Annotated in this window: 53 protein-coding genes and 2 tRNA genes; 35 read left to right on the forward strand and 20 right to left on the reverse strand. The window is 68.7% G+C overall.

Annotated elements, in window-relative coordinates:
* Positions 1–7: 7 nt before the first annotated feature.
* Positions 8–1210, reverse strand: coding sequence for a benzoate/H(+) symporter BenE family transporter (locus ACWESM_RS26865; protein ID WP_452494091.1), 1203 nt, complete (start codon positions 1208–1210; stop codon positions 8–10).
* Positions 1211–1395: 185 nt separating this feature from the next.
* On the opposite strand from ACWESM_RS26865, the gene ACWESM_RS26870 reads away from it, so the two are divergent.
* Positions 1396–2202, forward strand: coding sequence for a sulfurtransferase (locus ACWESM_RS26870; protein WP_364433321.1), 807 nt, complete (start codon positions 1396–1398; stop codon positions 2200–2202).
* A gap of 4 nt (positions 2203–2206) precedes the next feature.
* On the opposite strand, the gene ACWESM_RS26875 is transcribed toward ACWESM_RS26870, so the two are convergent.
* Positions 2207–2569 carry a hypothetical protein gene (locus ACWESM_RS26875; protein WP_355073623.1) on the reverse strand — a complete coding sequence of 121 codons (363 nt, stop codon included), beginning with the start codon at positions 2567–2569 and terminating at the stop codon, positions 2207–2209.
* A gap of 149 nt (positions 2570–2718) precedes the next feature.
* Here ACWESM_RS26875 and ACWESM_RS26880 point away from each other — a divergent pair, with 149 nt between their 5' ends.
* From ACWESM_RS26880 to ACWESM_RS26890, 3 genes are all read left to right on the forward strand, one after another.
* On the forward strand, positions 2719–5538 hold the full coding sequence (locus ACWESM_RS26880) for a DEAD/DEAH box helicase (protein WP_452494093.1): 2820 nt from the start codon (positions 2719–2721) through the stop codon (positions 5536–5538).
* Positions 5535–6302 carry an SWIM zinc finger family protein gene (locus ACWESM_RS26885; protein WP_364433124.1) on the forward strand — a complete coding sequence of 256 codons (768 nt, stop codon included), beginning with the start codon at positions 5535–5537 and terminating at the stop codon, positions 6300–6302. The genes ACWESM_RS26880 and ACWESM_RS26885 overlap by 4 nt, the downstream gene beginning before the upstream one ends.
* Positions 6303–6638: 336 nt before the next feature.
* Positions 6639–7382, forward strand: coding sequence for a helical backbone metal receptor (locus ACWESM_RS26890; RefSeq protein WP_452494094.1), 744 nt, complete (start codon positions 6639–6641; stop codon positions 7380–7382).
* Here ACWESM_RS26890 and ACWESM_RS26895 read toward each other — a convergent pair.
* The 3 genes from ACWESM_RS26895 to icmF all read right to left on the reverse strand — a co-directional run bounded on the left by ACWESM_RS26895 (position 7367) and on the right by icmF (position 12027).
* Positions 7367–7480, reverse strand: a complete 114-nt coding sequence (locus ACWESM_RS26895; protein ID WP_364433120.1) for a DUF3224 domain-containing protein — start codon at positions 7478–7480, stop codon at positions 7367–7369. The two genes, ACWESM_RS26890 and ACWESM_RS26895, sit on opposite strands and share 16 nt — an antisense overlap.
* A 46-nt stretch (positions 7481–7526) precedes the next feature.
* Positions 7527–8597 carry an amidohydrolase family protein gene (locus ACWESM_RS26900; RefSeq protein WP_452494096.1) on the reverse strand — a complete coding sequence of 357 codons (1071 nt, stop codon included), beginning with the start codon at positions 8595–8597 and terminating at the stop codon, positions 7527–7529.
* A gap of 211 nt (positions 8598–8808) precedes the next feature.
* Positions 8809–12027: a fused isobutyryl-CoA mutase/GTPase IcmF gene (gene icmF, locus ACWESM_RS26905; protein WP_452494098.1), complete on the reverse strand. Its 3219-nt coding sequence runs from the start codon at positions 12025–12027 to the stop codon at positions 8809–8811.
* A gap of 193 nt (positions 12028–12220) precedes the next feature.
* Between icmF and ACWESM_RS26910 the strand changes: the two genes are divergently transcribed.
* The 6 genes from ACWESM_RS26910 (at position 12221) to ACWESM_RS26935 (ending at position 18818) form a co-directional block, all read left to right on the forward strand.
* Positions 12221–13198, forward strand: coding sequence for a DUF2157 domain-containing protein (locus ACWESM_RS26910; RefSeq protein ID WP_452494099.1), 978 nt, complete (start codon positions 12221–12223; stop codon positions 13196–13198).
* A gap of 174 nt (positions 13199–13372) precedes the next feature.
* Positions 13373–14872: a CoA-acylating methylmalonate-semialdehyde dehydrogenase gene (locus ACWESM_RS26915; RefSeq protein WP_452494101.1), complete on the forward strand. Its 1500-nt coding sequence runs from the start codon at positions 13373–13375 to the stop codon at positions 14870–14872.
* 5 nt (positions 14873–14877) lie between these two features.
* On the forward strand, positions 14878–16017 hold the full coding sequence (locus ACWESM_RS26920) for an acyl-CoA dehydrogenase family protein (RefSeq protein WP_355073641.1): 1140 nt from the start codon (positions 14878–14880) through the stop codon (positions 16015–16017).
* A gap of 70 nt (positions 16018–16087) precedes the next feature.
* Positions 16088–17152: an enoyl-CoA hydratase/isomerase family protein gene (locus tag ACWESM_RS26925; RefSeq protein WP_364433104.1), complete on the forward strand. Its 1065-nt coding sequence runs from the start codon at positions 16088–16090 to the stop codon at positions 17150–17152.
* Complete coding sequence (gene mmsB / locus ACWESM_RS26930) at positions 17152–18048, forward strand: 3-hydroxyisobutyrate dehydrogenase (protein WP_397280182.1); 897 nt, start codon at positions 17152–17154, stop codon at positions 18046–18048. The genes ACWESM_RS26925 and mmsB overlap by 1 nt, the downstream gene beginning before the upstream one ends.
* Positions 18045–18818 carry an enoyl-CoA hydratase gene (locus ACWESM_RS26935; RefSeq protein WP_355073647.1) on the forward strand — a complete coding sequence of 258 codons (774 nt, stop codon included), beginning with the start codon at positions 18045–18047 and terminating at the stop codon, positions 18816–18818. The genes mmsB and ACWESM_RS26935 overlap by 4 nt, the downstream gene beginning before the upstream one ends.
* Positions 18819–18857: 39 nt before the next feature.
* Here ACWESM_RS26935 and ACWESM_RS26940 read toward each other — a convergent pair whose 3' ends face one another.
* Positions 18858–19898 (reverse strand): Hsp70 family protein, encoded by a 1041-nt coding sequence (locus ACWESM_RS26940; protein ID WP_364433099.1) that lies wholly within the window; start codon positions 19896–19898, stop codon positions 18858–18860.
* A 116-nt stretch (positions 19899–20014) separates the two neighbouring features.
* Positions 20015–20566 (reverse strand): MarR family winged helix-turn-helix transcriptional regulator, encoded by a 552-nt coding sequence (locus tag ACWESM_RS26945; protein WP_355073651.1) that lies wholly within the window; start codon positions 20564–20566, stop codon positions 20015–20017.
* 113 nt (positions 20567–20679) lie between these two features.
* Between ACWESM_RS26945 and ACWESM_RS26950 the strand changes: the two genes are divergently transcribed.
* A tRNA-Cys gene (locus ACWESM_RS26950) sits at positions 20680–20754 on the forward strand.
* Between the two features lie 80 nt (positions 20755–20834).
* On the opposite strand, the gene ACWESM_RS26955 is transcribed toward ACWESM_RS26950, so the two are convergent.
* The 6 genes from ACWESM_RS26955 to ACWESM_RS26980 all read right to left on the reverse strand — a co-directional run bounded on the left by ACWESM_RS26955 (position 20835) and on the right by ACWESM_RS26980 (position 27587).
* The gene (locus ACWESM_RS26955; RefSeq protein ID WP_356969405.1) at positions 20835–21887 is read right to left on the reverse strand and encodes an ABC transporter ATP-binding protein; all 1053 of its coding nucleotides are present in this window, start codon (positions 21885–21887) and stop codon (positions 20835–20837) included.
* A complete protein-coding gene (locus tag ACWESM_RS26960; RefSeq protein ID WP_364433094.1) occupies positions 21884–23437 on the reverse strand; it encodes an ABC transporter permease in 1554 nt (517 codons plus the stop codon). Before ACWESM_RS26960 ends, ACWESM_RS26955 begins: the two co-directional genes overlap by 4 nt.
* Before the next feature lie 2 nt (positions 23438–23439).
* Entirely contained in the window at positions 23440–24462 is a 1023-nt protein-coding gene (locus ACWESM_RS26965; protein WP_452494105.1) for an iron ABC transporter substrate-binding protein, read from the reverse strand.
* Between the two features lie 108 nt (positions 24463–24570).
* Positions 24571–25848, reverse strand: coding sequence for a metallophosphoesterase (locus ACWESM_RS26970; RefSeq protein ID WP_452494107.1), 1278 nt, complete (start codon positions 25846–25848; stop codon positions 24571–24573).
* 148 nt (positions 25849–25996) lie between these two features.
* Complete coding sequence (locus tag ACWESM_RS26975) at positions 25997–26824, reverse strand: Rv0361 family membrane protein (RefSeq protein ID WP_452494109.1); 828 nt, start codon at positions 26822–26824, stop codon at positions 25997–25999.
* 361 nt (positions 26825–27185) lie between these two features.
* Positions 27186–27587, reverse strand: a complete 402-nt coding sequence (locus ACWESM_RS26980; RefSeq protein WP_364433081.1) for a nuclear transport factor 2 family protein — start codon at positions 27585–27587, stop codon at positions 27186–27188.
* Between the two features lie 141 nt (positions 27588–27728).
* Between ACWESM_RS26980 and ACWESM_RS26985 the strand changes: the two genes are divergently transcribed.
* The gene (locus tag ACWESM_RS26985) at positions 27729–28151 is read left to right on the forward strand and encodes a hypothetical protein (protein WP_355073673.1); all 423 of its coding nucleotides are present in this window, start codon (positions 27729–27731) and stop codon (positions 28149–28151) included.
* Positions 28152–28287: 136 nt separating this feature from the next.
* Positions 28288–28971, forward strand: a complete 684-nt coding sequence (locus tag ACWESM_RS26990; RefSeq protein WP_364433077.1) for a hypothetical protein — start codon at positions 28288–28290, stop codon at positions 28969–28971.
* A 249-nt stretch (positions 28972–29220) separates the two neighbouring features.
* Here the strand turns inward: ACWESM_RS26990 and ACWESM_RS26995 are convergent, their stop codons facing one another.
* From ACWESM_RS26995 to ACWESM_RS27010, 4 genes are all read right to left on the reverse strand, one after another.
* Complete coding sequence (locus ACWESM_RS26995) at positions 29221–29769, reverse strand: L,D-transpeptidase family protein (RefSeq protein ID WP_452494113.1); 549 nt, start codon at positions 29767–29769, stop codon at positions 29221–29223.
* 243 nt (positions 29770–30012) lie between these two features.
* Entirely contained in the window at positions 30013–30180 is a 168-nt protein-coding gene (locus ACWESM_RS27000; protein WP_452494114.1) for a hypothetical protein, read from the reverse strand.
* A 94-nt stretch (positions 30181–30274) separates the two neighbouring features.
* A complete protein-coding gene (locus tag ACWESM_RS27005) occupies positions 30275–30646 on the reverse strand; it encodes a hypothetical protein (RefSeq protein ID WP_452494116.1) in 372 nt (123 codons plus the stop codon).
* A 155-nt stretch (positions 30647–30801) separates the two neighbouring features.
* Entirely contained in the window at positions 30802–31740 is a 939-nt protein-coding gene (locus ACWESM_RS27010; RefSeq protein ID WP_364433065.1) for an extracellular catalytic domain type 1 short-chain-length polyhydroxyalkanoate depolymerase, read from the reverse strand.
* A 167-nt stretch (positions 31741–31907) separates the two neighbouring features.
* On the opposite strand from ACWESM_RS27010, the gene ACWESM_RS27015 reads away from it, so the two are divergent.
* Positions 31908–32189, forward strand: coding sequence for a type II toxin-antitoxin system Phd/YefM family antitoxin (locus ACWESM_RS27015; protein ID WP_364433062.1), 282 nt, complete (start codon positions 31908–31910; stop codon positions 32187–32189).
* A gap of 27 nt (positions 32190–32216) precedes the next feature.
* Here the strand turns inward: ACWESM_RS27015 and ACWESM_RS27020 are convergent.
* From ACWESM_RS27020 to ACWESM_RS27030, 3 genes are all read right to left on the reverse strand, one after another.
* Positions 32217–32289 (reverse strand) — tRNA-Arg (locus ACWESM_RS27020).
* Positions 32290–32395: 106 nt separating this feature from the next.
* On the reverse strand, positions 32396–33031 hold the full coding sequence (locus ACWESM_RS27025; protein WP_452494130.1) for a DUF305 domain-containing protein: 636 nt from the start codon (positions 33029–33031) through the stop codon (positions 32396–32398).
* Between the two features lie 539 nt (positions 33032–33570).
* On the reverse strand, positions 33571–34491 hold the full coding sequence (locus ACWESM_RS27030) for a DUF3105 domain-containing protein (protein WP_397280197.1): 921 nt from the start codon (positions 34489–34491) through the stop codon (positions 33571–33573).
* Between the two features lie 92 nt (positions 34492–34583).
* Here ACWESM_RS27030 and argS point away from each other — a divergent pair, with 92 nt between their 5' ends.
* The 21 genes from argS to ACWESM_RS27135 all read left to right on the forward strand — a co-directional run bounded on the left by argS (position 34584) and on the right by ACWESM_RS27135 (position 57639).
* Positions 34584–36242, forward strand: coding sequence for an arginine--tRNA ligase (gene argS / locus ACWESM_RS27035; protein WP_397280199.1), 1659 nt, complete (start codon positions 34584–34586; stop codon positions 36240–36242).
* 61 nt (positions 36243–36303) lie between these two features.
* Positions 36304–37725: a diaminopimelate decarboxylase gene (lysA, locus tag ACWESM_RS27040; protein WP_356969430.1), complete on the forward strand. Its 1422-nt coding sequence runs from the start codon at positions 36304–36306 to the stop codon at positions 37723–37725.
* Positions 37722–39077, forward strand: a complete 1356-nt coding sequence (locus ACWESM_RS27045; protein ID WP_355073690.1) for a homoserine dehydrogenase — start codon at positions 37722–37724, stop codon at positions 39075–39077. Before lysA ends, ACWESM_RS27045 begins: the two co-directional genes overlap by 4 nt.
* A 23-nt stretch (positions 39078–39100) precedes the next feature.
* A complete protein-coding gene (gene thrC, locus ACWESM_RS27050; protein WP_356969450.1) occupies positions 39101–40222 on the forward strand; it encodes a threonine synthase in 1122 nt (373 codons plus the stop codon).
* A 25-nt stretch (positions 40223–40247) separates the two neighbouring features.
* A complete protein-coding gene (gene thrB / locus ACWESM_RS27055; protein ID WP_356969432.1) occupies positions 40248–41201 on the forward strand; it encodes a homoserine kinase in 954 nt (317 codons plus the stop codon).
* Positions 41202–41529: 328 nt separating this feature from the next.
* Complete coding sequence (gene rho / locus ACWESM_RS27060; protein ID WP_452494121.1) at positions 41530–43629, forward strand: transcription termination factor Rho; 2100 nt, start codon at positions 41530–41532, stop codon at positions 43627–43629.
* Positions 43630–44262: 633 nt separating this feature from the next.
* Entirely contained in the window at positions 44263–44493 is a 231-nt protein-coding gene (gene rpmE / locus ACWESM_RS27065) for a 50S ribosomal protein L31 (protein WP_039796334.1), read from the forward strand.
* A gap of 82 nt (positions 44494–44575) precedes the next feature.
* Complete coding sequence (prfA, locus tag ACWESM_RS27070; protein ID WP_364433046.1) at positions 44576–45646, forward strand: peptide chain release factor 1; 1071 nt, start codon at positions 44576–44578, stop codon at positions 45644–45646.
* Between the two features lie 25 nt (positions 45647–45671).
* Entirely contained in the window at positions 45672–46550 is an 879-nt protein-coding gene (gene prmC, locus ACWESM_RS27075) for a peptide chain release factor N(5)-glutamine methyltransferase (protein ID WP_452494123.1), read from the forward strand.
* A 580-nt stretch (positions 46551–47130) separates the two neighbouring features.
* A complete protein-coding gene (locus ACWESM_RS27080) occupies positions 47131–47799 on the forward strand; it encodes an L-threonylcarbamoyladenylate synthase (RefSeq protein WP_355073699.1) in 669 nt (222 codons plus the stop codon).
* Positions 47796–48953: a glycosyltransferase family 4 protein gene (locus ACWESM_RS27085; protein WP_364433039.1), complete on the forward strand. Its 1158-nt coding sequence runs from the start codon at positions 47796–47798 to the stop codon at positions 48951–48953. Before ACWESM_RS27080 ends, ACWESM_RS27085 begins: the two co-directional genes overlap by 4 nt.
* An 11-nt stretch (positions 48954–48964) precedes the next feature.
* Positions 48965–49420, forward strand: a complete 456-nt coding sequence (locus ACWESM_RS27090; RefSeq protein WP_355073702.1) for a hypothetical protein — start codon at positions 48965–48967, stop codon at positions 49418–49420.
* Between the two features lie 271 nt (positions 49421–49691).
* Entirely contained in the window at positions 49692–50540 is an 849-nt protein-coding gene (gene atpB / locus ACWESM_RS27095) for a F0F1 ATP synthase subunit A (RefSeq protein WP_355073704.1), read from the forward strand.
* A 78-nt stretch (positions 50541–50618) separates the two neighbouring features.
* Positions 50619–50867 (forward strand): ATP synthase F0 subunit C, encoded by a 249-nt coding sequence (locus ACWESM_RS27100; protein WP_039796339.1) that lies wholly within the window; start codon positions 50619–50621, stop codon positions 50865–50867.
* 5 nt (positions 50868–50872) lie between these two features.
* Positions 50873–51433: a F0F1 ATP synthase subunit B gene (locus ACWESM_RS27105; RefSeq protein ID WP_355073706.1), complete on the forward strand. Its 561-nt coding sequence runs from the start codon at positions 50873–50875 to the stop codon at positions 51431–51433.
* Positions 51434–51452: 19 nt separating this feature from the next.
* The gene (locus tag ACWESM_RS27110) at positions 51453–52262 is read left to right on the forward strand and encodes a F0F1 ATP synthase subunit delta (RefSeq protein ID WP_355073707.1); all 810 of its coding nucleotides are present in this window, start codon (positions 51453–51455) and stop codon (positions 52260–52262) included.
* Between the two features lie 54 nt (positions 52263–52316).
* Positions 52317–53954, forward strand: coding sequence for a F0F1 ATP synthase subunit alpha (atpA, locus tag ACWESM_RS27115; protein WP_355073709.1), 1638 nt, complete (start codon positions 52317–52319; stop codon positions 53952–53954).
* A gap of 126 nt (positions 53955–54080) precedes the next feature.
* Entirely contained in the window at positions 54081–55052 is a 972-nt protein-coding gene (locus ACWESM_RS27120; protein ID WP_355073710.1) for a F0F1 ATP synthase subunit gamma, read from the forward strand.
* Positions 55053–55131: 79 nt separating this feature from the next.
* Entirely contained in the window at positions 55132–56580 is a 1449-nt protein-coding gene (gene atpD, locus ACWESM_RS27125; RefSeq protein ID WP_355073712.1) for a F0F1 ATP synthase subunit beta, read from the forward strand.
* Positions 56581–56586: 6 nt separating this feature from the next.
* Entirely contained in the window at positions 56587–56964 is a 378-nt protein-coding gene (locus ACWESM_RS27130; RefSeq protein WP_355073713.1) for a F0F1 ATP synthase subunit epsilon, read from the forward strand.
* A 252-nt stretch (positions 56965–57216) separates the two neighbouring features.
* Positions 57217–57639: a DUF2550 domain-containing protein gene (locus ACWESM_RS27135; protein ID WP_039796346.1), complete on the forward strand. Its 423-nt coding sequence runs from the start codon at positions 57217–57219 to the stop codon at positions 57637–57639.
* Positions 57640–57671 lie beyond the last annotated feature (32 nt).

Genomic DNA, 57671 nt, shown 5'->3' on the forward strand with positions numbered 1-57671 from the left:
ACGGCGACTAACGCAGCACTTTGCGCACCACGAGCCCGGCGAGTAAAGCCCAGAAGGCGGCGCCGATCCCCGCGAAGCCGACACCGGAGGCGGCGATCAGGAACGTCACCACGGCGGCTTCGCGGTGTTCGGAGCGCAGCGCCGCGCCGAGGGCCGCGCCCAGGGTCGCCAGCAGGGCCAGGCCGGCCACTGTTTCCAGGGTTCCGGCCGGGGCGGTCGCGATCAGCGTGACCACGGCGGCCGAGCCCAGCGCGAGCAGCAGGTACATCGCGCCCGCGGTGAATGCCGCGATCCAGCGCCGCTTCGGGTCCGGATGCGCCGCGGGGGCCGCCGCGAGCGCGGCGCTGATGGCGGCGAGATTGATCGTGTGCCCGCCCGCGGGCGCTCCGACGACGGTGCCGAGACCGGTGACCGTCATCGCCGCGCGCCATGGAACCCGGTAGTCGAACGAGGCCAGCACCGCGGTGCCAGGGATGTTCTGCGAGGCCATGGTGACGATGTAGAGCGGGATCGCGACGCCGATCAGCGCCTGCCAGCTCCAGTGCGGCAGCGTCAGTTCCAGTCGCGGAGCCATCGCGCCGACGTCGAGATGACGGTGCTGCACGACGATGCTCACGCCGGCGGCTACCGCCGCGGTGACAAAGGCCGCGATCACCGCCCAACGCTGGGCATATCGTTGCAGCACGAGCCAGACCAGGATCACCGGCGCCACCACCGCCGGACTCGTCTGCACCGCCCGCACCGGCGCCAGGCACAGCGGCAGCAGAACTCCGGCCAGCATGGCCTGCGCTATCTCCACCGGGATCGCCGCGACCAGGGTGCCCAGCCGCTGCCAGAGTCCGGTGACGACGATCAGCACCCCCGTCACCACGAACGCTCCGATCGCGGCGGGCCAGCCTCCCGCCACCGCGCCCGTCCCGGCCAGCAGCGCCGCGCCCGGTGTGGACCAGGCCAGCGTGATCGGCATGCGGTAGCGGTAGCTCAGCGCCATCATGCCGATCGCCTGGGTGACGCACAGCGCCAGCAGACCCGACGCGGCCTGCGCGGAGCTCGCCCCGACCGCGGTCGATCCGCTCAGCACCACGGCGAACGAGCTGGTGAATCCGACCAGGGCCGTCACCACGCCCGCGCCGAGTGGCGGCGCCAGCCCCGCTCGCGCCCGTTCGGGTTCCCGCGTCGCGGTGGTCTCGGTGGTGGATACGTTCGACACCGGTCGGATATTGCCGCTGGTCACGGACGCGTGTCGCCTGCCAGTGCCCCGAAACTGGACTGACTCGAGCCGGTGTGCGGCACGGGGCGGGAGTGTTCGGCGACATCGGCACATTCGGGTGCGTAGGGTGGGGAGTCGGTGCGCGAGGACGCGATTCGGGACGAGGAGCTGAGTTGAGCGCGGTACTGATCTCACCGGAGGAGCTTCGGGAAGCGTTGCCGGACAAGCGGCTTCGCCTGCTGGATGTGCGATGGGCGCTGGGCGATCCGGACGGGCCGCAGCACTATCTCGCCGGCCACGTTCCCGGCGCGGTGTTCGTCGACCTGGAAACCGAGCTGGCCGCGCCGCCGTCACCCGCGCGCGGCAGGCATCCGCTGCCGGAGCCCGCGCAACTGGAGAAGTGCGCGCGCAGCTGGGGCCTGTGCGAGGGCGACCCCGTGGTGGTCTACGACGCCACCGGCGGCATGGCCGCCGCGCGCGCCTGGTGGCTGCTGCGCTGGGCGGGTGTCGCGGACGTGCGCATCCTCGACGGCGGGCTGCCCGCCTGGATCGACGCGGGCGGGTCCGTCGCGACCGGCGCGGAACCCGACCCCGAGCCGGGCGATGTCGAAGTGCGTCCCGGTCACCTGCCCGTGATCGACGCCGACGCGGCGGCCCGCTGGAAGGGCGTGCTGCTGGACGCCAGGGCGAGCGAGCGCTTCCGCGGCGACGTGGAGCCGATCGATCCCCGCGCCGGGCACATCCCCGGCGCGCTGAGCGCTCCGACCGCCGACAATCTCGACGCGGACGGGCGCTTCCGCGCCGTCGCGGAGTTGCGCGACCGCTTCGCCGATTTCGGATCCGGGCCGGTGGCCGTGTACTGCGGTTCCGGTGTGACAGCGGCGCACCAGGTCGCCGCGCTCGCCATCGCGGGCGTCGAGGCGGCCTTGTATCCCGGGTCGTGGTCGCAGTGGTCGAACGATCCGAAGCGGCCGGTCGCGACCGGTAGCTGACGCCTTACAGCCAGGCCCGGGCCAGGAGATCGTCGTCGACGACCTCGCTCGCCCGGGGCGGGAACCGGGTGGCCGCGATCGACTCGATATGCGATCCGTCGTGCCCGATCACCCACGAGCCGCCGCGCTCCTCGCATTCGGCGATCTTCGCGAAGGTGGTGAGCAGGAACGTGATCGCCTCGCGCGGGTCGGTGGTGCGGGCCAGCCGCTGGGATTCACCTGGGCGCGACAGGTCAAGCCACACCCCGCACTGCCCGTCGAGCCGCATGCCGACGATCTTGTCGGCATGCACGAAGGTGAATTTGCGCCGTTCCCACGTGGTCGTCGGTGTGAAGCTCTGCTCGAGAACCTGGAGCAGAATCGTCATGCTGCTTCCTCCGCTTCCTTGACACCAAGCTGCGGTTGTTCTGCGATGACCTGCGGATATTCCAGTATGTGCCGGTTGGGCGCAGAAATCCACAACGGTCCGGGCACGGTGTGCGCGGCCGTGTCGTACCCGCCTGCTTGGATGGGGTGATGCTGCACGGACTGTGGTCGCCGGGTGCCGGGTTGCTGCTCTGGCACGACTCGCCGGTCGCCGCGACGTCCGCCGAGCTTCCGGATCCGCTGGGCAGCGTGCTGCGCGCGTCGAAGTTCCGGCACCGGGCCGAGGTCCTGGTCGTCGAGCACGGGATCGCCGGGACCGAGCAGGTCCGCGCGCACGCGCTGGCCCCGGTCGCGGCGGCGGAGGCCCTCCGGCAGCGGTTGCCCGCCGACCTGGTGGCGGGGGATCTGCGGTATCTGGCGCATGTCGCGGGCGGCATCGAACGCTGGGTGCGCGCCGGGCGTGTCGTGCCGGACCTGCGCAGGGAGGACGGCCAGTGGTGGGTGCGCTGGCGGCTGGTCGGCGGGGAGCGGCAGCGGGCTTGGCTGGCCGAGCTGGCGGTCGCCATGCCGGAGGCGCTGCGGGTGGCCGAGCGTCCGGCAGCGCTGCTCGAGGACCTGGTCACCGAACTCACCGACCCGATCGCGCGGTCACTGGCCGAGCTGCCGGACTCGCCGCATCCCCTGGTGGCCGCCCTGGTCGGCCACATTCCGCTGGACAACGGCAGCTATCAGGTCGCCGAGGTGCTCGAGGGCTGGCGGGCCAGCCTGACCGGTGACGAGCCGGAACTGGTGCTGCGTCTGCTGGAACCGGATGGCGAACTCGGTCTCGCCGACGAGTCGGTGGCGTTGTGGCGGCTGGAGGTGTGCCTGCGGCTCACCGGTGAGGCGCCCAGAACCGTTCCGCTGCACGAGGACCCGAATCTGGTCCGGATCGCGGTGGACAAGCTCGGCGCGGCCAAGCGGGCATATCCGAGGCTGCGTGACCTGCCGAGCGATCCGCGCAGCATGGATCTGCTGTTGCCCACCGAAGTGGTGCTCGACCTGGTCGCGCACGGCGTGCACGCCCTGCATGCGGTGGGGGTCCAACTGCTGCTCCCGCGCGCCTGGAGTGTCGCCGAGCCGAGCATGCGGTTGCGGGTGGAGAGCGCGGTGCCCGCCGCGGAGAGCACGGTCGGTCTGCCCGGCCTGGTGTCCTACCGCTGGGAACTCGCGCTCGGCGGCATGGTGCTGACCACGGCTGAGATGGAACGCCTGGTGCGCGCCAAATCCGATCTCGTCGAGTTGCGCGGTCAATGGGTGCAGGCCGATCACAAGGCGCTGGTCGCCGCGGCCAAGTACGTCGCCGCGCACGCCGACGACTCGCCGATCACCTTCGCGGACATGCTCGGCGAGATCGCGGTCTCCCGGGTGCCCCAGGTGCCGATCACCGAGGTCACCGCCTCGGGATGGGCGGGGGACCTGCTCGACCGCGCTCGGCAGCCGGAAGCGGTCGCCGCGCCCGTCGGGTTGAAGGCCGAGCTGCGCCCCTACCAGGAACGCGGCCTGGCCTGGCTGGCGACCATGAGCCGGATGAGTTGCGGGGCGATCCTGGCCGACGACATGGGACTCGGCAAGACCGTCCAGGTGCTCGCCCTGCTGGTGCACGAGCGCGAGAACGCGACGTCCGAGCCGGCGCCGCCGGGCCCGACCTTGCTGGTGTGCCCGATGTCGGTGGTCGGCAACTGGCAGCGCGAGGCGGAGCGGTTCGCACCCGACCTGCGGGTGTGGGTGCATCACGGCGCGGGCCGGCGGGTGGGCGCCGAACTCGACGAGACGGTCGCCGCCGCGGATCTGGTGATCACCACCTACGCTCTGCTGGCGCGCGACGCCGGGGAACTCGGCAGACAGCACTGGGACCGCGTCGTACTGGACGAAGCGCAGCACATCAAGAACGCGGGGACGCGGCAGGCGCGGGCGGCGCGGTCGCTGCGCGCGCGACATCGATTGGCGCTCACCGGCACGCCGGTGGAGAACCGGTTGGAAGAGCTGCGTTCCATCATGGATTTCGCGGTGCCGAAAGTGCTCGGCAGTCCGCAGTCCTTCCGCGCCCGCTTCGCGGTGCCCATCGAACGCGAGCGCGACCAGAACGCGATCAGTCGCCTGCGCTGGCTGACCCAGCCGTTCGTGCTGCGCCGGGTGAAGACCGACCCCACGGTGATCAGCGACCTGCCCGAGAAGCTGGAGATGACCGTGCGGGCCAACCTCACCGTCGAGCAGGCCTCGCTGTACCAGGCGGTCGTGGACGACATGCTGGCCAAGATCAAGGACGCGAAGGGCATGGCGCGCAAAGGCGCCGTGCTCGGTGCGCTCACCCGGCTCAAGCAGGTGTGCAACCATCCCGCGCATTTCCTGGACGACGGGTCGAGTGTGCTGCACCGAGGGGCACATCGCTCCGGCAAGCTCGCCCTCGTCGAGGACGTGGTGGACGCGGTGCTGGCCGACGGTGAGAAGGCGCTGCTGTTCACCCAATTCCGGGAATTCGGCGAGCTGGTCGCGCCCTATCTGGCCGAGCGGTTCGGCGCGGCGATCCCGTTCCTGCACGGCGGCGTGCCGAAGAAGAAGCGCGACGCGATGGTCACCGGCTTCCAGGCGCCGGACGGACCGCCGCTGATGTTGTTGTCGCTCAAGGCGGGTGGTACCGGGCTCAATCTCACCGCTGCCAATCACGTGGTCCACCTGGATCGCTGGTGGAATCCCGCGGTGGAGAACCAGGCCACCGACCGCGCCTTCCGGATCGGCCAGCAGCGCAACGTGCAGGTGCGCAAGCTGGTGTGCGTGGACACGATCGAGGAGCGGATCGACGAGATGATCAACGGCAAGCGGCAGCTCGCCGATCTGGCCGTCGGCGCGGGGGAGAACTGGATCACCGAACTGAGCACCGACGAATTGCGCGACTTGTTCGCCCTGGGTGCGGCGGCGGTGGGCGAATGAGTCCGTTCATCGACTACTCCGAGTACGGGAAGAAGCTGCCGGTGCGCGGCGGAGTGGAAGCCCGCAGCAGACGAGGCGGTTTCGGGCGCACCTGGTGGGGCAGGGCGCTGGTGGAATCGGTCGAGCGAATGGCGGAGCCGGGGCGGCTGGCACGCGGTCGCAACTACGCCCGATCCGGCCAGGTGGTGAACTACCGGATCGAGCCGGGCGCGGTGACGGCGGAAGTGCAAGGCAGCCAACCGCGTCCGTTCACGGCGGTGTTCACCGTGCGCCCGGTGCGCGAGGACGAACTCGAATTGCTCATCGAAACCATTCGCTCGGCGCCGGGCATGCTCGCCGAGATCGCCTCGGGGGCGTTGCCCACCGGGCTGGGGCCGCTGCTGCTGCCGAGCACCGCGGCGGACCTGGATTTCACCTGCAGCTGCCCGGACCCGGGCTGGCCGTGCAAGCACGTGGCGGCGGTCTGCTACCTGCTGGCCGAGCGGCTCGACGAACACCCGCGCGAGATCCTGACCCTGCGCGGACTCGACCTGGACACGCTGATCGGGGGCATCGAGCGCGAGCCGAGACCCACCGTTTCCGACGATCCGTACGGTGAGCGCGTTTCGCTGCCGGACTTGCCCGCGGTCGAATTCCGGGCGGCGCCGGAGGATTTGGATCCGCTGCTGCTCCGTAAGGCGCTGCGGATGACTTCGGCGGACGAGACGGTCGCCGCGACCGGTCTGCGCGATCTCACCGCGCTCTATCGGCGGTTCGACCGCTGACGTTGGTTGGCACCCAGCATCGGGGCTGTCGGTTACCGCCGGTCTGTCGGGGCGGGATCGATACCGGCGGAGCGAAGGGACCGGAGACTTCCCGACGCCGGGTGCCGTTATTCAGTGTCGCGCCGCTCAACCCCGCGCGGAACTGCCCCAGCCACGCCCGGATGCTGCCCTTGCACCGCACTTGCCGCATCTCTCCCGGCGTGGCCCGATCGTCGCGGCTGGTCTCGCTTCGTCCAGAAAAGGCCGCCCACCTGCGTGAATCTTCTGTTATAGGCTGACAGCGTGGCAGGAAAGAGCCCAGCGGCCGGGTCGCCCCGCGACGACCTCGGTACTCCGGTGGATCTCCGCACACCCCCGCGCCGGGTGGTGTCGCTCGTTCCGTCGCTGACCGAGGCGGTGGCGCGCACTTGTCCGGAAGTCCTCGTCGCCGCCACGCAATGGTGCACGCACCCAGCCGATCTCGCGGTCGAGCGCGTCCGGGGGACCAAGAACCCGGATGTCCGCCGGATCGTCGAACTCGCCCCCGACCTGGTGCTGTGCAACAAGGAGGAGAACCGCCGCCTCGACGTAGAACGCCTGCGCGCGGCGGGAATTCCGGTGTGGGTTACCGAGATAGAGACCGTCGACGAGGCCATGGCCTCCCTGACCCGGCTCTGCGTGGAGGCGCTCGGCGTCGACTCGCCCGCCTGGCTCACCGAGGCCCGATCCGTTTGGGCCGCACCACCGCCCGAGCCGGCGCGCGCCGCCGTCATCCCGGTCTGGCGCGACCCGTGGATGGTGGTCGGACGGAACACCTTCACCGGCGACATCGCTCGCCGTTTGGGCCTGCGGCTGGTGCATGCCGATCGCCCCGACCGCTATCCGCGCGTCACGCAGGCCGAATTGATCGAAGGCGTCGACCTCGCGGTGCTTCCCGACGAACCCTATGTCTTCACTGAAACCGATGGGCCAGAAGCGTTTCCGGACATCCCGGTCGCGCTGGTGGAAGGTCGCGCCCTCACCTGGTATGGGCCCTCATTGGCTACTGCCCGCGATACCCTCACCGCGCAACTGGCTCGGGCGGCTCAACCCAATTCGTAGTCGAACCAGATGTGGTGCGTGCCGTCGGCGTCCACGTGCAGTCCGCCCGTGCCCGTGATGCCCGCGAGTTCACCGGCGCCGCTGGCGGGCGCGATCACGCAGAACTCGTTCGCGCGGTCGGCGCGGCGGGCACCGACAACCGGCTCAGTCGGCGATCCGGTACACCCGCTGCGCGGTGGTCCGGAAGACCTGCTCGAGTTCGGTTGGACCGCCGCCGTGGCCGGTGACGGCGGTCGCGATCGCCTCGATGCTGTTCGCGATGCTGGTGACCGGCTTGTCCACCGGGAAGTTCGACCCCCAGATGAGACGGTCCGCGCCGAAGACGTCCACGGCGTGTTCGACCAGCGGACCGATCCGGTCGAGCAGCTGCGGCACCGGCGTCGGCGTGCCGCGCGGCGGGATCGGATGGCCGAGGATCGGCATCATCAGCCCGCTCACCTTCGCGACCACGTTCGGGCGCGCGGCCAGTGCGGCGAGATCGTCGCGCCACCGCACCAGCAACTGCCTGCGCAGCCCGGGATTGGCGCCGGTGTGCTTGCCCACCGCCCCGAAGATCCCCGCGGGCGTGCCGAGGTGGTTCAGCACGATCGGCACTTCGGGATAGCGTTCGGTCAGCGCGGTGACGTCGGGAATGGCATGCGAGTACACCCAGGCTTCGAACGACAGGCCGCGCTCGGCCAGCCGCGCGAAGCCGTCCAGGAATTCCTTGGTCGCGAGCTTGCCGGGCGCGTCGGTGAACGACCGCACACCGGGATCGGGATGGTGGGCGACCATGGTGCGGATACCGCGCAGTAGCGGCGAGGCGGCCGCGTGCGCGTCGAGGAGCTCCCCGAACCGGGGGTCGGCCGGATCGCCGCCCGCGAGGATCGCGCCGAGCCGTGGCGCCGCTTCCAGCGGCAGCCCGGCCACCCAGGCGGTCTCCCCGGCCTTCCCGAGCGGTCCCGGTTGCGACCATTCGACTTCGATGTGCGCGACCACCTCCACCGGCGCGTTCCCGGCGTCGGCGCGGTAGTCGAACGGAAGGTAGGGCCGCAGGTAGGCGACGGGGTCGCCGACGAATTCCCGGTCCCGGCGCGGCGCGAGACGCTTCGCGGCGTCCACCGGGACCGGCAACAGCCGGAACAGCTTCGCCAGGGCGCTGAAATCCCGGGGTGTGCCGAACGGATCCCACTGGTGGATGTGTGCGTCGATGATCCGGATTCCCGAGAGGTCCATGTCTGCCGTCCCCAACCGCGCCGAAGGTTTGCTCGGCGATTGTCACATGCCCGGCGCGCGGTGAGTTCGGAATCCGCGCCCGCCGAGTCGGCACGGCGGGTTCCGCCGGATCCGCGGGCGAACCCGGTCCGCGAGCGCGAACCGGGCCACCCGGGCATACGGCTGCTCGAAACCCGAGCGCGCGACCGGCTCAACACGGCGCGCAAAAGACTCACACGTTGCGGCGGTACTGACCTCCGACGGTGAAGAACGTTTCGGTGATCTGCTGCAACGTGCACACGCGGGCGGCGTCCATCAGCACCTCGAAAATGTTGTCGTCGGTGCGGGCGACCGCTTCGAGCCGGGCGAGCGCGGCATGGGCGGCGTCCCGGTTGCGCTGCTGGAACTCACGCACCCGGCGTAGCTGCGACTGCTTCTCCGCTTCGGTGCCGCGCGCCAGTTCCAGCTCCCGGTGCGGCTCCTCGTGGGAGTTGCGGAAGGTGTTCACCCCGATGATGGGCAGCGACCCGTCGTGCTTGCGCTGTTCGTAGCGCATCGACTCGTCCTGGATCTTGCCGCGCTGATAACCGGTTTCCATCGCGCCGAGCACGCCGCCGCGTTCGCTGATCCGCTCGAACTCGGTGAGCACCGCCTCCTCGACCAGATCGGTGAGCTCATCGATGAGGAAGCTGCCCTGTAGCGGGTTCTCGTTCATCGCGACGCCCCACTCCCGGTTGATGATCAGCTGGATGGCCAGCGCGCGCCGCACCGATTCCTCGGTCGGGGTGGTGACCGCCTCGTCGTAGGCGTTGGTGTGCAGGCTGTTGCAGTTGTCGTAAATCGCGATGAGCGCCTGCAACGTGGTGCGGATGTCGTTGAAGTTCATCTCCTGCGCGTGCAGCGACCGGCCGGAGGTCTGGATGTGGTACTTCAGCTTCTGCGACCGCTCGTTGGCGCCGTAACGGTCCCGCATGGCCACGGCCCAGATGCGGCGGGCCACCCGGCCGATCACCGAATACTCCGGATCCATCCCGTTGGAGAAGAAGAAGGACAGGTTCGGCGCGAAGTCATCGATATGCATGCCGCGCGCGAGATACGCCTCCACATAGGTGAATCCGTTCGCCAGGGTGAAGGCCAGCTGGCTGATCGGGTTCGCGCCCGCCTCGGCGATGTGGTAGCCGGAGATCGACACCGAGTAGAAATTGCGTACGCCGTTGCGCACGAACCATTCCTGGATGTCGGCCATCATGCGCAGGCTGAATTCGGTGGAGAAGATGCAGGTGTTCTGGCCTTGGTCCTCCTTGAGGATGTCGGCCTGCACTGTGCCGCGCACCGTGGCCAGCGTGCGGGCTCGCAGGTCGGCCGCTTCGGCGTCGGTCGGCGGCCGTCCCTGCTCCGCGGTGAAGCGTTCCAGCGCCTGATCGATCGCGGTGTTGAGGAAGTAGGCCAGGATGGTCGGCGCCGGACCGTTGATCGTCATCGAGACCGAGGTGGTCGGCGCGGTCAGGTCGAAACCGTCGTAGAGCACTTCCATGTCGTCGAGCGAGGCGATCGACACGCCGGAGGTGCCGACCTTGCCGTAGATATCGGGCCGCTCGGCGGGATCGTGCCCGTAGAGCGTGACCGAATCGAACGCCGTGGACAGCCTTTTCGCGTCGGAGTGCTCGCTGAGCACCTTGAACCGGCGGTTGGTGCGGAACGGATCGCCCTCACCCGCGAACATCCGGGCCGGGTCCTCGTTGTCGCGTTTGAACGGGAACACTCCGGCGGTGAAGGGGAAGCGCCCCGGCAGATGCTCGGCGCGCAGGAAACGCAGCAGCTCACCGTGATCGGTGAAGCGGGGCAGGGCGACGCGCGGAATCGAGTTGCCCGACAGGGTCTCCCGGCGCAGCGGAGTGTGTATCTCCCGGTCCCGCACCCGGACCACCTGTTCTTCCCCGCGGTAGGACTCGGCGAGGGCGGGCCACTCGGCCAGCAGTGCGGCGTTCGCGGGGGTGAGGTCGGCGCGGGCGCGTTCGGTCAGTTCGGCCACGGCGGTGTCGTCCGGCAGTTCGAGCGCCACCTGCTCGAGTCGTTGCAGCCGTTGCGCGGCGACGACCTGCGCGGCGGTCTCGGCGTGGTAGTCGCGCACGGTCTCGGCGATCTCGGCCAGGTAGCGCACCCGTGCGGGCGGGATGAGCTGGGCGAACCTGGTGGACGCGCGGGTGTCCACCCGGGGCAGCGCGCCGGGCTCCAGCCGCAGGCCGTGGTTCGCGAGCAGGCCGGTCAGGTGCTGGTATAGCGCTGTCACCCCGTCGTCGTTGAACGTCGCCGCGCTGGTGCCGAAGACCGGCATGTCCTGCGGCGCGGCGTGGAACTCCTCGCGGTTGCGGATCAGCTGCCTGGCCACGTCCCGCAGCGCGTCCGCGGCGCCGCGGCGCTCGAACTTGTTGATCGCCACTACGTCCGCGTAGTCCAGCATGTCGATCTTCTCCAGCTGGGAGGCGGCGCCGAACTCGGGCGTCATCACGTACATCGACACGTCGACGTGGTCGATCACCGCGGCGTCGCCCTGGCCGATGCCGGGCGTTTCGAGGATGACCAGGTCGTATCCCGCTGCCTTGCAGGCGGCCACGATGAGATCGATGTTGTCGGGCAGTTCGTGTCCGCCGCGGGTGGCCAGCGACCGGAAGAAGACGTGTTCGCCGTCGAGGGCGTTCATGCGGATGCGGTCGCCGAGCAGCGCGCCGCCCCCGCGCCGCCGGGTCGGGTCGACCGCGAGGATCGCGACCCGCACCTTGTCCTGCTGGTCCGAGCGCAGCCTGCGCACCAATTCGTCGGTGAGCGAGGACTTTCCGGAGCCGCCCGTCCCGGTGATGCCGAGCACCGGCACGGTTCGCGCCGCCGCGGTCTCGGCCAGTTTCCGCCGGTCGGCCTCCGGCAGCGCGTCCGCTTGCAGACAGGTGATGACGCGCGCGAGTGAGGCGCGCTCGCCCGCGAGCACCGCGTCGAGCACCGGCGGCTCGGCCGCGAGGTCGACGTCGCAGGCGCGGATGAGCTGATTGATCATGCCGGGCAGGCCGAGTCGCTGTCCGTCCTCGGGGGAGAAGATGGTCACGCCGGACGCGGCCAGTCGGGCGATCTCCTCCGCCACGATCACGCCACCGCCACCGCCGAAGATCCGCACGTGCTCGGCTCCGGCTTTCCGCAGGGCGTCCGCGAGATATTCGAAGTACTCGACGTGGCCGCCCTGATAGGAGCTGACCGCGACGCCTTGGGCGTCTTCGGTGAGCACGGCGTCGACCACCTCGCTGACCGAGCGGTTGTGACCGAGATGGATCACCTCCGCCCCTTGGCTCTGCAGGATGCGGCGCATGATGTTGATCGCCGCGTCGTGCCCGTCGAACAGGGCCGCCGAGGTGACGAAGCGAACGGGATGGGTGGGCGTGTAGAGCGCGCTGCTGTCGGCCACTGGGATTCCTCCGGGGATTCCATTGTCGCCCGATACTAGGACGTCAAACTAATTCTACGGTGACTGCGATCACACCGCCAGCCGATGGCGGCGGGTCGTGCGCGCTCGGTTTCATCGAACGACGGGCCCTGCGCCGACCGGTTCGCGCGGCAGATCGTGTTGTCATGGCGGCGGACTCGGACATACTGGGCGCATGGTGAGCGACGGCAAAGCGGAAGCCGCGATCGGACGGCTGGTCGCCGACGGCGTGCTGACTCGCGACCAGGCCGACGCGGTGCTCGCGGCGCTGGCCGTCGAGCGGGCCGCGGCGACCGCGCGCGGGAAGGTGCTCGCCGAGATCGCCGCGTACGTCGGCGCCGGTCTGGTGTTCGGCGGGATCGCCCTGGTGGCGGCCTCGTCCTGGGACGCGCTCGACCGGCCGGTCCGGGTCGGCGTGCTCGCTGTCGTGGCGGCCGGCCTGCTGCTCGGCGGAGTAGTGCTCGCAGGGGCGCCGTCCGGCCGCAGGAGCGCGCTGAGCGCCCGCGACAGGTTGGCGGCCGCGCTGTTCGCGCTGGGCTCGGTCGCGCTGGCCGGATCCGTCGGCACCGCGCTCGACGCAGCCGATGCCGCTTGGGTTTTCGCGTGCGCGGCGGGGGCGGGGATCGCGGTACTCGGTTATCTCGCGCTGCCCTCCGTTCTCGGCATGCTCGTCTGCGCCTGCTTCGTGCCCGCGGCCGTCGCGGGGATGTTGACCGAAGTGTTCGGTCTCGACGACACGTGGGCCTGCGTGGCGGTGTTGCTGCTCGGTGCGGGGTGGTTCGCGCTGACCAGGATCGGCGCCCTGGTCGATATCCGGGTCGGATACCTGATCGCGATCGTCACCTCCGTCGCGGCCGCGCAGAGCCTCGATATCGACGGTCGGACTTGGGCCTACGGGATCACCGCGGTGATTGCGGTGGTCTGCTTCGCGTTGTACGCGACCCAGCGCTCGGCCGTGCTCGTCATCGGGGGTGGTGTGGCCATCGCGGTGGCGGCGGGGGAGGCGGTCTCGGAATGGACCGGTGACTCGCTCGGCGCCGCGGCGGTGGTCGTGGCGATCGGCGCGATCACGCTCGCGGTGGGCGCGTTCCGGTTGGCGCGGCCACGGCGGGAAAAGGAAGCCGACCCGGCCGTTCCGGTATCGCAGGCGTAGGCCATCCGCGCGGTGGGGAAGAAGCCGAAAGGCTGCGCCTCCCGCACCGGTCGTCCGTCGACACGTGGGATGAATCACATCACGCCCGACGCTCTGCCAATACTTGGACGTCCAACTATAGGATGACCGCATACCGCTCCGCGGTGTCCCGATCGCTACGAGAACAGGACTGGCATGGTTCGCGAACTCACCCATTTCATCGGCGGACAGCATGTGCCGGGCACGTCCGGCAACTTCGGCGACGTCTTCGATCCCAATTGCGGCCGGGTGCAGGCGCGGGTGCCGCTGGCGAGCAAGTCCGAGGTCGAGGCGGCCATCGCGAACGCTGAGGCGGCGCAGCCGCAATGGGCCGCGTTCAACCCGCAGAAGCGGGCGCGTGTGCTGATGAAGTTCCTGACCCTGGTGCAAGACGAGATGGACTCGCTGGCCGCCCTGCTGTCGTCCGAGCACGGCAAGACCATCGCCGACGCGAAGGGCGACATCCAGCGCGGCCTGGAGGTCATCGAGTTCGCCACCGGCATCCCGCACCTGCTCAAAGGCGAATACACCGAGGGCGCGGGCACCGGCATCGACGTCTACTCGATGCGTCAGCCGCTCGGCGTCGTCGCGGGCATCACCCCGTTCAATTTCCCGGCCATGATCCCGCTGTGGAAGGCCGGTCCCGCGCTGGCCACCGGCAACGCGTTCGTGCTCAAGCCCTCCGAGCGGGACCCCTCGGTGCCGCTGCGGCTGGCGGAGCTGTTCCTCGAGGCCGGTCTGCCCGCCGGCGTGTTCAACGTGGTCAACGGCGACAAGGAAGCCGTCGACACGCTGCTGCACGATCCGCGCATCAAGGCCGTCGGCTTTGTCGGCTCCACCCCCATCGCGCAGTACATCTACGAGACCGCCACCGCGAACGGCAAGCGCGCCCAGTGCTTCGGCGGCGCGAAGAACCACGCGATCGTCATGCCGGACGCCGACCTCGACGACGTGGCCGATCAGCTGATCGGCGCGGGCTACGGGTCCGCGGGCGAGCGCTGCATGGCCATCTCGGTGGCCGTCCCGGTCGGCGAGGAGACCGCCGATCGCCTGGTGGCCAAGCTGGCCGAGCGGGTGCACAAGCTCAACGTCGGCCGCTCCGACGATCCCGGCGCCGACTACGGCCCGCTGGTCGGTCAGGACGGCGTGAACCGGGTGAACAACTACGTCCAGATCGGCATCGATGAGGGTGCCGAACTGGTGGTGGACGGCCGCGGCCTGGTCGTGGAGGGCGCCGAGAACGGCTACTTCGTCGGTGCGACGCTGTTCGACAAGGTGACCCCGGAGATGCGGATCTACCGCGAGGAAATCTTCGGCCCGGTGCTCAGCGTGGTCCGCGCCAAGGACTACGAGGAGGGGCTGCGGCTGGCCAACGAGCACGAGTACGGCAACGGCGTCGCGATCTTCACCCGGGACGGCGACACCGCGCGCGACTTCGCCGCGCGCGTGCAGGTCGGCATGGTCGGCATCAACGTGCCGATCCCGGTGCCGATCGCGTACTACACCTTCGGCGGCTGGAAGCGTTCCGGCTTCGGCGACCTGAACCAGCACGGTCCGGATTCGATCCGCTTCTACACCAAGACCAAGACGGTGACGCAGCGCTGGCCCGCGGGCCTGAAGGAGAGCAACGCGTTCGTCATCCCGACGATGGACTGACGCGGATGTTCGCACTCGACGACGACGAGAAGGCGATCCGCGACACCGCGCGCGGCTTCGCCGACGAATTCCTCGCCCCGAACGCGCTGGAATGGGACGAGCAGAAGCATTTTCCGGTGGACGTGCTGCGCAAGGCGGGGCCGCTGGGCCTCGGCGGTATCTACGTGCGCGAGGACGTGGGCGGTTCGGGCCTGCGCAGGCTCGACGCCGTGCGCATCTTCGAGCAGCTGGCCACCGGCTGCCCGGCCATCGCCGCCTACATCTCCATCCACAACATGGCGACGTGGATGATCGACCGTTACGGCGACGACGAACAGCGCCACCGCTGGCTGCCCCGGCTGACCGCGATGGAACTGCTGGCCAGCTACGCGCTCACCGAGCCGGGCGTCGGCTCCGACGCGGCGGCGTTGAGCACCAAGGCCGTGCGCGACGGTGACGACTACGTCTTCAACGGCGCCAAGCAGTTCATCTCCGGCGCGGGCGCTACGGACGTCTACGTCGTCATGGCGCGGACCAGTGACGCGGGAGCGCGCGGGATATCGGCGTTCATCGTGCCCGCCGACACTCCCGGCATCTCCGTCGGAGCCAATGAGAAGAAGATGGGCTGGAACGCGCAGCCGACCCGTCAGGTGATCTTCTCCGATGCCAGGGTCCCCGCGGCCAACCGCCTCGGCGCGGAGGGCGACGGCTTCCGCATCGCGATGAACGGGCTCAACGGCGGCAGGCTCAACATCGCCGCGTGCTCGGTCGGCGGTGCGCAGGCGGCGCTGGACAAGACGGTGCCGTATCTCGCCGAGCGGCACGCGTTCGGCAAGCCGCTGCTGCGGAATCCGGCGCTGCAATTCGAACTCGCCGATATGCGCATCGAATTGGAGGCCGCCCGCACGCTGCTGTGGCGGGCCGCCGCGGCGCTGGACGCCGACGCGCCGGACAAGGTGGAGCTGTGCGCCATGGCGAAGCGCTTCGCCACCGACGCGGGCTTCGAGGTGGCCAACAAGGCCCTGCAACTGCACGGCGGCTACGGCTACCTGACCGAATACGGCGTGGAGAAGATCGTCCGGGATCTGCGGGTGCACCAGATCCTCGAGGGCACCAACGAAATCATGCGGCTGGTCGTCGCCCGCTCATTGGTAGGAGCGGCATGAGAGGTCAGGCCCGGAGGCGGCAGCGCAGCGTGACCACCCAGGGTCCCGATCATGTCGGAAAGGACAGAGTATGAGCGAGCCAGAAGTTCTGCTCGAACAGCGTGACGGGCTCGGCCTGATCACGCTGAACCGGCCGAAGGCCATCAACGCGCTGAACCACTCGATGGCTCTCGCCATCACCGACGCGTTGCGCGAGTGGGCCGAGGACGACGCGGTGCGCACCGTCGTGGTCACCGGCGCGGGGGAGCGCGGCCTGTGCGCGGGCGGCGACATCGTCGCCATCCACGCCGACGCGAAAAGCGGTGCGAATACGGCGGATTCGGCCACCGGACGGTTCTGGCGCGACGAGTACGTCCTCAACGCCCTGATCGGTCGCTACCCGAAGCCGTACGTGGTGATCATGGACGGCATCGTGATGGGCGGCGGTGTCGGGCTCTCGGGCCACGGCAGCCACCGCGTCGTGACCGAGCGCTCCAAGATCGGCATGCCCGAGGTGGGCATCGGGTTCGTCCCGGACGTCGGCGGCACCTACCTGCTCGCGCGGACGCCGGGCGAGATCGGCACGCACGTCGCGCTGACCACCGCCCGCATGAGCGCGGGCGATGCCATCGCCGCGGGCTTCGCGGACTACTTCGTCGCTTCCGAGCATCTGCCCGCCCTGCTGGAGACGTTGCGCACGGAGAGCGCCGACATCGCGATCGCCAAATTCGCCACGGACGCACCGGAATCCGCGCTGGCCGCCGAGCAGGACTGGATCGACGTCTGCTACGGAGCCGATTCCGTGGAGGAGATCGTCGCGCGGCTGCAAGCGCACGACGCGCCGGGCGCGCGGGCGGCGGCCACCGAGATTCTGGCGAAATCCCCGGTGGCGCTGAAGGTGACGCTGCGCTCGCTGCGGGCGGCGCGCACCGCGCCGAGTCTCGAGGCGGTGCTGAACGAGGAGTACCGGGTGTCCATCGCGTCGCTGTCGTCGCACGATCTGGTCGAGGGCATTCGTGCCCAGGTGATCGACAAGGATCGTGATCCGCGATGGTCGCCCGCGACCCTCGATGCGGTCACGGACGCGCAGGTGGACGCGTACTTCGCCGAGTTGGGCGATCGAGAGCTGGGTCTGCGGACCCCGGAGGTGGCGTGATGAGCAAGCGAATCGGTTTCCTCGGCCTCGGCCACATGGGCGCGCCGATGGCGGCCAACCTGGTGCGGGCGGGCTACGAGGTGCTCGCCTTCGACCCGGTGCCCGCGGCGCGGGAGCAGGCCGGGCGCGACGGCGCGATCGTGGTGGATGCGGCCACCGAGGCCGCCGCGGCCGAGACCGTGATCACCATGCTGCCCAACGGCAAACTCGTCCTCGACGTGTACGCCGAGCTGCTCCCGGTCGCCGCGCCGGGCACGCTGTTCATCGACTGCTCCACCATCGACGTGGCCGATGCCAAGGTCGCGGCCGAACGCGCCACCGCAGCGGGGCACCGCGCGCTGGACGCACCGGTCTCCGGTGGTGTCGGCGGCGCGGCGGCGGGCACGCTGACCTTCATGGTCGGCGGCGCCGCCGCGGACTTCGCCGACGCGCTGCCGGTGCTCGAGGTGATGGGCGGCAAGGTCGTGCACTGCGGCGGCTCCGGCGTGGGCCAGGCGGCGAAGATCTGCAACAACATGCTGCTCGGCGTGTCCATGATCGCGCTGTCGGAGTCGCTGGTGCTGGGCGAGAAGCTGGGCCTGAGCCATCAGTCCTTCTTCGATGTGGTCTCCACGGCTTCCGGCCAGAGCTGGGCGCTGACCAGCTACTGCCCGGTCCCCGGCCCGGTGCCGACCAGTCCGGCCAACAACGACTACCAGCCCGGCTTCGCGACGGCGCTGATGTCGAAGGACTTGGGCCTGGCCGCGAACGCGTTGCGCGACAACAACGTCGACGGGCAGCTCGGACTGCTCGCCGCCACGATCTACGACCGTTTCAACCAGACGGATGCCGGACGGGACTTCTCGGCTATCGTCACCGATATCCGTGACCGTTCCGACCAAGAGGGTGCCGAGTGAGCTTCGAGACGATTCTGCTGGAACGCAAGGGCCGGGTCGGCTGGATCACGCTGAACCGGCCGAAGGCGCTGAACGCGCTGAACGCGCAGGTCCTCGACGACGTCATCGCCGCGCTCGACGAGCTCGAGCACGACGACGAGATCGGGGCCATCGTGATCACCGGCTCGGAGCGCGCCTTCGCGGCGGGCGCCGACATCAAGGAGATGCAGCCCAAGTCGTACATGGACATGTTCCTGAACGACTACTTCGCCCGCTGGGACCGGCTGGCGCAGTTCCGCAAGCCCACCATCGCGGCGGTGGCGGGCTACGCGCTGGGCGGCGGTTGTGAGCTGGCCATGATCTGCGACATCCTGCTCGCGGCCGACACCGCCAAGTTCGGGCAGCCGGAGATCAAGCTGGGCGTCATCCCCGGCATCGGCGGCTCACAGCGCCTGACCCGCGCGATCGGCAAGGCCAAGGCCATGGATCTGGTGCTCACCGGCCGCAACATGGACGCGGAGGAGGCCGAGCGGGCGGGATTGGTCTCGCGTATCGTGCCCGCCGCGGAACTGCTCGACACCGCCCTCGAGGTCGCCGAGACCATCGCGGGGATGTCGCTGCCGGTCACCATGATCGCCAAGGAAGCGGTGAACCGCTCCTTCGAGACCACGCTCGCCGAGGGGCTGCGCTTCGAACGGCGAGTCTTCCACTCGCTGTTCGCGATCGAGGATCAGAAGGAAGGCATGAGCGCCTTCGTCGAGAAGCGTCCGGCGAAGTTCACCAACCGCTGACACCGGTTTCCGCCCGGCCGTATCGCTCGGCCGGGCGGGTTATCCGGTGGGGGGCGCGACGATCTTCGCGGGCACCTTGTTCCCTTCCGGCGGGGGCGCGTCCTCGTTCGTGGCGAGCAGTCCGGCGATGGTGGCGCCCAGCGCGATGGTGACCGCCGCCGCCGCGATGAGTTTGCGCCGGTCGACGGTGGCCGGGACCAGGGTGGCTCCGGCGCGTAGCCGCGCCATCCGGACGTCGCCGCCTCGTCGTTCCGCGGCGAGCAGCACGGCGCCGCGCGCGGAGACGAAGTCGGGTTCGGGGTCGTAGACGATCGGCAGGTCGATGTGTTCGGCCAGCTCGGCGCGAATGCTGGGACTGCGGGTGCAGCCGCCGAGCAGCACCATGGCCTCCGGTCGCACGCCGGTCTCGTCGATGATCTGCCGCACGAACGACACCGAGTGATGAATGCCCGCCGCGCACAGTTCGGCCAGGTCGCTGCGGGTGAGAACGGCCCGGTCGCCGGTGCCGTCGTCGATCGCGGTGACCACCCTCGCCTCGCTCAGTTCTTCGCGATGACGCCGGATGGTCGGCGTGTCGGTGAGCACGCCGTCGCGGGCCAGGCGCCAGCGCAACAGCGCGTCGTAGCCGTCGCCGCCGAGGACCGTGCTGCGTTTGCTGGACAGAATCGTGTCGGTGCGGCAATCGGCGTGGGTGATGGTCAGTCCCGAGCTGCCCAGGTCGTAGAGGATCACCGTGCCGCTGTCCGGCAGTTGCCCGGTGAAGCGCAGGTAGCGCAGCTGGGCGAGCGGTTCGTCGACGATGGTCACGTCACGGCCGCCGACGCCTGCGCGGATGGCGTCGGCGTGCAGCGGACAGCGGCACGTCACCGCCGTGCCCGAGATCAGCTCGTCGCGCCGGTCGGCGGCGCCGTTCATCCGGCGGATCGCCTCGAGGACCGATTCCTCGACGCCGCCGCCCGCCCGCCGCGGCACTTCGCAGCTATCGATCGGGGGTAGGTGTGGCTGATCGGAGTGTGTCAGCATCGCGTGAGCGCCGCCAGCGCCCGCCGATACACCCAAGACCAGCACCATGATCTCCATGGTGGACCTTTTCCGTTCCGCTGCCAAGACGGCGTGCCCGGTAATTCGCCGGTTGAATGCCGGAATGTCATCCCTCGGTCGGTCGGCAGCGGTATGCGACCGACCGGTACGTCGAATTAGTCTGTGGCCGTGGCCGACCAGCGCGCCGTTCCCTCCGCGGTCTCGAAGTCGCCCGCGGCATGTCGGAATTCGGCGAGCAGTTGCAGGAGAGTGTGCAGTCGTTCCGGAGGGAGGCCGGGGAGCGCGAAGACTTTCGCGTTGAGTTCCTCGGTCGCCTTCGCCACCAATTCGCGTCCGGCATCGGTGATTTCGATCAAAGTAGCGCGCCGGTCGCTGGGATGCGGTACCCGCTCGACGAGCTTCGCCGCCTCCAGCCGGTCGACGGTGTTGGTGACGCTGGTGGGGTGCACCTGCAAGCGGGCGCTGGCCTTCGCCATCGGCAGCGCGCCGGTTTTGCTGAAACTGAGCAGCCGGAGCAACTCATAGCGAGAGAAGGTCAATCCCGTGGGTTTCAGCGCCTCGTCCACCCGTGCCATCACGATTTGCTGAGCCCGAACCAGCGACGTCACCGCGGCCATGCCGTCGGCGACATCCCCCCAGCCGTGGCCGACCCACTGGCGGTGGGCTTCCTCGATCGGATCGTTCGGAAGCGGGCGTGGCCGAGACATGTTCCGATCATTCCATGCCACCACAGGAGGGCGGGGGCATCCGGCCAGGCTTCGGATCACCGTGAGCGCAATGGTGGGCCGGGCCGTCGCCCACGGGCACTATCTAGGGCGAGGCGGGCGTGGCTGAGTGGTTTAGGCAACGGTCTGCAAAGCCGTTTACGCGGGTTCAATTCCCGCCGCTCGCTCCAAACGTCCTCGGTGCTCGGTCACGCCACTGCCGAGCACCGAGGCGCATCAGGAAGCCGCGTGGTCGTGACGCGAGCCTGTTTCAGGCGGCTTGGTTCGGCTCCGAATACGCCACCGCCGATCCGATCACTTCTAGGCGAACCCGCTGCCCGGTGACGGGGGCCGCGACGCTGGCCCGGCGTACGAGAATGGGAGTGCCGGAACCGTCCAGTTCGATCGTCAGGATGACGTCGGCGCCGCGGAAGTCGACGGCGCGCACTCGGCCTGCCTCCGCCTCGTTCTCCGAAGCGACATGGGCGACAAGCTGTTCCGGTCGCAGCATGATCGTCGACGGCCCGCACGCGGCATCGCGCTGCACCGGGATCCGGCCCAGCGCGCACTTGGCCACGTCGGCCTCGACCACCGCGTCCAACAGCACGCAATCGCCGAGGAACCGCGCGGTGAACAGATCCTTCGGCGTCGCGTAGACCTCCTCCGGCGTTCCGACCTGAGTGAAGCGGCCTTCCCGCATCACCGCCACCTGCTCGGCGAAACTGAGGGCCTCCTCCTGATCGTGCGTCACCAGAATGCTGGTCATGCCCGCCTCGCGCAGCGTGTCGGCCACCGCCTGCCTGGTCGTCGCGCGCAGGCCCGCGTCCAGCGCGCTGAACGGCTCGTCCAACAGCATCACCGACGGCTTGCGCGCCAGCGCGCGGGCCAGGGCTACGCGCTGCTGCTGACCGCCCGAGAGCTGATGCGGTCGCCGGTCGGCATAGGACGCGTCCAGCGACACCATCTCCAGCAGTTCGTGCACCCGCCCGCGGCTGTTGCGGCGCATGCCCGGCAGCCCGTAGGCGATGTTCTGGCCGACGGTCAGATGCGGGAACAGCGCACCGTCCTGGGCGACGTAACCGATGTTGCGGCGCTGTGGCGGCACCGTTACCCGTTCACCGACAACGGTTTCCGTTCCGATCGACACCGAACCCGCATCCGGCGACTCGAATCCGGCGATCACGCGCAGCAGGGTGGTCTTGCCGCACCCGGACGACCCGACCACCGCGGTCGCGGTGTGATCCGGCACGTCGAGCGTGATCCCGCCGAGCACCCGGGTGTGGCCGAAGGTCTTCGAGACATCGGCGACGACAACGCGACTCATATCCCGGCCGCCTTCCGCGAGTTGGTGAACAGCAGGTACGTCACCGGCACCGCGGCGACGATCATGATCAGGGCGTACGGCGCGGCGCCCGCGTAGTCCAATTCGCCCGACAGGCCCCAGAACCGCATCGCCAGCGTGCGGGTTCCGTTGGGCGCCAGCAGCAGCGTCGCGGTCAGCTCGGTCGCCACGGCGACGAACACCAGTGCGGCGGCGGCAGCCGCGGCCGGCGCCGCGAGACGCAGCGTGACCAGGAAGAACGTCGCGGGCGCCGATTTGCCCAGCGACCGGGACGCCTCCTCCAGGCCGACCGGCACCTGAGCGAGCCCGGCCCGCACGCTGACCAGGGCGCGGGGCAGGAACAGCAGGAGATAGGCGGCGATCACCATGCCCGCCGTCTGGTAGAGCGCGGGCGCCCACCGGATGGTCACGGTCACCATGGCCAGCGCGATCACGATGCCCGGCAGCGAACTGGTGATGTAGTTGGCGCCCTCGACCAGTCGCGCGAACGCGGAGGTGGAACGCACCGCGATCCACGCGACCGGGAACGCGCACAGGGTGGTGAGCAGTGCGGCGACCGACGCGAGTCCGATCGTCTGCCCGAGCGCGTTGCCGATATCGGTGAGATCCCACACCGCCGCGCCGCCGATGCGCAACCAGCGCCCGATGGTCCACAGCGGCACGCCCAGCGCGCCCGCCGTCACCGCGACGAGCGCGGCCAGCACCGGCAACGTGCCGACGCCCAACCGGGTTCTGGTCGCGGCGCGCGGCGCCCCGCTGCCGATCCGCGCGTAGCGCGCCCGCCCGCGCAGCCCCGCTTCGGCCCCGAGCAGCGCCAGGCAGCACAGCACCAGCACACCGGCGAGCATGCTGCCTGCCGGACCGGCGAAGCTGGACTGGTACTGCTCGAAGATGGCCGTGGTGAACGTGTCGAACCGGACCATCACGAAGGCGCCGTACTCGGCGAGCAGATGCAGTCCGATGAGCAGCCCGCCACCGAGGATCGCCAAGCGCAGCTGCGGCAGCACGATCCGCGCGAACACCGCGACCGGGCCCGAGCCCAGCGCCCGCGCCGACTCCTCCACCGCGGGATCCAGGCGGCGCAGTGTGGCCGCCGCGGGCAGATAGACCAGCGGGAAGTAGGACATCGTGGAGATCACCACGCCCGCCCACAGGCCGTGCATGGTCGGAAAGACGCTCACCCAGGCATAGCTGTTGACGAACGCCGGAACCGCGAGCGGCGCGGCGAAAACCGGCCCCCACCAGGATTTCCCCGGCACGTCGGTGCGTTCGACCACCCAGGCCAGCCCGATACCGAGCGCCACGCAGATGGGCACGGTGCACACCACCAGCGCGGCCGTGTTCTCCAGCAGCTCACCGACTCTGGGCCGGAACACCAGCTCCTTCGCCTGCTCGAGGCCGGTGGAGAAGACCGTCGAAACGATGTATCCGAGCGGCACGAACGTCGCCGCCACCAGCAGCAGCGCGACGCTCGTGACCAGCGGCCCCGGCCTGCCGATCCGGGGCGCGGCGACAACGGTCCGGACTGCCACGGCTACAGCAGACCCGCTTCGGTCATCAGCTGCGTGACCTTCTTCGAGTCCAGCTTGGACGGATCGACCGCGGGGGCCTGCAGATCGGCCAGCGGCGGCAGCGCCGGGTTCGCGGCCACTCCGGCGGCGACCGGGTACTCCAGCGACGTGCCGTCGCGCAGCACCTCTTGTCCGGTCTTGCCGACGATGAACGCCAGGAACTTCTGCGCCGCCTCCTGCTTCTTGCTCGCCTTCAGCACGCCGCCGCCGGAAACGCTGACGAAGGCTCCCGGGTCCTGGTTCTTGAAGTAGTGCAGGGCGGTGTCGGCGCTGCTCTCCTTCGTGTTCGCCTGGTCGCGGTACCAGTAGTAGTGGTAGATGACGCCGCCGTCCGGGCTGCCGGAATTGACCGCCTTCATGGTGGCGACATTGTTCGGGAACGGTGTCGCGTTCTCCTTCATGCCCTTCAACCAGGCGCGGGTGACGTCCTCACCCTTCAGCGCGAGCAGGGCCGCCACGATGGCCTGGAAGTCGGCGCCGGAGACGCCCGCGCCCCAGCGGCCCTTCCACTGCGGTTGCGCCAGATCCAACAGCGAGGCGGGCAGCTGACCGGGCTGGACCTTGTTCTTGTTGTAGACGAACACCGTCGACCGCGCGGCGACGCCGGTCCACTTGCCGGTGGACGGGCGGAACTGCGCGGGCACCTGCTCCAGGGTCTTGGCGTCCACGTCGGCGAACAGGCCCGCGTTCTCCACCAGCGCCATGGCGGGGGAGTTCTCGGTGAGGAAGACGTCGGCGGGCGAGGCAGCGCCCTCGGCGACCAGCTGGTTGCCCAGCGCCGTGTCGCCGCCCTGGCGCAATGTCACCTTGATGCCGGTTTCCTTGGTGAACTCGTCGGCCCACTCTCTGGTGAGCGATTCGTGCTGCGCGTTGTAGACGGTGATCTCGTTCGCGTTGTCGGAGGAGTTCGAGCAAGCCGTGCCGCCGATGGCCGTCATGGTGAGGACCAATCCAGCGGCAATCGTCTTCCATCTGACCGGCTTCATCCTCGTCCTTCCGACCGCGTTACCCGTGCATATGTTGAGCCTTACCTAAGGAAGATACCGCGTCCGACATGCGGGAACCCTGGCAGATCTGGGGATTTCTCGCTGACGCTACGTCAGCCCCGAAAAGTCGCGCAGTGCAATGTGATTGCGGTCCGCGCAGGTGCCGAGCGTGTAGTCCGGCTGTAGTCCGAAGTACTCGCCGCGGGTGAGCGCGCTCCAGCGCCGGGCGTCCTCGGTGCGGGTCTTGTAGAAATTGACCATGTACCCGCCCTCGTAGAGGCGCAGCAGGCTGTAGCCGCCCGGGTACTCCTTGACCGCGGCGACCTCCAGGAACTCCACCGCGCACGGCGCGTCCGGCCTGGTGCGGCGATTGCGATGGGTGTGGCCGCTGTGTTGCAGGAAGACGCCGGGGCTGCGGGTGTAGAGCGCCTGCAACTCGGCGCTGTCGCGTCCGTCGAGCACGAAGCCGGGCCCGGCGAGGTTGGTCAGTCCGGACTCCGTCGTGACCGGGTGATGGCCGAATACCAGCGTCGGCCGGTCCGGATCGGCGCGCAGGCGTTCGGCGAGGTGATCGAACTGCGGACGCTCGATGGAGCCGCCCGCGCCGTCGAGTCGGCTGGTGTCCAATCCCAGCACCCGCAGACCGCCGACCTCGTGTTCGACCATTTCCTGTCGTGCGGAGAAGACATCGGCCCAGCAGTCGCGGTGGTCGGCGGGCGCGGGGGCGCAACCGGCGTATTCGCCGCCGACGTGCGGCCGGTCGTGGTTGCCGCGCACGGCCAGGTAGTCGTGGCCGAGCGTGCCCCAGGCATCGAGGCGGGTCCGGATCGTGCGGGTGTCCTGCTCGGAGGCTTCGGCGGTCAGGTCGCCCGCGAGCAGCAGGAGTTCGGCTGCGCGGTCGGGACGGCGCAAGTCGTCCAGCATCGCGGTCAGCATCACTTCGGGGTAGGGCGCGAGGCCGGGGCCCTGCCGGAAGCCCGGTGGCAGGTCGCCCGCGATCAGCCCGCTGACTTGCTCGCCGTAGTGCACGTCGTTGGACAGTGCCAGCGTGCGCAACCTGCGGCCGGGCGGCGGGACCAGGGTGGTGAACTCGCCGCGCGCTTCCGGGGCGGCCGGGTCGGCGGTGGTGAGCGAAAGCGCCGGTGTGGCGCGCAGGCCCGCGGACCAGGCTTCGAAGCGGTAGGCGCGGCCCGGCTCGAGTCCCGCTATCTCGGCGTAGTGGAAAGGGGTCGGGTGGTCGTCGGCGAAGACCTGGGCCGGGGCGCGCGGCGAGTCGGCGGGACCGATCCGCACCTGGCTGTCGGTGTCGACGGGCAGCAGCCGGCCGCCCGGGTCGGGCGCGAGCGTGGTCCAGGTGAGGATCACCGATGTGTCGGTGATCGTCACCACTTCCAAATCCGTCGCGATGGTCGTATTCGGTTGAGCGCGAACCGATTTCGGTCGACCGGCAAGAGGGAGCAGAGCGGCGAGGCCGAGCGCGCCGAGGACGGTCCTGCGGCTGGGGCCGCAGCAACTCACGCGTGGGTGCATGCGATCAGCGCGTGCCCTCCGGGGAGCAGACCTTCCACTTGCCGTCCTCTTTCTTCAGATGCTCGGTCGTGCTGGTTTCGGTATCGGGCTGCTCGCCCGGCACCGCGACGGTGAGTTTGCCGGTGACCTTCGCGGTCGCGGTGTCCCCGGTGACGACGATGTCATCGATCCTATCGATGGTGACCGAAACCGAGGTGCTGTCGAATTCCTTCTTCTCGCTCTCGGTCATCGCCTCGAACGCGGCGCGTTCGCGGGCGCACGCCTGTTCGGCCGCCGCGCGGAAGCCGCGCCTGTCGAGAGTCTCGTAGAAGTCGCGGATCGCGAGCTCGATCTTCTTCTCGTCCGAGGCGAGCGGACCTTTGCCCTGCGTGGTCAAGAAGATCCCGGCGATCAGCGCGCCGGCGATCACCAGCACGACTATCACCACCAAGCCGGCGATCAGGCCGGTGTGGCTCTTTCTGGGCTGTGGTGGGTATCCGCCGGGCGCGTAGCCGGGTGGCGGATAACCGGGCCCGGGCGGTGGATAACCCGGTCCGGGTGGTGGGAACGGTTGTCCGGGACCGGGTGGTGGAAAGGGTTGTCCCGGACCGGGTGGTGGGAAGGGGCGCCCGGGTTCGGGCGGTGAAGGGGGTTGCCCCGGACCCGGCGGTGAAGGGGGTTGCCCCGGACCCGGCGGTGAAGGCGGTTGCCCCGAACCGGGTGGCGGGGAGGGTTGCACCGGCTCCGGCGACGGAAGGGGTTGCTCAGGTTCGGGCGGCGGGGAGCCGGGGGGCGGCTGTTGCGGCTGCGGCGGTCGGTCATCCGGCGGTTGCCCGCCCGGTGGATTAGCCATGTCGTCCTCCGGTCTGCCCCCGGTGCCTGCATCGCTACGGCAAGGGCGTGCCCGGGTGACCGGAAACCAAACCAGACCGGATCGTTCGGTCAGGTGTGGAGCGGCCAGGCGGCGCTCGGCTCACGATCCGGTCCGGCGCTGGTGTCGTCTGCGCGCTGTGTGGGTGTCGGCGGGAGGGTGGTCGGCTTCTGGTGTGGTCCGGTGCTGGTGTTGTGTTCGGGTGTGTGGGTGTCGGCGGGAAGGTGATCGGCTCTTGATGCGATCCGGTGCAGGCGTCGCGTCCGGGCTGTCGGCGCGGGTGTCGGCGGAACAGCAATCGGCCCGTGATCCGGGTTCTTGCGCGAGGTCGGCACTCGCGGCGTCAGGCGTCCAATGCGGCGTGCCAGCGTGCGGTGTCGGTGTACTGGTGCAGGCGCGTGATGCGCCCGTCGTCGTCGACCTGCCACAGGTGCACGAACTCCGCTTCGTACTCGCGGCCGGTGGCGCGCGCCGCGCCGCGATAATGCCCGGTCACCACGATGGTGCCGTCGGTTGTCTCTTGCCATGTCTCGTCGTACGGCGCGGTGTCGAAATCTCGCGCGACCGGTCCCCAGATACCCGTCATCGCCGCGATCGGCCCGTGGAAGGCGCCGCCCGCGCCGCACGGCATGCCCGGTGCGGTTCGCGCTTCGAACTCCGGATGCAGCAGCGCCAGGATCGCCGGTCCGTCACCGGTCTGCGTCGCGGCGTAGAAACCGTTGACCACCTCGAACTTCGCGGTCATGTCGCCCTCCTTCTAATATGATCGTTCTAGAATGAACATACTAGAAGCCGAGCGCTGATGGCACTGTGGCCGTCGCCATGCCGCCCGATTCGGGCCGGGGTTGCCTGGTGCTTGCCGCATATGTCCGGCTAACATTCGAACATGGGTTCGATAAGCGATGAAACGCCGCGAACCGAAGGAACGGAACCCGAGCTGGTCTACCCGAACCGGACCGGCCACTACTACCGGACGCTGACCTACCCGCCGCGCCCGGTCTGGGTGCGGCTGGACGCGATCCTGGTCCGCGATCCAGGGACGCCGCGCCATGTGAACGGCGCCGGGGTCATCATGCGCGGCGAGCGACCCGGAACCCTGACGCACTGGTTGCCCACCGTCGACGGCGATTGGATGGGCCGGGTGAACTACAGCATCCAGTTCGCCGACGGACGTCCGGATCTGCAGGTGCGCGACCAGTTGGTTCCCGCCTATGCGCTGCGTCCGCGGGATACCGGACAATCCGGACCGGAATCGGCTCGATCGTCACGCGGGAATGTCGCGCGACCCGAGCCGGGCTCATTGCCGTGAATTTGCCTGCCCTGCCCATATCTGCGTGATCGCCGCCAACCAGGTTTGCTGTCCAGCGCGCCGCGGCCCGAATGGGTTGTCCCGTCGATTGCCGGCCCGGTTGTCGCCGTAAGGGGCCGGTGATACGTTGCCCGGCATGGGATTTCAGTTGCCGCATCCCGAGGTGCTGTGGGCGCGCGTGACCGTCTTGGACGTGATCACCTGCGCAACGCACACCGATCGGGCCGCGAGCGGACAGGAGATCGGGCAGACGGCCAGAGTGGAAGGCGGCCGGCTGATCAACGACGACGGTGAGGGCAATTGGTTCTCGCTGGTCAGATATGCCGGTGACCGCGCGCTGCTATTCGGGAGGGATGAGGACAACGAGGTCGCCGGAACCTCCTACGATCCGCTGGCCGCGGCGCCCGCCTGGGTGCGGTCCGTGGAACCGACCACGAAGCTGCCCGGCGGCGTCCAGGGCCCGGTCAGCTTCGTGCGCTGGTGGGAGTTCGGCCGCTGGCAGCACACGCCGACCGACCTGGACGACGGCCTCGAACTCGGCCTCAGCGCCGCCTCCGACCGGGAGGACTTCACCGGCAGCGTCATGAGCGCCGCCATTCACGCGAAGTGGGTGGAGATGGATTACGAGGCGGGCAAACTCACCGCCCTCACCGTCGACCCCACCGCCCTGCACGCCCTCTGCGACGCCGCCGAGAACGGGGCCGTCACCAAGGCGCACTTCTACTTCCTGCAGCCCGGCTTCACGGCCCCCGCCTTCACATACCTCACCAACGCGGGCGTCCTCACATCCACCGACAAACCCACCGAACCCCTGCCGTAAACGTCGCGCCGCACACGGCACCCAACCGTCCGAGAAGGGCTCCCGACTACGGGGGCCTTTTCTTATATGACGGCGGCATTGGCGGCACGCGTCCACGTGTCATGCCACGACTGTCGGTGGGCTGCGTTGCAGGCGGTAGGCACCCAGCTGGTCGCGCAGCGCGAACGCGAGCGGATGTCATTCTGTTCGGCCGAGTGCCGGAACGTCGCGGCCGAGTCGGCCGCGGACAACGGCCTGCTGGTCGGGCGTTCACCTCGCGTGTATGTCGATAACCGGTTTCCGCGACGGTTCGAGGGTGGCCAGCAACGTCCGCATGACGTCGTCGCCGACCGCGACACACCCTGCTGTCGGCCTGCCGACATCGACGTGGACGAAGAACGCGGAGCCCCGCCCCGGCACGACCGGAAAGCGGTTGTAGTCGATGACCAGCGCATAGTCGTACTGCGGTTCGGTTCGCCCGAGATTCTCGCTGAGGGCGGTGTCGAACGGGCATTCACCCTCGGCGCACCGATACTTCTGGTTGTACAGCGGGCTTTCGGTGTCGGACACCCACCACCAGGTATTGGACGGATCGACCGAAAGGTAGGGAAGTTTCGCGCCCACGGCAGGCACCCGGCCGAATCCTTCGGTCAACGGAAAGGTGCCCTCCGGCGTATATGCCGCCCCTTCTCTGGCCTCCCGCGAAATCCCCTCCGCACCAACCCAAGCGGGCACAGCAAGCGTCCGCTCCCACCGGCGGAACCGCCCCCGCTGCCACAGCTCCAACGTCCCCCGGTCGGCCCCCGCCGCCGCACTCACCCAGACGACTTGACTCCCCGGAACCGCATCCACATCGAAGGGCGGCCGCTCTCTACCAGCCACAGCCCACAACACACCCCCCAGCACCACGGCAACGGCCACGAGCCCGCCCACCACAACCCGGCCTCGCCGCCCCCCACTCCCATCCAATCCCATTCACCCTCCTATGTAGACGAGCCACGAGTGGCACACGGCTGCGGCAAATGTCGAGTAGACCTCTCGATGGTGTGCCACTCGTCATCATCATCTCGGGGTTATGGCCTGCCAGTACTGAGTTCTCACCGTGTCCCAGAGGTCGAAGAGTTTCGGGAACCACTCGCGTACCTGGGCCAGGTCGGGGCGGTCCTCTCCTTCACCGAAGTAGATCATGCCGGGTTCGCCGTTGGGGATGTCGATTATCGAGCCGTCCATTCTCATCCGGTAGGCCGGGGCCCCAGTGGCATGGTCGATGAGCGACTCGATCGCGATCCGCGACCCGCGCACGATCCGCCAGAGGACGGTGTGGTCACCAAATGTCGTGCTGTGCAATGGTCATCCCCCCGCGCGAGGAGTCGCCGGTATCGCTCGCGAGCACCCGGCGACCGCTGACAGTGATCTGGTATCCACTGCGGCCGACCATTCCGGTGTGAACGACCAGGCCGGCCGCCTCTAGGCGTAGTAGTGCGCGGCGAGTTCGCCTTCCGGACGGATTCGCCGTTCTCACCAGCGAGTCCACGGACAGGATTCCGCCCGGCGCGAGCGCCGCCAGCACGGCGGACTGAGTCTTGCTGAGTCGGGGGTGCGATGCCATGGGGCAGAGGATGTGCGAGAAGCCGATATCCAAGCCCGGCAACGAAATCCGGTCGGCAAACTCGCGCAAACGAGCCTCGGGTGACACCGGGGCTCGTAATCATTGCAGCGGCTAGCATTCGAAGTGCCTGCAATCCCGGTGCTGGAAAGACGGGCGATCGGGTGTCGACCACTGGGAGTTCTCGGCATCCGCGCCCGTACCAGCGTCCTGTCGATTCGAATCAGGTGTGTCCCGCGCCCCATTCAGTGGGCGGCGAAGAACTGCCAGATGATCTCCGAAGCATCGAATTGGCGGCTCACCGCGCCGACCAACGCCTTGGGGAGATACTGCTCGCCGCCCGGCCAGGTGTGGCCACCGTTGGTGACCGTGTAGAGGACGACGCCGACATCGTCCGGGCACAGCGCCGTCTCGATCTTTACTGAGGTCCCGTCGTCGCCGCGTGCGGGCAACTCACTGGCGTTCGGCGGTGGACAGCCGTTCTTCCCGCGCCACAGCTGTTGCGTGGCCGCCACCGACAAGACCGGGCCGGTGCCCGTGCGGCCGTTATTGCCCGACGTCACCCGCACGACACCGCCTTCGTACGGGACGATCGGATCGGCGGTGCCATGGATCTCCAGCACCGGAAGTGGATGCGCGAGTGCGCAGTTCGTCTCGTCCGCGGCGGGAAGCGGACCAGCCACCGGCGCGATCGCGGCCAGCTTGGCGCTCAGGTGACACCCCAGATGCTGGGTGAACATGCCCCCGTTGGACATCCCGGTGGCATACACCCGAGCCGGATCGACCTCGTCGGCGGCGACCAGGTGGTCGATCAGCGCCGAGACGAACCCGACATCATCGACATCCGCTGCGCCCGCGCGTGTGTCGGCACCCCGGCCGTCGTTCCATGACCTGCCGATCCCCTCGGGGTAGACCGCGATGAATCCATTGGCGTCGGCCAGCCGATCGAAACCGCTCTTGTTCGCCATGTACCCGGCGCTACCGCCACCACCGTGGAAGACCAGAACCGCCGCGAGCCTGCCTTGCGGTGAACCCGCCGGACGGTGGATGAGGTAGTGGCGTTGCGCGCCCGCGTAGTCCAGGACACGGTGCGGATCATCGGGTCCACTGGCACGCGAATGCGCGCAGGCGGCGGTCAGGACCAGGGCCGCGCCGACGACGATGGCGGCCAACGATCTCAGCACGGCTCGATGGTAGGAGCCCCGGCATCGCGAGGCCACCCACTGATGCGGCCGCTGTCCGCACAATGTCGCTGCGTGGTCGATCGCACCGAGTCGCGGGACGGCGAACGCCCTATCGGTGATCCAAAAGTTACGGTCGCCAACTGCACAGGGTCTCGTACCTTACGAGCATGAAGTCGATGAACTACACCGAGGCGCGAGCGAACCCCGCCTCGGTTCTCGACAGCGCCACCGAGGATCTGGAAGAAGTGGTGATCACCCGTGCCGGGCGCGAACCGGCCGTGGTGGTCGCCCTGAGCGAATACCGAGCGCTGAAGGAGACCGCGTACCTTCTCGGCAACCCCTTCAACGCGCGACACCTCGAGCGTTCTATCGCGGAACATCGCGGCGCAGTGTCACACCTCGGGTCCTCGCCCACGAGGCCTAGGCCGCCGATGAGAAAGGCCCCTTGACCAGCTGGTCAAGGGGCCTTTGCTCGGTGCCCTCGGCAGGATTCGAACCTGCGGCCTTCTGCTCCGGAGGCAGACGCTCTATCCCCTGAGCTACGAGGGCGGGATAGGACTCGGTCGGGGCCGGGATGGCGGTCCGATCGGGCTGGGTCAGCCTATCGTATCGGCGGCCGTCCGCCAAAAAGGGCGGACGGCGGCGCGGTTTCGGGTCAGGGGAGGGGGGCGGCGCCGCGGGCGGTGAGCATGGTGGTCATCAGGTCGGATTCGCCGCGTTGGGTGGTGGCCATGGTTTCGGCGAGGGTGCGCACCGCCGTGGTGTCGGCGTGCTGGGCGGCGTAGTCGATCATCGACAACCCGCCCTGGTGATGGCGCAGCATGAGCTGCAGGAACATCGTGTCCAGCTTGGGGCTGGTGGCCTGGCGGAGCGCGGCGAGTTCGGCGGGGGTGGCCATGCCGGGCATGGTGGACACCGGCCCGGAGTGGTGTGGCATGTCGGCACCGGAATGATCGTGGCCGCCCATCGGCTCGGTCATCCAGCCCATGAACCCGTCGACGCCCTGCGCGGGCTCGCCCCACAGCTGCAACCAGCCCTGCATGCGTCCGATCTGGCTCTGCTGGGTGGTGAGGATGTCGTAGGCCAGGCGGCGTACCTCGGTGTCGGTGGAGCGAACCAGCAGCACGCCCGCCATTTCGACGGCTTGGGCGTGGTGCGCCGACATGTCCTGACTGAAACCGACATCCACCGGGCCCGGGTCCGGCTCCGTGGAACCGTTCAGCGGAATCCGGGCCAGCACGCCGATCGCGAAGCCGATCAGGATCGCGCCGATGATGCCGAGGATCAGCAGCGCGGTGCGCTGGCGGCGGAACTGTCCGCCGACGCCGGATGCTTCGCGGTCATCGGATCCGTCAGATGCTTCGCGTTCGGATGTGGTAGCTCGGCGATCGCCCGATCCGGCAGGTGCTTCGGGCGAGGAGGACTGGGCGGATGCTTCGCTGTCGGATTCGACGTGTGCTCTTCGATCGCCCGATCTCGAGGATCCGACACTCTCGGGCCTGCTGGCTTCCTCGATACCGGACCCTGCGGCTGTTGCCCGATCGCCGGAGCCGGCGGCTTGGAGATCGCCGGACTCGGTGACTCCGGTGCCGGCGGCCGTCGTCGGTTCGCTGGACCCGGTGGCGCTGCGATCGGCGGATTCGGGAGTGCCGGACCCTGCGGACGCGGCGCGATCCCCGGACCCAGCGGTTTTGCGATTGCCGGATCCGCGCGCCTTGCGACCGTCGGGTCCGATGGCGTCGTGAGTGCCGGACGCGGTGACTTCAGGAGCGCCGGAACCGGCGGATGCTTCGCGCCCCCCGGACTCGACGCCTCCGTGGTCGCCGGCCACTACTGCCCCGCGCCAGGAGCGGGCTGCGCGGGCGCGGGCTGCGCGGGCACCGGAGCGCCGGGCACACCGGGAAGTCCGGGAAGACCCGGCACGCCGGGCACGCCGGGCAGACCACCGGGCATGCCGCCGAGTTCGGTCTGGTCCTGCTGCAAGCCCTTGCCGTCCATCGGCACCGCGTCGGGTCCGGGCGGCGTGGGATCGAACGGCGGCGGGTTGTCGGTGTCGAAGACGATCGTCGAGCAGTCCGCGCCGACCTCGGGATAGGTGTAGTTGTTCAGCCGCAGAGCTGTGATGAACTGGCCGACGCGCTTGTCGTCGGGGCTGTCCAGCTTCAACTGGTGCCCCCAGGACTGCAAGGAGACGGCGGAGTCGAGGCCGGGGTAGGGCGACATCAACGTGTACGGCTTGCCCTCGACCTTCGCCTTCAGCGTCGCGATGCCGTCGGCGTTCACCTTGTCCGGGTTGTAGGTGATCCACACCGCGCCGTGCTCGAGCGAGTGCACCGCGTTCTCCACCCGGATCGGCTTGTTGTAAACCACGCCGGTGCAGGTCGCCCACGACTGGTCGTGCGGGCCGCCGAACGGCGGAGCCTGGTCGTAGGCCACGCGCTGGCTGGAGTTGATGTGCAGCCCGGCGGGGTATTCCTTCTTCACCACGCCCGCGATCCCGTCGGACGGGTCCTTCTTCTGCGCGCTCGGCGTGTACTTCTCCAGGTCGGCCTTCTCCCGGTACTTGGGGACCAGGCTGTAAGCCAGCGCGCCGATCAATGCGATGATTACTACGGCCGCGCCGATGGCCAACCAGGGAACCTGGCGATTCTTCTTCGGAAGCTGTCCTTGCCCGCCCCGCTTGCGGGGAGCCGACAACTTCGCCGCGGCCTTGGCGGCCTTGGCCGATTTGGCGCTGGGACTGCTAGGCATCGCTCAGTGTGCTCTTTCGACGTGGATGGATCCGCTGGCTGCGCAGTGCCCACCCGAGGTGCACACCCGCCAAGACCATAGGATAGAGACTCGTGACTCCAGCTGACCTTGCAGATCTCCTTCGCTCTACCGCGGCGAAGGTGCTTGTCGAACGTGGACTGGACCCCGCGGTCCTGCCCGACGAGGTCACCGTGGAGCGTCCCCGCAACCCCGAACACGGCGACTATGCCACGAATGTCGCGATGCAGGTGGCCAAGCGCGCCGGAACCAAGCCGCGTGATCTGGCCACCTGGCTGGCCGACGCGCTGGCCGCCGCCGACGGCGTCGCCGCCGCCGAGGTCGCCGGGCCCGGCTTCCTGAACATCCGTCTCGCGGCCTCCGCGCAGGGCGCGATCATCGAGCGGGTGCTCGCCGCGGGCGCAGCGTACGGCACCGCCGAGACCCTGAAGGGCACCCGGATCAACCTCGAGTTCGTCTCGGCCAACCCGACCGGTCCCGTGCATCTGGGCGGCACCCGGTGGGCCTCGGTCGGCGACGCGCTGGGCCGCATCCTGGCCGCGCAGGGCGCGGACGTGGTGCGCGAGTACTACTTCAACGACCACGGCGCGCAGATCGATCGGTTCGCCGCCTCCCTGGCGGCGGCCGCCACCGGCGCGCCGACCCCGGAGAACGGGTACGCGGGCGCCTACATCGGCGAGATCGCCGACAAGATCGTGGCCGCCAACCCGGACGTGCTGAGCAAGCCGGAGGCCGAGCGCCTCGAGCTGTTCCGTGCCGAGGGCGTCGAGCTGATGTTCGCGCACATCAGGGAGTCGTTGCACGAATTCGGCACCGATTTCGACGTCTACTTCAACGAGAGCTCGCTGTTCGCCTCCGGCGCGGTCGAGCAGGCCGTGGAGCGGCTGAAGAACTCCGGCGACCTGTACGAGAAGGACGGCGCCTGGTGGATCGCCAGCTCGGAATACGGTGACGACCAGGACCGGGTGGTCATCAAGAGCGACGGCAAGGCCGCCTACATCGCGGGCGACATCGCCTACTTCCAGGACAAGCGGGCCCGTGGCTTCGACCTGTGCATCTACATGCTCGGCGCCGACCACCACGGTTACATCGGCAGGCTGAAGGCCGCCGCGGCCGCGTTCGGCGACGACCCGGCCACGGTCGAGGTGCTGATCGGGCAGATGGTGAACCTGCTGCGTGACGGCGTCGCGGTGAAGATGAGCAAGCGCGCTGGGACCGTGGTCACCCTCGACGACCTGGTCGAGGCGATCGGCGTGGACGCGGCGCGGTACTCGCTGGTGCGTTCGTCGGTGAACTCGAGCATCGACATCGATCTGAACCTGTGGGCCAGCCAGAGCAACGAGAACCCGGTCTACTACGTGCAGTACGCGCACGCGCGGACCGCGTCCATCGCGCGCAACGCCGCCGAGTTCGATTACGACTCCGTCGCCGCCGACCTCGCGCTGCTGTCGGCCGACGAGGAAGGCGAGCTGATCCGCACCCTCGGCGAATACCCGCGCGTGGTGAGCGGTGCGGCGAGCTTGCGCGAACCGCATCGGGTAGCCCGCTACCTGGAGGAACTGGCCGGCGCGTACCACCGTTTCCAGACCAACAAGAACCTGCGCGTCCTGCCGCTCGGCGACGACCCCGTCTCGCCGACGAACGCGGCCAGGCTCGCTCTGGTCAACGCCACGCGCCAGGTCTTGGCCAACGGCTTGGGCCTGCTCGGCGTCAGCGCGCCGGAGCGCATGTGACCGTCCGGTCGACCAGAGCGAGGAAGGAAGCGAAGTTGAGCGAGCGCAGCGAGGTGGAATTATGAGCGCGCATCCCGCCGGTCCCCGGCATGCCGAGATTCCGCATGCGCCGAATCTGCCTGAGCGCCCGAGCGATCCGCGGCAGATGATCGACCTGCCCGCGAACGTCTGGCCGCGCAACGCGACCCGCGACGACGCGGGCGTGGTCCACCTGGCGGGCGTGCCGGTGTACGAGCTGGCCGAGCGGTTCGGCACCCCGCTGTTCGTGGTGGACGAGGACGACTTCCGTTCCCGCTGCCGCGACATGGTCCGCGCGTTCGGGGCGAACGCGCGAGTCCACTACGCGTCGAAGGCGTTCCTGTGCGGCGAGGTCGCCCGCTGGATCCGGGACGAGGGCCTCTCGCTGGACGTCTGCTCCGGCGGCGAACTCGCCGTCGCGTTGCACGCGGGCTTCCCCGCGGAGCGAATCGCCCTGCACGGCAACAACAAATCCGTCGCCGAGCTGGAAGCCGCGGTGTCCGCGGGGGTCGGCCACGTCGTGGTGGACTCGCTCATCGAGATCGAGCGCCTGGAGGCCGTCGCGAGCCGCGCGGGCGTGGTGCAGGACGTGCTGGTCCGGGTCACCGTCGGGGTGGAAGCCCACACCCACGAATACATTTCGACCGCGCACGAGGACCAGAAGTTCGGCTTCTCGATCGCGGGCGGCGACGCGATGGAGGCGCTCGCGCGCGTCTTCGATGCCGACAACCTGCGCCTGGTCGGCCTGCACAGCCACATCGGTTCGCAGATTTTCGAGATCGACGGCTTCGAGATCGCCGCGCGGCGCATGCTCGGCCTGCTCCGCGAGGCCATCGACAAATTCGGCATCGAGCGCACCGCGCAGATCGCGACGCTGGATCTCGGTGGCGGACTTGGCATTTCGTATCTTCCGTCGGACGACCCGCCGCCGCTGGACCGGTTCGCGGCGAGCCTGCGCGAACTGGTCGCAGCCGAAGCCGAACGCGCGGGTCTGCCCACGCCGACGATCGCTGTCGAGCCCGGCCGCGCCATCGCTGGGCCCGGCACGGTGACGCTCTACGAGGTCGGCACCATCAAGGACGTCTCGCTGGACGGCGGTCTGCGCCGCCGGTACGTGAGTGTCGACGGCGGCATGAGTGACAACATCCGGCCCGCGCTGTACCAGGCCGACTACGACTGCCGTCTGGTCTCGCGGTCGTCGCAGGCCGGGCCGGTGGTCGCGCGCGTTGTCGGAAAGCATTGCGAGAGCGGCGATATCGTCATCCGGGACACCTGGATGCCCGCCGACGTCGGCCCCGGCGACCTGATCGCCGTCGCCGCCACCGGCGCGTACTGCTACTCGATGTCCAGCCGGTACAACCAGTTGACCCGTCCCGCGGTCGTCGCGGTGCGGGACGGACAGCCGCGCCTGATACTGCGCCGGGAGACGGTGGCGGACCTGCTCAGCTTGGAGGTGGAAGCGTGACGGCCAACGCGAAGAACGGCGTGTGGGGGACCGATCGCCCGATCGGGGTCGCGGTCCTCGGCATGGGCAATGTGGGCACCGAGGTCGTGCGCATCCTGCGCGAGCACACCGAGGACCTGCGTTCCCGCGTCGGCGCGCCGGTGGTGCTCCGCGGGGTGGCCGTGCGCAGCCTCGACACCGACCGCGGCATCCCCGCGGACCTGCTCACCACCGACGCGGACGCGCTGGTCGCCCGCGACGACGTCGACCTGGTGGTGGAGGTGATCGGCGGCATCGATCCGCCGCGCCGGTTGATCCTGGCCGCGCTGAATGCGGGCAAATCCGTGGTGACCGCGAACAAGGCGCTGCTGGCCGACTACACCGGCGAGCTCGCCGCCGCGGCCGAAGCCAGTCGCGCCGATCTGTACTTCGAGGCCGCCGTCGCGGGCGCCATCCCCGTGGTGCGCCCGCTGATCCAGTCGCTGGCGGGCGACCGGGTGAACCGGGTCGTCGGCATCGTCAACGGCACCACCAACTTCATCCTCTCCGCGATGGACGAGACCGGCGCCGACTACTCGCAGACGTTGGCCGAGGCCACCCGGCTGGGCTACGCCGAAGCCGACCCGACCGCCGACGTGGAGGGCTACGACGCCGCGGCCAAGGCCGCGATCCTCGCCTCGCTGGCGTTCCACACCCGGGTCACCGCCGCCGATGTCTACCGCGAGGGCATCTCGCGGATCACCGCCGAGGATCTGGAAACCGCCTCCGCGCTCGACTGCACGGTCAAACTGCTGGCCATCTGCGAGCGGGTGGACGCGGGTCCCGGCGAGCCCGGACCGGAGGACGGCGGCAAAGAGCGCGTCTCGGTGCGCGTCTACCCGGCGCTCATCCCACGCAAGCACCCGCTGGCCGCGGTGACCGGTGCGTTCAACGCGGTGGTCGTCGAGGCGGAGAACGCCGGGCGGCTGATGTTCTACGGGCAGGGCGCGGGCGGCGCTCCGACCGCGTCGGCCGTACTCGGCGATCTGGTGATGGCGGCACGGAACAAGTTCTATGGGGGTCGCGCTCCCGGCGAATCGGTTTATGCTGAGCTACCGATCGCGCCGATCGGCGATACGCCCACCCGCTATCACGTGAACCTGCAAGTCGAGGACCGTCCTGGAGTCCTGGCCGCGGTGGCGGGCGAATTCGCCAAACACGGGGTGAGCATTTCGACCGTCCGTCAAGAAGGGCACGGCTCGGGTGCGCGCCTGGTCGTGGTGACCCACCACGCCGTGGAGTCGGCGCTCGCGGACACCGTGGCCGCACTGGCGGGAATGGCATCCGTCACATCCGTGACCAGCGTTCTGAGATTGGAAGGCACCGAAGAATGACCACAGCGTCGCGCAACGACTCCATGAGGGGCGGCGGCCGGGAGACGGGCGGGCACACGACCGGCGTCGCGCCACAGGCAGGGGTGCACTCCCGCTGGCCGGGCCTGATCGCGGCCTACCGCGACCGGCTCGCCGGCGCGGCCGACTGGGAGCCGGTCACGCTGTACGAGGGCGGAACGCCGCTGGTGCCCGCGCCGCACCTGTCCGAGATCACCGGTTGCGAGGTCTACCTGAAGGTCGAGGGCCTGAACCCGACCGGCTCGTTCAAAGACCGCGGCATGACGATGGCGATGACCGACGCCAAGTACCGCGGCCAGAAGGCGGTGCTGTGCGCGTCCACCGGCAACACTTCGGCATCCGCCGCGGCGTACGCCACCCGCGCGGGCATGAGCTGCGCCGTGCTGATTCCGCAGGGCAAGATCGCGATGGGCAAGCTGGCCCAGGCCGTGATGCTCGGCGCGAAGATCATCCAGGTGCAGGGCAACTTCGACGACTGCCTCGAACTCGCCCGCAAGGTCACCGCTGACTTCCCCAGCATCGGACTGGTGAACTCGGTGAACCCGGCCCGCATCGAGGGCCAGAAGACAGCGTCCTTCGAGATCTGCGACGTGCTCGGCAAGGCCCCCGACGTGCACGCCCTTCCCGTCGGCAACGCGGGCAACATCACCGCCTACTGGCGTGGCTACCGGGAGTACTACGCCGACGGCGTCACCGGCGGCTTGCCGCGCATGCTCGGCGTGCAGGCGGCGGGCGCGGCCCCGCTGGTCAACGGCGCCCCGGTGAAGGATCCCGAGACCATCGCCACCGCGATCCGGATCGGCGCGCCCGCCTCCTGGAACGGCGCGGTCGAGGCCAAGGAGCAGTCCGGCGGCGCTTTCCGCGCCGCCACCGACGAGGAGATCCTCGACGCGTACCGCCTGGTCGCGGCGACCGAGGGCGTGTTCGTCGAGCCCGCGTCGGCGGCCAGCGTGGCCGGTGTGCTCGCCGCACGCAAGGAGGGCTGGCTGGATGCCGGGCTCACCGTGGTGTGCACCGTGACCGGCAACGGTCTCAAGGACCCCGACACCGCGCTGTCGGGCATGCCCAAGGTGCAGCCGATCTCGGTCGATCCGGTTGCGGTGGCCGCCGAATTAGAGCTGGCCTGAGTTGAATTCGCGCGACAGCCAGGTCATGAGCGCGACGCTGCCCGCCGGTCTGACCGTGACCGCCCGGGTGCCCGCGTCCACCGCGAACCTCGGTCCCGGGTTCGACTCGCTCGGTATGGCATTGGGGATCTACGACGAAATCCAGGTGCGCACTACCGATTCCGGGCTCACCATCCGGGTCGAGGGTGAGGGCGCCGACGATGTGCCTTGGGGCCCTTCGCATCTCGTGGTCCGCGCGATCGAGCGCGGCCTGGAGTCGGCCGGGGTGTGGGCCGACGGCCTCGATGTGGTGTGCCGCAACGTGATTCCGCATTCGCGCGGCCTCGGGTCCTCGGCCTCGGCGGTGGTCGGCGGACTTGCCGCCGGGTGCGCCCTCGCCGCGAAGCTGGACTCGGCGCCGGCCACGCCTGCCGACCGATTGGTGCAGCTGGCAGCGGAATTCGAGGGGCATCCGGACAACGCGGCGGCCAGCGTGCTCGGCGGGATCGTGGTCTCGTGGACCGAGAGCGATCGCCCCGCCGACGAGGCCCCGGGCACGGAATACCACGGTCGCGTCTACCGCGCGGTGCGGCTGGAGGCGCATTCGGCACTGCGCCCGGTCGTGCTGATCCCGGAGGAGCGCTCGTCCACCGCGCACACCCGCGGCCTGCTGCCCGACGTCGTGCCGCACGGCGACGCGGCGTTCAACGTCAGCCGCGCCGCGCTGGCCGTGGTGGCGCTCACCCAGCGTCCCGACCTGCTGCTGCCCGCCACCGCGGACCGCCTGCACCAGGCCCAGCGTGCGCCCGCGCTACCGCTGACCACCGCCTGGATCACGCGCCTGCGCACGGCGGGCATCGCGGCCACCGTCTCCGGGGCGGGACCGACCATCCTGGCCCTGGGGACCAGCGAATTTCCCGCGGAACTCCGCGAACTGGCGGCAGCCGACGGCCTGCGCGTAGTGGAGCCGGGAATCGCCGAAGGCGTCCTGATCGACTGACGGCGAGTCTGTCTTGCCGAGATTCGCAATGGACAGCTATTCTGGGCAGGTCCGTACATCGTGCGCATCAGACGCCGGTGCTTCATCAGGGCAATCGCTCCAGCAGGCTCCAGGCTCGAGCCTCCAGGCCATGGGGGTGCTGCGTAGCTGCGCAACTGGAATGATCTCTCCCCACCTTTCACCAATGGTGGAGAAGCCGCCGGTCCGGCGGGGCAGGTGATACGGCACACAGCGCCCGGACGGACGCATCCCAGTCCGGCAGAATGCCCGGGCTGCGGGACGAACCCTCGAAACAGCACACGGCGATCGAGGGAAGGAAAGGATTTCCGTGACAGATACGGACCTGCTCGCGACACCCGGCGTGGAATCGAACCCGACGGGCGAGCGCGATAGTGAATCCGGACAGATTTCGAAGATGAGCGAACACACCGACGTCGCACGATCGGGGCTGACTGGAATGTTGTTGCCGCAGTTGCGTGCGCTCGCGGGGGAGCTCGGTATCCGAGGCACCTCCGGGATGCGCAAGGGCGATCTGATCGCCGCCATCAAGGAAAATCAGGCCGCGGGCAAGGCGGCGAAGGCGGAGAAGCCCGCCAAGAGCGAGGCCAAGTCCGCGGCAACCGCGAAGGCCGACGCCCCCGCGAAGGCCGGCGCCCCCGCGAAGACCGCCGCTCCCGCTGAGCAGGCGCCGGCCAAGGCCGAGCAGGCGACCCTCGACGTGACGCCCGCGGCTTCGGCCGCGCCCAGCGAGGCTCCCGCCCCGGCGAAGACGGCCCCCGCCGATTCCGCGCCCGCCGTCGAGGCGGCGTCGTCCACGGCGACCGAGACCACCGAGGAGTCCGGCCGAGACAGCGAGTCCGGCCGAGACAGCGGCCAGCGTGGCCGCGGTCGGCAGCGGCGCGGCCGTGACCAGGCGCGATCCGCGACCGATACCGCGCAGGCCGAGACGCGTACCGAGGAACCGAAGCAGGACGCCGAGCAAGGTGGCGAGCGCCGCCGCGACCGCGGCCAGAGCGACCGTGGCCAGGGTGAGCGTGGCCAGGGTGAGCGTGGCCAGGGTGAGCGGCAGAGCGACCGCGGCCAGGGCGAGCGGCAGAGCGACCGCGGCCAGGGCGAGCGTGGCCAGCAGAGCCAGAACGGCAGCGCGGGTGGCCGCGGCGGCGACGACGAAGAGGGCGGTCGCGGACGGCGCGGACGCCGCTTCCGGGAGCGTCGTCGTGGGCGTGACCGCGACGGCGGCGGCGGTGGCGGCGAGACCCGCGAGCTCGAGATCCGCGAGGACGACGTCCTCCAGCCGGTCGCGGGCATCCTCGATGTGCTGGACAACTACGCCTTCGTCCGCACCTCGGGTTACCTGGCCGGGCCGAACGACGTCTACGTGTCGATGAACCTGGTCCGCAAGAACGGCCTGCGCCGCGGTGACGCGATCACCGGCGCGGTGCGCGCCCCCCGCGACGGCGAACAGTCCAACCAGCGCCAGAAGTTCGATCCGCTGGTGCGGCTGGACACGGTCAACGGCGGCGACGTCGAGGCGGCCAAGCGCCGTCCCGAATTCGGCAAGCTCACCCCGCTGTACCCGAACCAGCGCCTGCGGCTGGAGACCCAGCAGAACAAGCTGACCACCCGGGTGATCGACCTGATCATGCCGATCGGCAAGGGCCAGCGCGCCCTGATCGTGTCGCCGCCGAAGGCCGGTAAGACCACGATCCTGCAGGACATCGCGAACGCGATCGCGACCAACAACCCCGAGTGCTACCTGATGGTGGTGCTGGTCGACGAGCGTCCGGAAGAGGTCACCGACATGCAGCGCTCGGTGAAGGGCGAGGTCATCGCCTCGACCTTCGACCGTCCGCCGTCGGATCACACCTCGGTCGCCGAACTCGCCATCGAGCGCGCCAAGCGCCTGGTGGAGATGGGCAAGGACGTCGTCGTGCTGCTCGACTCGATCACCCGGCTCGGGCGCGCGTACAACAACTCCTCGCCCGCCTCGGGCCGAATCCTCTCCGGTGGTGTGGATTCCACCGCGCTGTACCCGCCCAAGCGGTTCCTCGGCGCGGCCCGCAACATCGAGAACGGCGGCTCGCTGACGATCATCGCCACCGCCATGGTGGAGACCGGTTCGACCGGTGACACGGTGATCTTCGAGGAGTTCAAGGGCACCGGTAACGCCGAGCTCAAGCTGGACCGCAAGATCGCGGAGCGGCGGGTGTTCCCGGCGGTGGACGTCAACCCGTCCGGTACCCGCAAGGACGAGCTACTGCTCAGCCCCGACGAGGCGGGGGTACTGCACAAGCTGCGCCGCGTACTGTCCGGCCTGGACTCGCACCAGGCGATCGATCTGCTGATCGACCGTCTGAAGAAGTCCAAGAACAACCTCGAGTTCTTGATGCAGGTGAGCAAGACCGCGCCGGGCGCGCTCGACGAGTGAGTAGCGGCGCCAGGTCGGCGCCGTGACAACGGCCGAAAGGGTCCCGCTGATGCGGGACCCTTTCGGCGTCCGGGGAGCGAAGAATACGAGGCCGACCGTGGCCGCGCCGCCGATGAGGAGAGCGATGATCAGCGCGCAGGGCCCGACGTCGGGATCGGGGGCGGCGGATTCCGAGGTGTGGACGTACACGGCGTTCTTCGGCGCGGGATAGTTCGGGTTCGCGGGGAGCGCGGATACACCGACGGCCACCGAGAGAAACAGCAGAACGAAAATCGCGGCCGCGATCCGGACGTTCACGGGGTCTCCTTCCTGTCTCGGCACGCCGATGTGCACCAGGTCTGCCACTCTATGAACGAATTCGTTCACATTCGTGAGTAGCGGACTACCCGACTTCAGGGTCCAGGAGGTGGCGCGGATTCGCGTGCCCGGACTTCCGGGGGCGCGAACGATGGGGGAAGTACCTGGGGTGGGAACAAACCACTCGCCAGGGGCGTTTTGGGAGCGTAACGGCAGTTCTGGCATACTGAACGGTCGTTGCGTCTGCTCAGGTGAGCAGAGCTCCCGCCTAGTCGGTTCCGGTTCACGCTTCGCGTTCGCGCGGGCGACCCGGCGACCACAATCGAGAGGACATCCATGAAGGCAGGAATTCACCCGACGTATGTCGACACCACGGTCGTCTGTGGTTGCGGCAACACCTTCCAGACTCGCAGCACCAAGGAGTCGGGACACATCACCGTCGAGGTCTGCTCGCAGTGCCACCCGTTCTACACCGGCAAGCAGAAGATCCTCGACACCGGTGGCCGCGTGGCCCGCTTCGAGGCTCGTTACGGCAAGCGTGCCGGCAAGAAGGCCGACGCCAAGTAGCTTCCTCGCCGACGCCCGGTCCTGCCCCGCAGGCCGGGCGTCGGTGTTTTTGTATGGACAGCTACCAGGAGAAGGAAGCACTGTGACGCAACCGTCCGCCATCGACGACATTCTGGCCGAGTACGCCGGCTTGGAGACGCAGCTGTCCGATCCGTCGCTGCACAACGATGCGGGCGCCGCGCGCCGGGTCGGCAAGCGATTCGCCGAGCTGGCCCCGGTCATGGCCACCTATCGCAAACTCGAGACGGCCCGCGGCGACTTGTCCGCCGCGCGGGAACTCGCCGCCGACGACGCCGCGTTCGCCGCGGAGGTCCCGGATCTGGAACAACAGGTCGAGGAACTGGAACAGGCCCTCGCCGACCTGCTGGCCCCGCGCGACCCGCACGACGGCGACGACGTCGTGCTCGAGGTCAAGTCCGGCGAAGGCGGCGAGGAGTCCGCGTTGTTCGCCGCCGACCTGGCCCGCATGTACGTGCGGTATGCCGAGCGCCACGGCTGGAAGGTCGAGATCCTCGACGCCGCCCTGTCCGACCTGGGCGGATACAAAGAGGCGACGCTGTCGATCAAGAGCCGCGACGCGGCGCGCGACGGTGTCTGGTCGCGATTCAAGTTCGAGGGCGGTGTGCACCGGGTGCAGCGCGTCCCGGTGACCGAATCGCAGGGCCGCATCCACACCTCGGCGGCGGGCGTGCTGATCTACCCGGAACCCGACGAGATCGAAGAAGTGCAGATCGACGAGTCCGATCTCCGCATCGACGTGTACCGCTCCTCCGGCAAGGGGGGTCAGGGCGTTAACACCACCGACTCCGCGGTGCGCATCACCCACCTGCCTTCCGGCATCGTGGTCACCTGCCAGAACGAGCGTTCCCAGCTGCAGAACAAGGCGCGCGCCATGCAGGTCCTCGCGGCCCGTTTGCAGGCACTGGCGGAAGAACAGGCCGATCAGGAGGCCGCGGCGGGCCGCGCCAGCCAGATCCGCACGGTGGACCGCTCCGAGCGCATCCGCACCTACAACTTCCCGGAGAACCGGATCACCGACCATCGGATCGGCTTCAAGGCGCATAACCTCGACGCCGTGCTGGACGGGGAACTCGACGCGCTGCTCGACGCTCTGGGGAAGGCGGATCGCGAAGCACGTATGGCCGCGGAATGATCGTCCTTCGGGCAGAGTCGGTGTCATGTCCACGAGCCGAGTAGCGCTGCGCCCCGTCATCAACGACGCCATCGAGACGTTACGGATCGCCGGGGTGCACAGCCCGCGGGCCGACGCCGAACATCTCGCCGCGCACGTCCTCGGCGTGGAGCGGACAAGGCTGGTGCTGACGCCGCTCGTCCCGCCCGGCAAGTTGGACGAGTACCGCGAGTTGGTCGCCCGCCGGGCACTGCGAATCCCGTTGCAGCACTTGACTGGAACGGCCGTGATGGGTGCGCTCGATCTCGCGGTGGGCCCCGGCGTCTTCGTGCCGCGCCCGGAGACCGAGTTGCTGTACGCCTGGGCGCTGGCGCAGTTGGAGGCGCTGCCGCACGATCACACGCCGATCGTCGTCGACCTGTGCACCGGATCGGGCGCGCTCGCACTGGCCCTCGCGCACGCGCGCCCCGACGCCGAAGTGCACGCCGTGGAACTCGATCCCGCCGCGCAGGTCTGGGCCCGGCGCAACGCCGACGACCGGATCGCCGCGGGCGATACCCCGATCACCCTCTACGCCGACGACGCCACCGATCCCGGCCTGCTCACCGACCTGAACGGCCGGGTGGACATCGTCGTGTCCAACCCGCCCTACATCCCCGAGGGCGCAGGTCTCGACCCCGAAGTGGCCGAGCACGATCCGTCCGTCGCCTTGTTCGGCGGCCCGGACGGATTGTCGGTAATACGCGGCATGATCCCGAACATCGCCCGGCTACTGCGCCCAGGCGGCGCCACCGCCATCGAGCACGACGACACCAACGGCTCCGGCGTAGCCGCCCTCCTCACCGCCACCGGCGCCTTCACCGACGTCGTCGAACACCCCGACTTGGCAGGCAAACCCCGCTTCGTCGCCGCCACCCACACGTGAGGGAGTCTTCCGCGCGGTTCCTCGCGTGGGGCACCGAATTCGTGTGGTCTTGCCCGGCTCCTGTGATGCCGACCACGTCCATTCCTCTGATGACAGCGTCGTCTGACGACGTGCCGCCGGATGAAGCAACGACGATGCCCTGCGCGATCCGAGACGTTTCCGGCCGCACTGGCGTGCGCGGGACGATTCGCGATCGTTCGCTATGCCGGGAACTGGGCTCAACGGATCGGCGCGGCCTCCGCACGGCACTGTGCGCTGCCGAACGGAGGGATTTGCACTCGGCGACTATGGCGTGCGCGGCACTGTAGAGCTGGCCAACTGCAAGGCCCGCACTCGAGACGATCGCGAGCGCGCCGCGTATTGCACCGAGCCGCAAAGTCGCCTCGAGGATGCTCCCGGTGCGCGGCGACAGCCGCCGCATCCCACGTGACGACTGATTTCGTAAGCACATGGGTAACTCGCCGGGCACGCCCAGAACTCGCTCGGCACCCGACGCAAGACCTGAACGCAACTCTCGTTTCACCCCACTAGTACGGCCTGAATACGCGGAGAGGCGGGGGAGCATGCCAGGATGGTTGCCGTGAGTACCGTCTACGACTGCGCGGATCCCGACTCGCGCGCCGCGGGACTGTCCGCAGCCACCAGCGCCCTGAAATCCGGACGTCTGGTCGTGCTGCCCACCGACACCCTGTACGGGCTGGGCGCCGACGCGTTCGATTCGACCGCGGTGAGCTCGTTGCTCGCGGCCAAGCGCCGCGGCAGGGACATGCCGGTGCCGGTGCTCGTCGGGTCCTGGCACACCATCGACGGCCTGGTGTTCTCGGTGCGCCCGCAGGCGCGCGAGCTGATCCGGGCGTTCTGGCCCGGCGGCCTGAGTCTGGTTGTGCAGCAAGCGCCTTCGCTCGCGTGGGATCTCGGCGACACCCGCGGGACGGTGATGTTGCGGATGCCGCTGCACCCGGTCGCGCTCGAACTGTTGCGCGAGGTCGGCCCGCTGGCGGTGTCCAGCGCCAACGTGTCCGGGCAGCCGCCGGCGAAGACCGCCGCCGAGGCACGCGATCAACTCGGCGATCTGGTCGGCGTCTATCTGGACGGCGGCCCGGCCGAACACGCGGTCGCCTCCACCATCGTCGACCTGACCGCTGATCAGCCGCGCATCCTGCGCGTGGGCGCGGTGCCCGTCGCCGACATCGCCGAGGTGCTCGGCATGTCGCCGGAAGCGCTCAGCGGCGCCGCGCAGCTCGGATGATGGGTTCGAGCGCCGTCGTCCCGCTCCGGGAGCTGCTCGTCGTGCTGCTCATCTCCGCGGTGGTGACGTTCCTGGCCACCGGTGGGGTGCGGGTGCTGGCGATCGGCTTCGGCGCGGTGGCCGTGCCGCGTGACCGGGACGTGCACGTCAAGCCGATTCCGCGGATGGGCGGCGTCGGCATGTACATCGGTGTGGTCGCCGCGGTGCTGTTCGCCCACCAGCTGCCCGCGCTGCGCAGCGGCTTCGACTACAAACCCAACATCCCGATCGCCGTGCTGGTGGCTGCCACGATCATCGTGCTGGTCGGCATCGTCGACGACCGCTGGGGACTCGACGCGCTGACGAAGTTCGCGGGCCAGGTGACGGCGGCGGGCGTGATGGCCGTCATGGGATTGGGCTGGTATGTGATCTACAACCCGTTCAGCAACACCACGGTGGTGCTGGACGGATTGCAGGGCGGGCTCGTTACGGTCGCGGTCACCGTCACCCTGGTCAACGCCATGAACTTCGTCGACGGCTTGGACGGCCTCGCGGCGGGCTTGGGGCTGATCGCCGCGCTGGCGGTTTTCGCGTTCTGCCTCGGTCTGATGAACGAGCAGGGCGGCTCGGTCGACACGTACCCGCCCGCGTTGCTGGCCGCCGCGCTCGCGGGTGGCTGCCTCGGATTCCTGCCGCACAATTTCCAGCCCGCGCGCATATTCATGGGCGACTCCGGTTCGATGTTGATCGGGTTGATGCTGGCCGCGGTCTCGACCGGCGCCTCGGGGCGAATCCCCCTGCAGGGATACGGTCCGCGCGACATCGTCGGTCTGCTTTCTCCGCTGTTGCTGGTCGGCGCGGTGATGTTCATTCCGGTGCTGGACCTGTTGCTCGCCATTGTGCGACGGGTTCGCGCGGGCGTCAGTTTCTCGACGCCGGACAAAATGCACTTGCATCATCGCTTGCTGCAGATCGGCCATTCCCATCGCCGCGTGGTGTTGTTGATCTATTTGTGGGTCGGTGTGCTCGCGTTCGGCGCGGTCGGCACCTCGCTGATGGATCGCAGGCTGGTCGTGTTGCTGATGGCGGGCGGGCTGGTTTTCGCTTTGGTGATCACCGCTATTCCGGGGCTGCGGCGTGGGGACCCGGCGGGCGACGGATCGGCGTCCGGGTAAAGTCGGCGACTGTGAGCTTCACACCCGAACCCGTCCCCGGCCCCGACGCGCCGCTGCGGTCCGCGCTGCGCTACGGACTGATCGGCTTGGGCGTGCTGGTGGTCCTGTCGGTCGCGCTGGGCGCGGCCGTCTCGGGTGTCGCCGGCGTGTGGGGCGCGGTGCTCGGCGCCGCGATCGGCGGCGGCTTCATCCTCACCACCGCGGCCGTGGTGCTGTTCGGCGCGAAACTGCCGCCGAGCACCGCGGGGCTGGTCATGCTGGTCAGCTGGGTGGGGAAGGTCCTGGTGGCGCTGATCGTCGTCGGGATCCTGCACCGATTCGACTTCTACGACCGGGTCGTGTTGTTCCTCACCGTGGTCGGCGCCCTGGTGATCGTGCTCGGTGCGGAGACGTACGGCGTTGTCCGGCAGAAGGTTCCGTACGTGACGACGACCGACTCGGAACCCACGTCCGATACCCGCCAGTAACGAAAAACCCCCCACCCCCTACACGCTGTCGTAGATGACTTGGTAAAGTGTTGGTAAGCAAGCGACCAAGTCGGGGATCAGTGAGGGGTCACCGCCGAGATCCCCTGCATGGGCCGCTATGCTTACTGCCGTGCCGGGCTCCGAGGGGTGTTCCGGTTCTGCATGTCGACGAATGTCGCCGACACACGTACAGACGCCTGGTGGATTTCGAACCACCGCACAGCTGCTGACGAACTTCGAGCCGACCTGAGTCGACCCAAATTGATCGTCAATGTCCGATCGAACCGCGGGAATGACCGTACCCGCGGCCCGAACACGGGAGAGAACGCTGAGCGTCACCACTCTGGCGGCCGAGTTCCACGCGCCGTCGCTTACCGACTTCTTCCCTCCAGCTGTGCTGTTCGAGGGAACGCCGTTCGAACTCGATCGATTGATGCTGATCCGCATTCTGATGACGGCTGTTCTCTCGGTCGTGATGGTGCTGGCATTCCGCTCGCCCCGGATCGTTCCGCGCGGCCTGCAGAATGTCGCCGAAATCGGCCTGGTCTTCGTCAAAGAGCAGATCTGCGACGAGGTCCTCGGCAAGGAAACGGGACGGAAGTTCTTCCCGCTGATCGCGACGATCTTCTTCACGGTCCTCTTTCTGAACTTCTCGGGTGTCGTTCCGGGGTTGAACATCTCGTCGAACGCCCGAATCGGCATGCCGCTGGTGCTGGCCGTCATCGCGTACCTGGCGTTCAACTACGTCGGTATCAGGAAGTACGGCTTCTTCAACTACATGCGCAGCAGCATCGTCGTTCCGAACGTTCCCCCCGCGCTGCATGTGCTGCTGATTCCGATCGAGTTCGTCTCGACCTTCATCCTGCGTCCGTTCACGCTGACCGTCCGACTCATGGCGAACATGCTGGCCGGCCACATCATGCTGGTGCTGTTCTTCAGCGCGACCTGGTTCTTCCTGTTCGACGCCACCTCGTGGATGAAGGTGTTCTCGCCGTTCTCGCTGGTCGCGGGACTCGGATTCACGCTCTTCGAGCTGTTGGTCATCTTCCTGCAGGCCTACGTGTTTGCGCTGCTGACCGCCGTATACATCGGACTCGCACAGCACGCGGCCGATCACTGACCTGACCGACACAACTACCGGAAACCTGCTACACCACGCCGACCGGCGGGTGAGCAACAGAAAGGGAATGGAAGACTCATGAGCCTCGCTTACCTGGCCCAGGAAGCCGCCACGAACGAGAGCACCTTCAAGGGCCTGGGCGCCGTCGGCTACGGTCTCGCCGCGATCGGCCCCGGCATCGGCGTCGGCATCGTTGTCGGCAAGGCCATCGAGGGCATCGCGCGTCAGCCTGAGCTGCAGGGCACCATCCGCACCAACATGTTCCTCGGTATCGCGTTCACCGAGGCCCTCGCCCTTATCGGTCTCGTCGCCGGCTTCATTTTCTGATTCCGATGTACGAGTCAGTTTTGCTCGCGGCGGCGGAGGGAGAGGATGTGAATCCTCTCATCCCCGAAACGTACGACATCGTCTGGTCGATCGTCTGCGTCGTCATCATCGCGGCCCTGTTCTACAAGTACGTGGTCCCGCGCCTGATGAAGACGCTCGACGAGCGCTCGGACAAGATCGAAGGCGGCATCGCTCGCGCGGAAGCCGCGCAGGAAGAAGCTCAGCTCACCCTGCAGCAGTACCAGCAGCAGCTGGCCGAGGCCCGGCTCGAGGCCGCGCGCATCCGGGAGGACGCGCGCACCCAGGGCCAGGAGATCCTCGCGCAGATGCGCTCGGAGGCCCAGGCCGAAGCCGATCGCATCATCGCGGCGGGCCACACCCAGCTGGAAGCACAGCGCCAGCAGATCCTGACGGAGCTGCGCCACGAGGTCGGCCGCACGGCCGTCGACCTGGCCGAGAAGATCATCGGGCAGTCGGTTTCGGACGAGGCCAAGCAGGCCGCCTCGATCGACCGGTTCCTCGACGAGCTCGACCAGACCGACGCAGGCATCGGGGTCGGAAGGTAACGACGCGAAAGTGAGAAGCATGTACGCAGCGAGCCGCGAGGCCAGTGCCCGGTCTCGGGAGGCGCTTCGGGCCGCTCTGACCGGAAGCGACAGTGCTGCGGCCACGACGGGCTCGGAACTGTTCGCCGTTGTCGCCGTGCTGGACGACCAGCGTTCGCTGCGTGTGGCGCTCGCGGACGTGTCGGTGCCGGGTTCCGTGCGCGCGGAACTGTGCGAGCGGGTCTTCGGCGGCAAGGTCAGCGCTGCCACGCTGGCAGTGCTGACCACCGCGGTGGCCCAGGACTGGTCGCGCACCTCCGACCTGGTGGACACATTGGTGCTGCTCGGCCAGGAGGCGTTGCTGGAGTCGGCGGCCCAGCGTGGCCGGCTCGAAGCGGTGGAGGACGAGCTGTTCCGGCTCGGCCGGATCATCAGCGACAACCCCGAGTTGGAGCAGGCACTGTCGGATCGGTCGCAGCAGGCCTCGGCCAAGAGCGAGCTGGTCAACCGGCTGCTCGCCGGTAAGACGGAGCCCATCACCCTGACCCTGGCGGAGCAGGTGGTGACCAGGCAGCGGTCGGGCATCAGCGCCGCCTTCGACGAGCTGGCCGACCTCGCGGCGGCGCGTCGCGATCAGATCGTCGCGCACGTGCGCGCCGCGATCGGGCTCAGCGAGCAGCAGCGCGACCGGCTGGCCGCGTCGCTGCGGCGCATCTACGGCAAGGCGACCACGGTGCACATCCAGGTCGACCCGAGTCTGCTGAGCGGAGTCGTGGTGCGCGTCGGTGACGACGTGATCGACGGCAGCGCACTCGGCCGACTGGAGAAGCTGCGCCGGGCCCTGACCTAGCGCGCTTCCACCACCCCCGACATTCCAGACCCAGACAGCGAGAGCAGGAAGAACATGGCGGAGCTGACGATCTCCTCCGACGAGATCCGTAGCGCGATCGAGAGCTACACCAAGAGCTACACCCCCGAGACCTCCATCGAAGAAGTCGGTGTGGTCACCGACACCAGTGACGGCATCGCGCACGTCAGCGGCCTGCCTTCGGCAATGGCCAACGAGCTGCTCGAGTTCCCGGGCGGCGTGCTCGGCGTCGCGCTGAACCTCGAGGACCGTGAGATCGGTGCGGTCATCCTCGGCGAGTACGCCGAGATCGAGGAGGGCCAGGAGGTCCGCAGGACCGGTGACGTGCTCTCGGTTCCGGTCGGCGACAAGTTCCTCGGCCGCGTGGTGAACCCGCTGGGCCAGCCGATCGACGGCCTCGGCGAGATCGAGTCCGAGGAACAGCGCGTGCTCGAGCTGCAGGCCGCCACCGTGCTGGAGCGCCAGCCGGTCGAGGAGCCGCTGGCCACCGGCATCACCGCGATCGACGCGCTGACCGCCATCGGCCGTGGCCAGCGTCAGCTGATCATCGGCGACCGCAAGACCGGCAAGACCGCGGTCTGCATCGACGCGATCCTGAACCAGAAGGCCAACTGGGAGACCGGCGATCCGACCAAGCAGGTGCGCTGCATCTACGTAGCCATCGGCCAGAAGGGCTCCACCATCGCGGGCGTCAAGGCCGCGCTGGAGCAGCACGGCGCGCTGGAGTACACCACCATCGTCGCCGCCCCGGCCTCCGACTCCGCCGGCTTCAAGTGGCTGGCCCCCTACACCGGTTCGGCCATCGGCCAGCACTGGATGTACCAGGGCAAGCACGTGCTCATCGTGTTCGACGACCTGACCAAGCAGGCCGAGGCGTACCGCGCCATCTCGCTGCTGCTGCGTCGCCCGCCGGGCCGCGAGGCCTACCCGGGTGACGTCTTCTACCTGCACTCCCGGCTGCTGGAGCGTTGTGCGAAGCTGTCCGACGAGCTGGGCGCGGGCTCGATGACCGGTCTGCCGATCATCGAGACCAAGGCCAACGACATCTCGGCGTTCATCCCGACCAACGTCATCTCCATCACCGACGGTCAGGTCTTCCTCGAGTCCGACCTGTTCAACAAGGGTGTCCGCCCGGCGATCAACGTCGGTACCTCGGTCTCCCGTGTCGGTGGCGCCGCCCAGACGAAGGGCATGAAGAAGGTGGCCGGTTCGCTGCGCCTCGAGCTGGCGCAGTACCGCGAGCTGGAGGCGTTCTCCGCCTTCGCCTCCGACCTGGACGCGGCCTCGCTGGCTCAGCTCGAGCGCGGCGCCCGCTGGGTCGAGCTGCTCAAGCAGGACCAGTACTCGCCGGTGCCGGTCGAGGATCAGATCATCTCGATCTACCTGGTCGACCGTGGCCACTTCGACTCGATCCCGGTCGCGGACATCCGCCGCTTCAACGCCGAACTGCTCGAGGAGCTGCACCGCAGCGCCGCCGACGTGTTCAAGGCGATCGAGGGCGGCAAGGTGCTCGCCGGCGAGACGGCCGAGCAGGTCGAGGCGGCGACCAAGAAGTTCTTGGGAACCTTCCTCACCTCCGACGGCACCCCCGTGGTCAACGAGGCCGAAGCCGGCCAGCTCGACCACGAAGAGGTCGAGTCGCTGTCGGTGACCCGCAAGCACGTCGAGAAGTAACGCGGGTCGGCAAATGCGCTATTCGATCCGCGGCATGCGCGACGGGCACGAGGGTGGCAGCGGCCACCTCGTGCCCGGCGGATGCCGCCCATCCCACGCAGCGAATGAAGGGAGTGTGAACCGCTGATGGCAAGCTTGCGTGAATTGCGCTCCCGCATTCGTGGTGTGAATTCGATCAAGAAGATCACCAAGGCCCAAGAGCTGATCGCGACCTCGCGCATCTCCAAGGCCCAGGCCAGGGTCGCGGCCGCGAAGCCGTACGCGGAGGAGATCACCAAGGTCCTCAGCGAGCTGGCGAGCGCGTCGAAGAACCTTTCGCATCCGCTGCTGACCGAGCGCGCCAACCCGCGCCGGGCGGCCGTGCTGGTGATCACCAGTGACAGCGGCATGTGCGGTGGCTACAACTCGAACGTGCTCAAGCGCGCGGAAGAGCTGATGACCACCTTGCGTGACGAAGGCAAAGAGCCGGTGCTCTACGTCATGGGCAACAAGGGCCTGACGTACTACGCCTTCCGCAATCGCTCGTACGTGTCGGCGTGGACCGGGTTCTCGCAGCAGCCGAAGTACTCCGATGCTTCGTCCGCGTGCCACCACCTGGTCGACGCCTTCATGGCAGGCTCCGACGGGGCGGTGCCCGCTCCGAACGGGACGGGTGACATCGCCGGTGTCGACGAGCTGCACGTCGTGTACACCCGCTTCGTCTCGATGCTGACGCAGACCCCTGAGGTGCGCCGGTTGGCGCCGATCCAGGTGAGCTACGTCGACGAGAACTTCGACCTGGGTGAGGACATCGTGTCGGATTCACCGACCGCGGACGTCCACGCGCAGTACGAATTCGAGCCCGACGCCGATGTGCTGCTGGCGGCGCTGCTGCCCAAGTACGTCAACACGCGCATCTACGCGTCGTTGCTCGAGGCAGCGGCATCCGAGTCAGCGGCTCGGCGCACCGCAATGAAGGCCGCCACCGACAACGCCAACGAACTCGCGAGCGTGCTCCAGCGCGAGGCGAACTCGGTGCGCCAAGCCCAGATCACGCAGGAAATCAGCGAAATCGTCGGCGGCGTGAACGCGCTGGCGTCGAGCTCGGACCGCGACTGAGCGCCACCAGCGGCCTGAGCGACGGGCACGTAGAAGGCCCCTCGAAGGCCGCACATCGACACGGAGAGAACCAACACCAATGACCGCAGCTGTCACTCAAGACAACACGAGCCGGACCGGCGGCGCCGCAGGCCGCGTCGTCCGGGTCATCGGCCCCGTCGTGGACGTCGAGTTCCCGCGCGGAGCCATTCCCGAGCTGTTCAACGCTCTGCACGCCGAGATCACCCTGACCTCGGTGGCCAAGACCCTGACCCTCGAGGTCGCCCAGCACCTCGGCGACAACATCGTGCGCACCATCTCGATGCAGCCGACCGACGGCCTGGTCCGCGGTGCCACCGTCACCGACACCGGCAAGCCGATCTCGGTGCCGGTCGGTGACGTGGTCAAGGGCCACGTCTTCAACGCCCTCGGCGACTGCCTGGACACCCCCGGCCTCGGCCGCGAGGGCGAGCAGTGGGGCATCCACCGCAAGCCGCCGTCGTTCGACCAGCTCGAGGGCAAGACCGAGATCCTGGAGACGGGCATCAAGGTCATCGACCTGCTCACCCCGTACGTGAAGGGCGGCAAGATCGGTCTGTTCGGTGGCGCCGGTGTCGGCAAGACCGTTCTGATCCAGGAGATGATCACCCGTATCGCGCGGGAATTCTCCGGCACCTCCGTGTTCGCCGGCGTCGGCGAGCGCACCCGTGAGGGCACCGACCTGCGCCTGGAGATGGAGGAGATGGGCGTCCTCCAGGACACCGCCCTCGTCTTCGGACAGATGGACGAGCCGCCGGGCACCCGTATGCGCGTCGCGCTCTCGGCCCTGACCATGGCCGAGTACTTCCGCGACGTGCAGCACCAGGACGTGCTGCTGTTCATCGACAACATCTTCCGGTTCACCCAGGCCGGTTCCGAGGTGTCGACCCTGCTCGGCCGCATGCCCTCCGCCGTCGGTTACCAGCCCACGCTGGCCGACGAGATGGGTGAGCTGCAGGAGCGCATCACCTCGACCCGTGGTCGGTCGATCACCTCGCTGCAGGCCATCTACGTGCCCGCCGACGACTACACCGACCCGGCTCCGGCGACCACCTTCGCCCACCTCGACGCGACGACCGAGCTCTCCCGCCCGATCTCGCAGAAGGGCATCTACCCGGCCGTCGACCCGCTGACCTCGACCTCCCGCATCCTGGAGGCCTCGATCGTCGGCGACCGGCACTTCCGGGTGGCCAACGAGGTGAAGCGGATCCTGCAGAAGTACAAGGAACTGCAGGACATCATCGCCATCCTCGGTATGGACGAGCTGTCCGAAGAGGACAAGGTGCTCGTCGGCCGCGCCCGTCGTCTGGAGAAGTTCCTCGGCCAGAACTTCATCGTGGCCGAGAAGTTCACCGGTCAGGTGGGTTCGGTCGTGCCGCTCGAGCAGACCATCGACGACTTCGACCGCGTCTGCAAGGGTGAGTTCGACAACTACCCGGAGCAGGCCTTCAACAGCTGCGGTGGTCTCGACGATGTCGAGGCGGCCGCGAAGAAGATCCTCGGAAAGTAGTCACCGATGGCGGAAATGTCAGTCGATCTCGTCGCGGTCGAACGACTGCTCTGGTCCGGCCAGGCGACGTTCGTCAGCGCGCAGACCACCGAGGGCCAGATCGGCATCATGGCCGGGCACGAGCCGTTGCTCGGCCAGCTGGTCGAGGGCGGCACCGTGGCGATCGTGGACACCGATGGTCAGCGGGTCGTCGCCGCGGTGCACGGCGGCTTCTTCTCGGTGACCGCGAACTCGGTTCGGGTGCTCGCCGAGTCGGCGGAATTCGCCGACGAGGTGGACGTCGAGGAGGCCCGCCGGGTGCTGGCCGACTCCGACGCCAGCGAGGAGCAGCAGCGAGCCGCTCAGGCTCGGGTGCGCGCGGTCGAGCAGAACGCGAACGCCTAGCAACAACCTGTCATCGAGAACGATCGCTGTCGGCGGTGAAGCTTCCTTCACCGCCGACAGCGCCTTTCAGGCGAGTCGGACACGGCCGGGGCATTTGTAAACTCGGGGCCGTGATTGAATGACCGCACGCGGTGTCAGCATCGGGCTCGGGGGCGAAAGCCCGCGAAACCACGAGAAGCTGGTACACCGCCAATCGAATGCCGTGGACGACACGGCGGCGGAGCGAAGGGACGTACGGCATTGCAAACCGGGATGGTTCTGCTGATCATTCTGGTGCTAACGCTCGTGTTCCTCGCCTTGGCCTCGACTTACCGCCTGATCATGTTGCGGCGCGGCGGAACTGCCGCGATCCTGCGCGTACTGCCCGCCCGCGGCGGTCAGGGGTGGCGGCACGGCCTGATCCGCTATGACGAGGATCGTCTCGTCTTCTTCAAACTCACCAGCCTGAAACTCGGCCCGGATTCCACCATCCGGCGTCAGGGCATCGAGATCGGCGATCGCCGCGGCCCCCGTGGCGACGAGTACGACATCATGACCGACGACATCGCAGTGATCGCGGTGTCCGACCGCGCGGGCGACTTCGAGTTGGCCCTGGATCGCGACTCTTTGACCGCCTTCCTCTCCTGGGTGGAGTCCCGCCCCTCCGATCGCACCCGGCGGATGCCGGGGCTGTAGTTCCCGGTCCGACGGCTATCGGCGGCCCGAGC

This window comes from Nocardia sp. NPDC003999 (assembly GCF_053604885.1).

Excerpts from the sequence above, each read along its gene's own strand:
- ACWESM_RS26875 (WP_355073623.1), bottom strand. The coding sequence starts at position 2,569 with ATGACGATTCTGCTCCAGGTTCTCGAGCAGAGCTTCACACCGACGACC.
- ACWESM_RS26880 (WP_452494093.1), top strand. The coding sequence starts at position 2,719 with ATGCTGCACGGACTGTGGTCGCCGGGTGCCGGGTTGCTGCTCTGGCAC.
- ACWESM_RS26885 (WP_364433124.1), top strand. The coding sequence starts at position 5,535 with ATGAGTCCGTTCATCGACTACTCCGAGTACGGGAAGAAGCTGCCGGTG.
- ACWESM_RS26900 (WP_452494096.1), bottom strand. The coding sequence starts at position 8,597 with ATGGACCTCTCGGGAATCCGGATCATCGACGCACACATCCACCAGTGG.
- ACWESM_RS26910 (WP_452494099.1), top strand. The coding sequence starts at position 12,221 with ATGGTGAGCGACGGCAAAGCGGAAGCCGCGATCGGACGGCTGGTCGCC.
- ACWESM_RS26915 (WP_452494101.1), top strand. The coding sequence starts at position 13,373 with ATGGTTCGCGAACTCACCCATTTCATCGGCGGACAGCATGTGCCGGGC.
- ACWESM_RS26920 (WP_355073641.1), top strand. The coding sequence starts at position 14,878 with ATGTTCGCACTCGACGACGACGAGAAGGCGATCCGCGACACCGCGCGC.
- ACWESM_RS26925 (WP_364433104.1), top strand. The coding sequence starts at position 16,088 with ATGAGCGAGCCAGAAGTTCTGCTCGAACAGCGTGACGGGCTCGGCCTG.
- mmsB (WP_397280182.1), top strand. The coding sequence starts at position 17,152 with ATGAGCAAGCGAATCGGTTTCCTCGGCCTCGGCCACATGGGCGCGCCG.
- ACWESM_RS26940 (WP_364433099.1), bottom strand. The coding sequence starts at position 19,898 with ATGGAGATCATGGTGCTGGTCTTGGGTGTATCGGCGGGCGCTGGCGGC.
- ACWESM_RS26945 (WP_355073651.1), bottom strand. The coding sequence starts at position 20,566 with ATGTCTCGGCCACGCCCGCTTCCGAACGATCCGATCGAGGAAGCCCAC.
- ACWESM_RS26955 (WP_356969405.1), bottom strand. The coding sequence starts at position 21,887 with ATGAGTCGCGTTGTCGTCGCCGATGTCTCGAAGACCTTCGGCCACACC.
- ACWESM_RS26965 (WP_452494105.1), bottom strand. The coding sequence starts at position 24,462 with ATGAAGCCGGTCAGATGGAAGACGATTGCCGCTGGATTGGTCCTCACC.
- ACWESM_RS26975 (WP_452494109.1), bottom strand. The coding sequence starts at position 26,824 with ATGGCTAATCCACCGGGCGGGCAACCGCCGGATGACCGACCGCCGCAG.
- ACWESM_RS26980 (WP_364433081.1), bottom strand. The coding sequence starts at position 27,587 with ATGACCGCGAAGTTCGAGGTGGTCAACGGTTTCTACGCCGCGACGCAG.
- ACWESM_RS26985 (WP_355073673.1), top strand. The coding sequence starts at position 27,729 with ATGGGTTCGATAAGCGATGAAACGCCGCGAACCGAAGGAACGGAACCC.
- ACWESM_RS26990 (WP_364433077.1), top strand. The coding sequence starts at position 28,288 with ATGGGATTTCAGTTGCCGCATCCCGAGGTGCTGTGGGCGCGCGTGACC.
- ACWESM_RS27000 (WP_452494114.1), bottom strand. The coding sequence starts at position 30,180 with ATGGACGGCTCGATAATCGACATCCCCAACGGCGAACCCGGCATGATC.
- ACWESM_RS27015 (WP_364433062.1), top strand. The coding sequence starts at position 31,908 with ATGAAGTCGATGAACTACACCGAGGCGCGAGCGAACCCCGCCTCGGTT.
- ACWESM_RS27030 (WP_397280197.1), bottom strand. The coding sequence starts at position 34,491 with ATGCCTAGCAGTCCCAGCGCCAAATCGGCCAAGGCCGCCAAGGCCGCG.
- lysA (WP_356969430.1), top strand. The coding sequence starts at position 36,304 with ATGAGCGCGCATCCCGCCGGTCCCCGGCATGCCGAGATTCCGCATGCG.
- thrC (WP_356969450.1), top strand. The coding sequence starts at position 39,101 with ATGAGGGGCGGCGGCCGGGAGACGGGCGGGCACACGACCGGCGTCGCG.
- thrB (WP_356969432.1), top strand. The coding sequence starts at position 40,248 with ATGAGCGCGACGCTGCCCGCCGGTCTGACCGTGACCGCCCGGGTGCCC.
- rpmE (WP_039796334.1), top strand. The coding sequence starts at position 44,263 with ATGAAGGCAGGAATTCACCCGACGTATGTCGACACCACGGTCGTCTGT.
- prmC (WP_452494123.1), top strand. The coding sequence starts at position 45,672 with ATGTCCACGAGCCGAGTAGCGCTGCGCCCCGTCATCAACGACGCCATC.
- ACWESM_RS27085 (WP_364433039.1), top strand. The coding sequence starts at position 47,796 with ATGATGGGTTCGAGCGCCGTCGTCCCGCTCCGGGAGCTGCTCGTCGTG.
- atpB (WP_355073704.1), top strand. The coding sequence starts at position 49,692 with ATGTCCGATCGAACCGCGGGAATGACCGTACCCGCGGCCCGAACACGG.
- ACWESM_RS27100 (WP_039796339.1), top strand. The coding sequence starts at position 50,619 with ATGAGCCTCGCTTACCTGGCCCAGGAAGCCGCCACGAACGAGAGCACC.
- ACWESM_RS27105 (WP_355073706.1), top strand. The coding sequence starts at position 50,873 with ATGTACGAGTCAGTTTTGCTCGCGGCGGCGGAGGGAGAGGATGTGAAT.
- ACWESM_RS27110 (WP_355073707.1), top strand. The coding sequence starts at position 51,453 with ATGTACGCAGCGAGCCGCGAGGCCAGTGCCCGGTCTCGGGAGGCGCTT.
- atpA (WP_355073709.1), top strand. The coding sequence starts at position 52,317 with ATGGCGGAGCTGACGATCTCCTCCGACGAGATCCGTAGCGCGATCGAG.
- ACWESM_RS27120 (WP_355073710.1), top strand. The coding sequence starts at position 54,081 with ATGGCAAGCTTGCGTGAATTGCGCTCCCGCATTCGTGGTGTGAATTCG.
- atpD (WP_355073712.1), top strand. The coding sequence starts at position 55,132 with ATGACCGCAGCTGTCACTCAAGACAACACGAGCCGGACCGGCGGCGCC.
- ACWESM_RS27130 (WP_355073713.1), top strand. The coding sequence starts at position 56,587 with ATGGCGGAAATGTCAGTCGATCTCGTCGCGGTCGAACGACTGCTCTGG.
- ACWESM_RS27135 (WP_039796346.1), top strand. The coding sequence starts at position 57,217 with ATGGTTCTGCTGATCATTCTGGTGCTAACGCTCGTGTTCCTCGCCTTG.